The organism is Streptomyces sp. NBC_00012 (genome assembly GCF_045040875.1).
GTDB lineage: Bacteria > Actinomycetota > Actinomycetes > Streptomycetales > Streptomycetaceae > Streptomyces.
In genome coordinates this window covers 8303010-8359811 of the sequence record NZ_CP108309.1, presented here as the reverse complement: position 1 = coordinate 8359811, position 56802 = coordinate 8303010, and the positions used below count along the sequence as shown (strand labels likewise).

Annotated in this window: 47 protein-coding genes and 1 pseudogene (2 of these 48 running past the window's edge); 14 read left to right on the top strand and 34 right to left on the bottom strand. The window is 70.4% G+C overall.

Annotated features, from left to right (window positions below; all coding sequences use genetic code 11):
• Positions 1-851, top strand: partial view of an aminoglycoside phosphotransferase family protein gene (locus OHA19_RS37635; protein WP_405708524.1) — the 3' portion only. The gene continues 286 nt to the left of window position 1, outside the view; only the last 851 of its 1137 coding nucleotides appear in the window; its start codon lies beyond the left edge, outside the window; the stop codon is at positions 849-851.
• Positions 852-920: 69 nt separating this feature from the next.
• On the opposite strand, the gene OHA19_RS37630 is transcribed toward OHA19_RS37635, so the two are convergent.
• The 6 genes from OHA19_RS37630 to OHA19_RS37605 form a co-directional block, all read right to left on the bottom strand.
• Positions 921-4016, bottom strand: a complete 3096-nt coding sequence (locus tag OHA19_RS37630) for a ThuA domain-containing protein (protein WP_405721180.1) — start codon at positions 4014-4016, stop codon at positions 921-923.
• Between the two features lie 74 nt (positions 4017-4090).
• Positions 4091-4963, bottom strand: coding sequence for a sugar phosphate isomerase/epimerase family protein (locus OHA19_RS37625; protein ID WP_405708527.1), 873 nt, complete (start codon positions 4961-4963; stop codon positions 4091-4093).
• Positions 4960-6174: an ABC transporter substrate-binding protein gene (locus OHA19_RS37620; protein ID WP_405708529.1), complete on the bottom strand. Its 1215-nt coding sequence runs from the start codon at positions 6172-6174 to the stop codon at positions 4960-4962. The genes OHA19_RS37625 and OHA19_RS37620 overlap by 4 nt, the downstream gene beginning before the upstream one ends.
• Positions 6171-7178, bottom strand: a complete 1008-nt coding sequence (locus OHA19_RS37615) for an ABC transporter permease (RefSeq protein WP_405708532.1) — start codon at positions 7176-7178, stop codon at positions 6171-6173. Before OHA19_RS37615 ends, OHA19_RS37620 begins: the two co-directional genes overlap by 4 nt.
• Positions 7175-8191 (bottom strand): ABC transporter permease, encoded by a 1017-nt coding sequence (locus OHA19_RS37610; protein WP_405708535.1) that lies wholly within the window; start codon positions 8189-8191, stop codon positions 7175-7177. The genes OHA19_RS37615 and OHA19_RS37610 overlap by 4 nt, the downstream gene beginning before the upstream one ends.
• Positions 8188-9675, bottom strand: a complete 1488-nt coding sequence (locus OHA19_RS37605) for a sugar ABC transporter ATP-binding protein (RefSeq protein WP_405708539.1) — start codon at positions 9673-9675, stop codon at positions 8188-8190. Before OHA19_RS37605 ends, OHA19_RS37610 begins: the two co-directional genes overlap by 4 nt.
• 165 nt (positions 9676-9840) lie before the next feature.
• On the opposite strand from OHA19_RS37605, the gene OHA19_RS37600 reads away from it, so the two are divergent.
• Entirely contained in the window at positions 9841-11028 is a 1188-nt protein-coding gene (locus tag OHA19_RS37600; RefSeq protein WP_405708542.1) for an ROK family transcriptional regulator, read from the top strand.
• A gap of 63 nt (positions 11029-11091) precedes the next feature.
• Here OHA19_RS37600 and OHA19_RS37595 read toward each other — a convergent pair whose 3' ends face one another.
• Both OHA19_RS37595 and OHA19_RS37590 read right to left on the bottom strand, forming a co-directional pair.
• A complete protein-coding gene (locus OHA19_RS37595; RefSeq protein WP_405708545.1) occupies positions 11092-11361 on the bottom strand; it encodes a hypothetical protein in 270 nt (89 codons plus the stop codon).
• A gap of 68 nt (positions 11362-11429) precedes the next feature.
• The gene (locus OHA19_RS37590) at positions 11430-12761 is read right to left on the bottom strand and encodes an N-acetylmuramoyl-L-alanine amidase (protein WP_405708548.1); all 1332 of its coding nucleotides are present in this window, start codon (positions 12759-12761) and stop codon (positions 11430-11432) included.
• A 385-nt stretch (positions 12762-13146) separates the two neighbouring features.
• On the opposite strand from OHA19_RS37590, the gene OHA19_RS37585 reads away from it, so the two are divergent.
• Positions 13147-15360: a germacradienol/geosmin synthase gene (locus OHA19_RS37585; protein WP_405708551.1), complete on the top strand. Its 2214-nt coding sequence runs from the start codon at positions 13147-13149 to the stop codon at positions 15358-15360.
• Here the strand turns inward: OHA19_RS37585 and OHA19_RS37580 are convergent.
• From OHA19_RS37580 to OHA19_RS37545, 8 genes and pseudogenes are all read right to left on the bottom strand, one after another.
• Positions 15336-17570 (bottom strand): glycosyl hydrolase family 95 catalytic domain-containing protein, encoded by a 2235-nt coding sequence (locus OHA19_RS37580; protein WP_405721183.1) that lies wholly within the window; start codon positions 17568-17570, stop codon positions 15336-15338. The two genes, OHA19_RS37585 and OHA19_RS37580, sit on opposite strands and share 25 nt — an antisense overlap.
• A gap of 309 nt (positions 17571-17879) precedes the next feature.
• Entirely contained in the window at positions 17880-18380 is a 501-nt protein-coding gene (locus OHA19_RS37575; protein WP_018550733.1) for a hypothetical protein, read from the bottom strand.
• An 81-nt stretch (positions 18381-18461) separates the two neighbouring features.
• On the bottom strand, positions 18462-18887 hold the full coding sequence (locus OHA19_RS37570) for an ACT domain-containing protein (RefSeq protein ID WP_405708554.1): 426 nt from the start codon (positions 18885-18887) through the stop codon (positions 18462-18464).
• A gap of 119 nt (positions 18888-19006) precedes the next feature.
• Positions 19007-19266 (bottom strand): annotated as a pseudogene (locus OHA19_RS37565) (DUF397 domain-containing protein).
• Positions 19267-19400: 134 nt separating this feature from the next.
• Positions 19401-20567, bottom strand: coding sequence for a thiolase domain-containing protein (locus OHA19_RS37560; protein ID WP_405708557.1), 1167 nt, complete (start codon positions 20565-20567; stop codon positions 19401-19403).
• Entirely contained in the window at positions 20560-21612 is a 1053-nt protein-coding gene (locus OHA19_RS37555) for a thiolase domain-containing protein (RefSeq protein WP_405708559.1), read from the bottom strand. The genes OHA19_RS37560 and OHA19_RS37555 overlap by 8 nt, the downstream gene beginning before the upstream one ends.
• Positions 21613-22557: a Zn-ribbon domain-containing OB-fold protein gene (locus OHA19_RS37550; protein ID WP_405708562.1), complete on the bottom strand. Its 945-nt coding sequence runs from the start codon at positions 22555-22557 to the stop codon at positions 21613-21615. It lies immediately after the preceding gene.
• Between the two features lie 15 nt (positions 22558-22572).
• Positions 22573-23373 (bottom strand): crotonase/enoyl-CoA hydratase family protein, encoded by an 801-nt coding sequence (locus tag OHA19_RS37545; protein WP_405708565.1) that lies wholly within the window; start codon positions 23371-23373, stop codon positions 22573-22575.
• A 166-nt stretch (positions 23374-23539) separates the two neighbouring features.
• On the opposite strand from OHA19_RS37545, the gene OHA19_RS37540 reads away from it, so the two are divergent.
• The 3 genes from OHA19_RS37540 (at position 23540) to OHA19_RS37530 (ending at position 27477) form a co-directional block, all read left to right on the top strand.
• Complete coding sequence (locus OHA19_RS37540) at positions 23540-25168, top strand: acyl-CoA synthetase (protein ID WP_405708568.1); 1629 nt, start codon at positions 23540-23542, stop codon at positions 25166-25168.
• A 129-nt stretch (positions 25169-25297) separates the two neighbouring features.
• Positions 25298-26359: a nitrous oxide reductase family maturation protein NosD gene (locus OHA19_RS37535; RefSeq protein WP_405708571.1), complete on the top strand. Its 1062-nt coding sequence runs from the start codon at positions 25298-25300 to the stop codon at positions 26357-26359.
• A 35-nt stretch (positions 26360-26394) separates the two neighbouring features.
• On the top strand, positions 26395-27477 hold the full coding sequence (locus OHA19_RS37530; RefSeq protein ID WP_405708573.1) for a methyltransferase: 1083 nt from the start codon (positions 26395-26397) through the stop codon (positions 27475-27477).
• Between the two features lie 72 nt (positions 27478-27549).
• Here OHA19_RS37530 and OHA19_RS37525 read toward each other — a convergent pair whose 3' ends face one another.
• The 7 genes from OHA19_RS37525 to OHA19_RS37495 form a co-directional block, all read right to left on the bottom strand.
• Positions 27550-27882 (bottom strand): TcmI family type II polyketide cyclase, encoded by a 333-nt coding sequence (locus tag OHA19_RS37525; protein WP_405708576.1) that lies wholly within the window; start codon positions 27880-27882, stop codon positions 27550-27552.
• 74 nt (positions 27883-27956) lie between these two features.
• Positions 27957-28436 carry an SRPBCC family protein gene (locus OHA19_RS37520; RefSeq protein ID WP_405708578.1) on the bottom strand — a complete coding sequence of 160 codons (480 nt, stop codon included), beginning with the start codon at positions 28434-28436 and terminating at the stop codon, positions 27957-27959.
• 1 nt (position 28437) lies between these two features.
• The gene (locus OHA19_RS37515; protein WP_405708581.1) at positions 28438-28695 is read right to left on the bottom strand and encodes an acyl carrier protein; all 258 of its coding nucleotides are present in this window, start codon (positions 28693-28695) and stop codon (positions 28438-28440) included.
• 15 nt (positions 28696-28710) lie between these two features.
• Positions 28711-29961: a ketosynthase chain-length factor gene (locus OHA19_RS37510; protein WP_405708584.1), complete on the bottom strand. Its 1251-nt coding sequence runs from the start codon at positions 29959-29961 to the stop codon at positions 28711-28713.
• On the bottom strand, positions 29958-31226 hold the full coding sequence (locus tag OHA19_RS37505; RefSeq protein ID WP_405708587.1) for a beta-ketoacyl-[acyl-carrier-protein] synthase family protein: 1269 nt from the start codon (positions 31224-31226) through the stop codon (positions 29958-29960). Before OHA19_RS37505 ends, OHA19_RS37510 begins: the two co-directional genes overlap by 4 nt.
• Positions 31223-31657 (bottom strand): cupin domain-containing protein, encoded by a 435-nt coding sequence (locus OHA19_RS37500; protein ID WP_405708590.1) that lies wholly within the window; start codon positions 31655-31657, stop codon positions 31223-31225. Before OHA19_RS37500 ends, OHA19_RS37505 begins: the two co-directional genes overlap by 4 nt.
• Before the next feature lie 76 nt (positions 31658-31733).
• Positions 31734-32855 (bottom strand): SchA/CurD-like domain-containing protein, encoded by a 1122-nt coding sequence (locus OHA19_RS37495; RefSeq protein WP_405708593.1) that lies wholly within the window; start codon positions 32853-32855, stop codon positions 31734-31736.
• A gap of 265 nt (positions 32856-33120) precedes the next feature.
• Between OHA19_RS37495 and OHA19_RS37490 the strand changes: the two genes are divergently transcribed.
• Positions 33121-34749, top strand: coding sequence for an FAD-dependent oxidoreductase (locus OHA19_RS37490; RefSeq protein ID WP_405708596.1), 1629 nt, complete (start codon positions 33121-33123; stop codon positions 34747-34749).
• Between the two features lie 25 nt (positions 34750-34774).
• Here OHA19_RS37490 and OHA19_RS37485 read toward each other — a convergent pair whose 3' ends face one another.
• Positions 34775-36298 carry an alpha/beta fold hydrolase gene (locus tag OHA19_RS37485; protein ID WP_405708598.1) on the bottom strand — a complete coding sequence of 508 codons (1524 nt, stop codon included), beginning with the start codon at positions 36296-36298 and terminating at the stop codon, positions 34775-34777.
• Between the two features lie 172 nt (positions 36299-36470).
• Here OHA19_RS37485 and paaK point away from each other — a divergent pair, with 172 nt between their 5' ends.
• Both paaK and OHA19_RS37475 read left to right on the top strand, forming a co-directional pair.
• Positions 36471-37772 (top strand): phenylacetate--CoA ligase PaaK, encoded by a 1302-nt coding sequence (paaK, locus tag OHA19_RS37480; RefSeq protein ID WP_405708601.1) that lies wholly within the window; start codon positions 36471-36473, stop codon positions 37770-37772.
• Positions 37773-38048: 276 nt separating this feature from the next.
• Complete coding sequence (locus tag OHA19_RS37475; RefSeq protein WP_405708604.1) at positions 38049-38513, top strand: hypothetical protein; 465 nt, start codon at positions 38049-38051, stop codon at positions 38511-38513.
• 96 nt (positions 38514-38609) lie between these two features.
• Here the strand turns inward: OHA19_RS37475 and OHA19_RS37470 are convergent, their stop codons facing one another.
• Positions 38610-40109, bottom strand: coding sequence for an acyl-CoA synthetase (locus OHA19_RS37470; RefSeq protein WP_405708606.1), 1500 nt, complete (start codon positions 40107-40109; stop codon positions 38610-38612).
• Between the two features lie 150 nt (positions 40110-40259).
• Here OHA19_RS37470 and OHA19_RS37465 point away from each other — a divergent pair, with 150 nt between their 5' ends.
• Entirely contained in the window at positions 40260-42677 is a 2418-nt protein-coding gene (locus OHA19_RS37465; RefSeq protein WP_405708609.1) for a penicillin acylase family protein, read from the top strand.
• A 41-nt stretch (positions 42678-42718) separates the two neighbouring features.
• Here the strand turns inward: OHA19_RS37465 and OHA19_RS37460 are convergent, their stop codons facing one another.
• From OHA19_RS37460 to OHA19_RS37450, 3 genes are read right to left on the bottom strand one after another with little or no spacing between them, the layout of a single operon-like run.
• Positions 42719-43825, bottom strand: a complete 1107-nt coding sequence (locus OHA19_RS37460; protein WP_405708612.1) for a calcium:proton antiporter — start codon at positions 43823-43825, stop codon at positions 42719-42721.
• A 60-nt stretch (positions 43826-43885) separates the two neighbouring features.
• The gene (locus tag OHA19_RS37455; RefSeq protein WP_405708615.1) at positions 43886-45436 is read right to left on the bottom strand and encodes an acyl-CoA synthetase; all 1551 of its coding nucleotides are present in this window, start codon (positions 45434-45436) and stop codon (positions 43886-43888) included.
• Entirely contained in the window at positions 45433-46542 is a 1110-nt protein-coding gene (locus OHA19_RS37450; protein ID WP_405753095.1) for an NAD(P)H-dependent flavin oxidoreductase, read from the bottom strand. The genes OHA19_RS37455 and OHA19_RS37450 overlap by 4 nt, the downstream gene beginning before the upstream one ends.
• Before the next feature lie 182 nt (positions 46543-46724).
• Between OHA19_RS37450 and OHA19_RS37445 the strand changes: the two genes are divergently transcribed.
• From OHA19_RS37445 to OHA19_RS37430, 4 genes are read left to right on the top strand one after another with little or no spacing between them, the layout of a single operon-like run.
• Positions 46725-48575: a serine hydrolase gene (locus tag OHA19_RS37445; protein WP_405708620.1), complete on the top strand. Its 1851-nt coding sequence runs from the start codon at positions 46725-46727 to the stop codon at positions 48573-48575.
• Between the two features lie 31 nt (positions 48576-48606).
• Positions 48607-49485 (top strand): phosphotransferase, encoded by an 879-nt coding sequence (locus tag OHA19_RS37440; RefSeq protein WP_405708623.1) that lies wholly within the window; start codon positions 48607-48609, stop codon positions 49483-49485.
• A 38-nt stretch (positions 49486-49523) separates the two neighbouring features.
• Positions 49524-50003 carry a diadenosine tetraphosphate hydrolase gene (locus OHA19_RS37435; protein ID WP_405708625.1) on the top strand — a complete coding sequence of 160 codons (480 nt, stop codon included), beginning with the start codon at positions 49524-49526 and terminating at the stop codon, positions 50001-50003.
• Positions 50004-50062: 59 nt separating this feature from the next.
• Positions 50063-51283, top strand: a complete 1221-nt coding sequence (locus OHA19_RS37430; protein WP_405708628.1) for an MFS transporter — start codon at positions 50063-50065, stop codon at positions 51281-51283.
• 40 nt (positions 51284-51323) lie between these two features.
• Here the strand turns inward: OHA19_RS37430 and OHA19_RS37425 are convergent, their stop codons facing one another.
• The 6 genes from OHA19_RS37425 to OHA19_RS37400 form a co-directional block, all read right to left on the bottom strand.
• Complete coding sequence (locus tag OHA19_RS37425; protein ID WP_405708631.1) at positions 51324-52223, bottom strand: MurR/RpiR family transcriptional regulator; 900 nt, start codon at positions 52221-52223, stop codon at positions 51324-51326.
• A 28-nt stretch (positions 52224-52251) separates the two neighbouring features.
• Entirely contained in the window at positions 52252-53502 is a 1251-nt protein-coding gene (locus OHA19_RS37420) for a M20/M25/M40 family metallo-hydrolase (RefSeq protein ID WP_405708633.1), read from the bottom strand.
• Entirely contained in the window at positions 53502-54272 is a 771-nt protein-coding gene (locus OHA19_RS37415; protein WP_405708636.1) for an amino acid ABC transporter ATP-binding protein, read from the bottom strand. The genes OHA19_RS37420 and OHA19_RS37415 overlap by 1 nt, the downstream gene beginning before the upstream one ends.
• Positions 54269-55255, bottom strand: a complete 987-nt coding sequence (locus OHA19_RS37410) for an amino acid ABC transporter permease (protein ID WP_405708639.1) — start codon at positions 55253-55255, stop codon at positions 54269-54271. The genes OHA19_RS37415 and OHA19_RS37410 overlap by 4 nt, the downstream gene beginning before the upstream one ends.
• Before the next feature lies 1 nt (position 55256).
• Entirely contained in the window at positions 55257-56213 is a 957-nt protein-coding gene (locus OHA19_RS37405; protein ID WP_405708642.1) for an ABC transporter substrate-binding protein, read from the bottom strand.
• Positions 56214-56491: 278 nt separating this feature from the next.
• On the bottom strand, positions 56492-56802 hold the end of the coding sequence (locus OHA19_RS37400) for a MurR/RpiR family transcriptional regulator (RefSeq protein WP_405708645.1). Its footprint extends 544 nt past the window's final position; the window shows 311 of its 855 coding nt (coding positions 545-855); its start codon lies beyond the right edge, outside the window; it ends in the stop codon at positions 56492-56494.

The following is a 56802-nucleotide window of genomic DNA, read 5'->3' as shown; positions in this document are numbered from 1 at the left end:
GCACCACCGGCCGAGCGACCGCGGTCGCCAAGTGTTTACTGGACCACTCCCCCGCATGGTCGGAGCGGTTCCGCCATGAAATAGCTGCATATCGTGCGTTCGTCCGGCACCGTCCGCCGGTGCGCGTGCCGCGTCTGATCGCGGCCGATCCGGAGAACTGCACCCTGGTGATCGAGCGGATGCCGGGCCGGGTGGCCGCGTTGACCAGACACCCCTCGGAGGCTCCGCCCCGGGCCGATATCCGGGCCGCGCTGGGCGCGATCAGCCGGGTCAACGCCTGGCGGCCGGCGCCGGGGCTGTTCGACGCTCCGCTCGACTACGCCTCGCGGATCGCGCGCTATCACGAGCTGGGGCTCTTCACGGACCGGGATCTGGGCGATCTGCAGAAGCTGCTGCACGGTCTGGCGCACGCGGGCGGCCGTCAGGGCATGGGGCAGTTCTGTCACGGTGACGCGCTGCTCTCCAACATCCTGCTGTCGCCCACAGGTCCGGTGCTGGTCGACTGGGAGCACGCGGGCTGGTATCTGCCCGGCTACGACCTGGCGACGCTCTGGACGGTTCTGGGGGACGCACCGTCGGCGCGACGTCAGATCAGCCAGCTGGCGCAGGCAGCCGGACCGGATTCCAGGGACGCCTTCCTGGTGAACCTGATGCTGGTGCTGACCCGCGAGATCCGTACCTATGAGACGGCCGTCCAGCGGGCCATGCGCGAGTCGACGGGCTCGGGGGCCGGCCAGGAGCGCCCGGGTGCGCTGTCGTCGGGCGAGGAGCAGCGGCTGTTGCTGCGCCGACTGCACGACGACTGCGCGATGGCCCGCAGGGCGGTGCGTGCCGCGGTCGGCACCCGCTGACCCTGCCAGGGGGATGCGTGCTGCGGGTCCGATGCCGACACACCGGACCCGCAGCACGCCGAAGTGCGGTCAGGGACTCTTGAAGTCCACCGCGTCCACGTCGAACGAGTTGTCCTGCGGGGACGTGAAGACGAGGTACAGCTTGTGAGTTCCCTTCAGTTCCTGGACCGGCACGGGCGGCGTCGCCTGGTAGTTGTCCCAGCCACCCGTGTTGGGCACCGGGGTGGTGGCGAGCAGCGGGCCGTCGGCGGCGTCCGCTCGGAGTTCGATCGCGCCGACCCCGTTGGGTGAGGACAGCCGGTAGCTGACCGTGCCGATGCCTTCGACGCTCATCGGGTCGAAGGCGACCCAGTCGCCGTCGGAGACGTCTCCGATCCGCTTGCCGTTCTCGGCTCCTTCCTGGGCGACGATCCGGGTGCCGGACTGGGCGTCGTAGTACTCCGCCTGCTTGTGCTTGGGCTGGAGCACGGCGCGGCCGTAGCCGGTCAGGGCGGAGACGCCGTCGCCGCCCTTGTCGGTGTACTTGGCGTTGAGTACGTAGGTGAGGTCCGCGCCTTCGGGGTGGCCGCCCAGATCACCGGTTTCCACGGTCCCCTCGCAGCCGGGGATGTCGGTGGTGGGATGCTCGTGGTCGTCGTGGCCCAGGGCGGGGTTGATGGTGACCTTGGAGCAGTCGACCGGGCCGTCCTCGGGGTCGGTGACCGTGACCTTGTACGGGATCTTGTCGCCGAACTCGATGAGTTTGCCGCTGACCGGGAATTCGATGGTCACCTTCGGTGCCGTATTGCCCGCCGTGACGGGGATGTTGGCGTAGCCGGACTTGCCGGTGGAGTCGGTGACCTTCAGCTGGGCGGCGAAGTCGCCCCTGGCCGTGTAGGTGTGGCTGGGGGACGCCTCGGTGGAGTCATAGGTGCCGTCGCCGTCGAAGTCCCAGGCGTAGCCGAGCGCGTCTCCGTCCGGGTCGCTGCTGCCCTCGCTGGAGAAGTCGACCTTCAGCGGCACGGGGCCGTCAGTGGCGGAGGCGGCGGCCTTGGCCACCGGTGCGCGCCGGCCCTGTGCGTAGTCGACGCGGTAGAGCCCGGAGTCGTTGTTGCCGCCGCCGAACGAGCTGCCCCATTCGAGGACGTAGAGCGAGCCGTCGGGCCCGAACGTCATGTCCATCGGCTTGTTGAACTTCTGGGAGGAGAGGAAGTCATTGATCTTCAGGACCTTCTGGTCCTTGTCGAAGCGGACTTCCTTGACGTAGTTGCGCGACCACTCGTAGAAGAAGCTTGCGCCCTCGAAGTAGGCGGGGAACTTCGTGGTGGACGGGTTCTTTCCGTCGTAGTGGTAGACCGGTCCGCTCATCGGGGCGGAGCCGCCGCTGCCGACCTCGGGGAACTCCTCGGATGCGCCGTAGCCGTACCAGATCTCCGGCTGCTGGACGGTCGGGAGTTCGGTCAGACCGGTGTTGTTGGGCGAGGGGTTGACCGGGTTGGCGCAGTCGAACTTGGGGCCGACTTCCTTGGTGTCGGGGTTGTACGGTGCGTATGCCTGGTTGTTGCCGTGGCAGAACGGCCAGCCGAAGTTGCCCGCCTTCTTGATGACGTTGTACTCGACGAGGCCCTCGGGTCCCCGGTCGGTGGTGGGCAGTCCGCGGTCCGGGCCGTAGTCGGAGGCGTGGACGTAGCCCGTCCTGGGGTCGACGGTGAAGCGGAACGAGTTGCGGAAGCCCATCGCGTAGATCTCGGGTCGGGTCCTGGCCGTGCCGGGGGCGAAGAGGTTGCCCTTGGGAATGGTGTAGCCGCCGGAGTCCTTCGGCTTGATGCGCAGGATCTTGCCGCGCAGGTCGTTCGTGTTGCCCGCGGTGCGGGCGGCGTCCAGCATCTGCTTGCCCTCGCGCCAGTCGAGCGGGGCGTATCCCTGCCAGTTCGGGTCGAGGTTGGGCGGGGTGTCGTCGCCGACGCCGAGGTAGAGCGTGCGGCCGGGGCCGAATTCGACGGCGCCTCCGGTGTGGCCGGGCTCGGGGAAGCTGCGGTCGCGGTAGGCGGGGACGTCGAGGAGCTTCTTCTCGCTGGCGGGGTCGAGGGTGTTGCCCTTGACCGTGAAGCGGGAGAGCCGGTTGACGTCCTCGGAGGCGCCCGCGGGGGCGTAGTAGAGGTAGATCCAGTGGTTCTTCGTGAAGTCCGGGTCGAGCTCCATGCCGACCAGGCCGTCCTCGCCGCCGGTGTAGATGTCGAGCTTTCCGGCGGTGGTGGTGGCGTGGGTCGCCGGGTCGTAGATGTTGATCTCGCCGCTGCGCTGGACGTAGAAGACCCGTCCGTCCTTGGCGACGTCGAGTTCCATCGGGTCCGCGGTGTTGTCGTCGAGGGTGACCTTCTCGTAGCCGCTCCAGACGGTGCCGCCGCAGTCGCCGGGCTTGTTGCCCGCGGCCCACTCGAGGCCGCCCATCACATGGGTACGGAAGGCGGCTTCGCTGTACGAGGCGGTGTCGTGGCCCATGGCGGTCGCCCAGACCCGGCCGCCCTCGGTGTTGCGGCACCAGGAGATCGGGTGGTCGGCGCCCATGGCGGAGCCGCCGGGGTTGTACGTGGTCTCGTCGGCGGTGACCAGCACATGGACGTCACCGCGGGGGTTCCGGTCGAAGTTGTACCACTCCTCGGGGCGCTCCCAGCGTTCGGGGAGTCCCGCGGTGGAGGGGTGGACGCGGTCGGCGACCTTGGCGGTGCCCTGGAGGACACCGGGTGAGTGGGCGGGCATGTGGACGCCGCCGTTGATGGCCTCGTCCCACCAGGGGAAGCTGTCCTCGATGCCCATGTCGAGGGTGTTGTGGAGGGCGACGACGCCGCCACCGCCACGTACGTAGGTCTGCATCGCTTCGCGCTGGGCGTCGGTGTCCCAGACCATGCCGGAGTTCTGCAGCATGACGATGACGTCGAAGTCCTTGAGCTTCGCCGGGTCGAAGACCGCGGGGTCGGCGGTCTCGACGAGCTCGAAGCCGCCTGCCGCCGCCTCCTGCTCGAACATCTGGATCCCGGCCGGGATGGAGGCGTGCACATAGCCGACGGCGCGGGTGAAGAGCAGAGCGCGGAAGGCGGGGGCCTTGCCGGTGGTGGCTGCGGTGGCGGGCAGTGCGGTCAGCGCGAGGAGCAGTGCTCCCACCAGCGCGATGAACGTACGCCGCATGTCGCGGACATGACAGAGCAATCGTTGACGGCTCACGAGCGGGTCCTCTCTCTGCGGATTGCGGACGGGCGGAGTTACGGGACAGTGCTCAGGGCGTGGCGCAGGAAGGCCAGGCCGTCGGTGGCGATGCTGTCCTGGGTGCCGGCGAGCGGCCGCCAGACCGAGGCGGCGACCGCGATGGTGTCGTTGTGCGCGGTGAAGGACTCGATACAGAGCGGGCCCCAGTACCCGCACGTGGTGAGCGCGGCAAGGAAGCCGGGCCAGTCGAGGGAGTCGGCGCCGGGAGTGCCCCGGTCGTTGGCGCACACCTGGACGTGGACGATGCGGCCCGCCGCGCGGTGTATGGCGCCGGGCAGCGAGCGTTCCTCGATGTTCTGGTGGTACACGTCGAGCGCGAGGCCGATCGTGTTCTCGGGGAGCCCGGTCAGCGCTTCCAGGGTCTGGTCCACGGTGTTGAGCAGGCTCGTCTCGTACCGGTTGAGGGGTTCCACGGCGAGCCGCACCCCCGCCATGCGGGCGTGCTCGACGACGGGGGCGAGGTTCTCCCGCAACTCCTCGTACGCGGCGGCACGTTCGGCGCGGTCCATCCGCCAGGTGCGGCCCACCGCCGCATACATGGGTCCGGCGACGGTCGGGGCGCCGAGGGCCCGGGCGGCGTCGACGCACCGGTACAGGTAGTCCTGGGTGACCCGGACGATCTGCGGGTCGGTGCGGACGAGGTCGCGGCCGGGCGGCATGACGGCAATCACCGCGGCGGGGGCGAGCCCGGAGGCGTCGAGGAGCTTGGCCACGGATGCGGGCGCCCAGTCCCGTTCGTTCTCCAGCGGGATCTCGACGCAGTCGAAGCCCCACGCGGACAGCTTCGGCAGCACGTCGCCCAGCGTTTCGTACGTCACCGGCGAGTGCCAGATCCACGGGTTGGCACCGAGCGGGAAGGCGGCGGTCACTTCTTGCCTCCCCATTTCTCCGGGAATCCGGGGAGGTTCTCGCATCCGCACATGGCGTAGTGCAGCGGCGGCATGCCGGGCTTGTAGTACCGGTCCAGGGTGTCCTGGGTGACGGTGGGCTGCGGGAGCTTCCACTCCTTGGGGACCTGCTGCCCCTTGAGGATCCTCAGCGCGGCGATGATCGGCGTGCGCCACTGGAAGGTGGGGTACGAGGGGGCGATCGCGGTGAGCTTCTTCTCCTTCCATGCCTGGAGGAAGTCCTGCTGATCCTCGCCGGTGATGGGCGGTACGTCCTTGCCCGCGTCCTCGAACGCCTCGACGGCGGCGACGGAGGTCGCTCCGGAGTCCATCCAGACTCCGTCGATGTCGCCGTTGCGGGTGAGTGCGTCGGTGACGATCGCCTTGGTCTTCGCCGGGTCGCCGTCGGTGAACTTCACGTCCACGACGTCGAGTCCGCTCCTGTCGAACGCGAGCTTCGCCGCGGACCAGCGGGTCTCCAGCACATCGACGCCAGGGGAGATCCGCAGTGCGAGAATCTTCCCCTTGGGCTTCACCTTCGCGACGAGGAAGTCGGCGGCGACCGCCCCGTATCCGTAGCCGCCGATCGGATTGATGAAGGTGACGGCGCAGTCGGTCACGACGCCCCGGTCGAAGACGATCACGGGCACCTTTCCGCAGGCCTGCTCGACGGCGGGAGTGAGGGTGGCCGTGGTGTTCGGGGAGACGATCAGGGCGTCGCAGTCCTGGCCGGCGAGCTCCTGGATGTCGGAGATCTGCTTGTCGTCCTTGCCCTGCGCGTCGAGAACGGTGAACTCGGCGATCTCCTTGTGGAGCGCGGCCTCGGCCCGCATGTTCTTGAGGCCGACCTGACGCCAGGGGTTGAAGACCCCGGCGTTGGAGAAGCAGAGCCGGATTCCGCCGGAGCCCTTCCTCCTGTACTGGGCGGTGTCGACGAGCTCCGGGCGGAGCATCTGCTCCCACGGCCTTCCGGCGGGCCCCTGCGGGGTCACCCCGGCGAGGCCGAGCTGACGGTCGTACTCGGCCCGGTCGAAGAACTCCGACTGCTTGCCGGTGCCCGGGTCGCCCGTGCTGCCGCTCGCTCCGGCGGCGGGCGCGTCGGGCGGTGCGTCGCTGGTGCAGCCCGCGAGCAGGGCCGCGCCGAGCAGGGCGGCGACCGGCGCGAGGAAGTGTCCGAGCTTTCGCGTACTCATGAGGTTTTCGCTCCCGGGGGTTCGTTGCCGCGGCGGCGCAGCCGGGACCAGTCGGCTGCGCCGAGGGCGACGGCTGCGATGACGATGACGCCTTGCACGGTCGACTCCAGTGCGCCGGAGACGCCCTGGAGGTTGAGCAGGGTGAACAGTGCCTGGAGCGAGAACGCCCCGGCCATCGCCGCGAGGACGGAGCCCCGGCCGCCGCCGAGCACCACACCGCCCAGGACGACAGCGGTGATCGCCTCGAACTCGTAGCCCCGGCCCGCCTGCGCCGACACTCCGGAGAAGCCGCCGACGAGTACCGCCGCGAGCGCGGCCGCGACGCCGGAGAGGACGAAGGCGATGGTCCGGGCCCGTACGACCCGTACTCCGGCGAGCGCCGCGGCGCGTTCGCTGTCGCCGGTGGCGAGGAGCGTACGGCCGAAGTCGGATCGCATCAGGCGTACGGCCAGGAGGCCCGCGACGACGCAGGCGAGTACGGCCCACGGCAGCCAGCCGAACACGGTGCCGCGCCCGAGCCTGCGGAACTCCGCGGGCAGCGCGCCGTGCGGTGAACCCCCGGTCCAGAAGAAGACGGCACCTTCGAGGATCAGCATCATGCCGAGCGTGGTGATGAAGGAAGGCACGCGCAGCAGGGTGGTGATCAGTCCGCTGACGAGTCCGGCGAGGGCTCCGGCGAGCAGCAGGACCGCGGTGACGAGCAGCCAGGGTGCGGCCGGGAACGAGCCGTACAGTTCGGCGGCGACGACCACCCCGGCGGTGACGATCGCCCCGACGGAGAGGTCGAACTCGCCGCAGACGATGACCAGGTACTGGCCGGCCGCGAGGATCACGAGGGGTGCGGCGCGCTTGACGAAGGAGAGGAAGCGGTCGGGTTCGTAGAAGCCCGGGTCGGTCAGGGCGAGTGCGGCCAGGAGCACCGCGAGCAGGAGGTAGACGGGGGTGCCGGTGGTGAGGGCGCGCAGGACACGGCGGCCGGCGGGCGCCCGGGCGACGGTGGTCATGCGGTCCTCCCCTGCGGGGTGCGGCGGCCCCGCGCGTAGAGGGCGACGGCCGCGATGATGACGACTCCCCGGACGACGTTCTTGAAGAAGGGGTCCACGGACAGCTGGTTGAAGACGCTGTCGAGCACGGCGAGGACGAGTACTCCGCCGAGGGTGCCCGCCACTCCGCCGCGCCCGCCGGCGAGCGCGGTGCCGCCGAGGACGACGGCGGCGATGGACTCCAGGTCGTAGCGGGCCTCGGTGCCCGCCCAGGGAGCTCCGGCGCCGAGCCGTGCGGCGAGGAAGAGCGCCGCGGCACCGACACACAGCGAGCACAGGAGGTGTGCGGTGACGACGGTGCGCCGGGTGCGTACGCCGGAGAGCCGGGCGGCGTGCTCGTCGCCGCCGGTCGCGTACATGTGGTGACCGAGCCGGGTGCGGCGGGTGATCAGCCAGAGGGTGACGGCGACTGCGAGGAGGAGGAAGAGGGAGACGGGGACCGGCCCGATCCGGTCGTAGCCGAGGTGCTGGAAGGAGGCGGGGACCTTGCCCGCGGGGCCGGTGTAGTTGTCCTCGATCCAGCCGCGCAGGATGAAGGCCGTGCCGAGGGTGGCGATGAAGGCGTTGACCTTGAGGCCGGTGACGATCAGCCCGTTGGCCAGGCCGACGGCGGCGCTGAGGGCGAGGACGGCGATCACCGCGACGAGCACGCTGCCGCTCTCCATCGTCTCCGCGGCGACGAGGGTGCCCAGGCTGATGAGGTAGGCGACGGAGAGGTCGAGCGATCCGGTGAGGATGACGACGGACTGGCCGACGGCCACGAGGCCGAGGGCGACGCAGTTCTGGAGGATCGTCACCACGTTGGTCACGGTCAGGAAGTCCCCGCCGCGGGCCGCGACGACGATCCAGCCGAGCACGGTGACGGCGAAGGCGGCGAGCCAGACCCCGGCCACCGGGCCGGTGAGGCGCGGGCGGGCCGTCCGCAGCGGGTCGGTGCGGGGCCGGGTGCCCAGGTCGGGGCGGAGTGCGGTCATGCTGCTCCCTCCGTGGCACGGTCGCCGCCGGTGGCGACGCGCATGACCGCCTCTTCCGTGGCTCCGGCGGGCAGTTCGCCGACGAGGCGGCCTTCGGACATGACGAGAATGCGGTCGCTCATGCCGATCAGCTCGGGCAGTTCGGAGGAGATGATCAGTACGGCGAGGCCCTCGCGTGCCAGTTCCCGTACCAGGGTGTGGATGGCCGCCTTGGCTCCGACGTCGACGCCGCGGGTCGGTTCGTCGAAGAGCAGCACCCGGGGGCCGGCGGCGAGCCATTTGGCGATGACGACCTTCTGCTGGTTGCCGCCGGACAGGTACTGGACCTGCTGGTCCTCGCCGTGGGCATGGAGGCGTACGCGCTCCAGCAGCGCGGTCACCTCGCGGCGGGCGGCCGGTCCGCCGCGCGCGGGGACGGCGCGGGTCACGAGCAGCGCGTTGTCGGCCACGGACTGGTGCAGTGCGAGGCCCTCCCCCTTGCGGTCCTCGGTGACCAGCGCGATCCCGGCCCGGACGGCTTCGCGGGGGTTCGCCGGGCGCAGTGGCTGCCCTCCGACGGTCATGGTGCCCGTGGTGAAGGGGGCGGCGCCGAACAGCGCGCGGGCGAGGGAGGTCCGGCCGGAGCCCTGGAGACCGGCGACGCCGACGACCTCGCCGGCCCGCAGGGTCAGATCGATGCCACCGATCCTGGAGTTGCCGCCGCCGCGCACCGTGAGCCGCTCCTCGCCCGGCTCTCCCGGGCCGGCCCGGGGCGGGTAGTAGGCGCCGAGTTCCCGTCCGACCATGGCGCGTACCACCGTGCCGGCGTCGGTGTCCCGGGTGTCGAGAGTGGTGACGCGGCGGCCGTCCTTGAGGACGGTGATGCGCTGCGAGAGGTCGAAGACCTCGCGGAGCCGGTGCGAGATGTACAGGATGCCGATTCCGCGGGCGGTGAGACGCCGTACGAGGGCACCGAGTCGCTCGACCTCGTGGTCGGCGAGTGCGGCGGTGGGCTCGTCCATCACCAGGATGCGGACGTCCGATGCAAGGGCCTTGACGATCTCCACGGTCTGCCGGCGTGCGACCGACAGCTCATGGACGGGGGTCCGCGGGGTGATGCCGGTCTCGTCGAGTTCGGCGAGGAGTTCGGCGGTGCGCCGCTCCATGGCGCGCCGGTCGACCAGTCCGTACCTGGTCGGTTCGCGGCCGAGGAAGACGTTCTCGGCGACCGTGCGGTGCGTCAGGAGTGCGAACTCCTGGTGGATGATGCCGACCCCGGCGGCCTGGGCCTCGGCCGGGTGGCTGAAGGAGTGGACGGTGCCGTCGATGGTGAGGGTCCCCTCGTCGGGTAAGTGCTCGCCCGCGAGGATCTTCATCAGGGTGGACTTTCCGGCGCCGTTCTCCCCTACCAGGGCATGCACTTCTCCGGCTTCGAGGTCGAGCCCCACCCCTTCGAGCACACGCAGCCCGAGGAAGCTCTTGGACACACCCTGCATCGTCAGCATCGAACTGCTCCTCGCTCAGTGGTCTGCAGAGCAGAGTCGTGACAGGCATTGGGAGTGTCAAGAGCTCAAGCACCTTTGTTTTGTGGTCACTTGGACCGTACTTATGCCGATGACCGAACACTGGATGCCTTGTGAGCAGCGGAAGTCGTCCCTAGGGTGACTGACATGTCTTCGCCGTCGGATCGCAATTCCGCTGCCGCATCGCACTCGCCCGGCGAGGTGCTCGCACTGATCGGTTCGGGGGCGGTCGCGACCCGTGCCGACATCGCCCGGGTCACCAAAATGGCTCGCTCGACGGTCTCCCAGCGGGTGGACGCGCTGATCGCGCACGGCCTCGTGGACGAGGACGTCGACGGCGGTTCCACGGGCGGCCGGCCGCCTCGGCGGCTGGCGCTGCGCACGCGCGAGCACGCGGTGGCCGGGGTGGACCTGGGGGCCTCGCACTGCCGGGTGGCGCTGATGGACATCGGTGGGACCACACTCGCTTCGCACGAGGAACCGCTGTCGATCGGGGACGGCCCCGATTCCGTGCTGCGGCACGTGGAACGCACCGTGCGCGCTCTGCTGGAGGAGACCCGCCGGGAGCCGAGGACGCTGCGGTCCATCGGCGTCGGGGTGCCGGGTCCGGTGGAGTTCTCCACCGGCCGTCCGGTCGATCCGCCGATCATGCCGGGCTGGCACCAGTACCCGATCCCGGAGTTCTTCGCCTCCCGCTTCGGGGTGCGGGCGCTGGTCGACAACGATGTGAACGTGATGGCGCTGGGCGAGCAGCGGCGCGCGTTCCCGGACTGCCGCTATCTGCTGTACATCAAGGTAGGTACGGGGATCGGCTGCGGAATCGTCGCCGACGGAAAGCTGCACCGGGGTGCGCAGGGGTGCGCGGGCGACATCGGCCATATTCGGGTCGGGGATCTCGACGATCCCTGCCGGTGCGGCAACTCGGGCTGCCTGGAGGCCGTCGCGGGCGGTGCGTCACTGGCGGCGAAGCTGGTCGCTCTGGGGCTGGACGCGACGTCGGGCAGTGACGTCGTACGTCTGGTGCGGTCCGGGAACCGGGACGCCGTGCGGATGGTCCGGGAGGCCGGGCGAGCGGTCGGTGAGGTCCTCGCCGGTCTGGTGAACTTCTTCAATCCGGACACGGTGGTGATGGGCGGCGCCCTGGCCGCCGTGCACGACCAGTTGCTCGCGGGGGTCCGGGAGGCGGTGTACCGGCGCTCGCATCCGCTGGCCACCCAGCTGCTGCGGATCGAGCCGAGCCGTACGGGTGAGAACGCGGCGGCGGTGGGGGCGGGGATACTCGCGATCGAGCACGCGCTTTCTCCCGCGCAGGTGAACCGGCTGGTCGCGGGGTGAGCGCAAGTGCCCCTCCGGGTACGGACTGCGTGCGCGGAGGGGCACTGATGACGCGTCAGGTGGTCATGCCGGAGCCATCAGGTCCCACCGGGCCTCGAACAGTACGCACCGGTACTGCGCCCAGCTCCCGTCGGCGACGCCCGCGTCCCCGGCCGCGACGCACTCCTGCTGGGTGTCGAACGAGCCGGAGACGTCCCAGCCCTGCGCCCCGGTCTCGGAAGCGGCGGCGGCCGAGGCCGTCGCGACGGTGACGGCGGCTGAGGCGGCGGTGAGTGCGAGCGCCATGGCGACTCCCGCGGCCGTGGTGGCGGCGGTCCTGGTCAGCTTGTGCATGAAGGCCTCCTTCTCGGCTGTACGGCTTCCCGGCGTTCCGTCGCGGCTGCGACGGCTCCGGCACGTTCTCAGCGGGTGCGCACGATGTCCACGTCGGACGCCTTCACGAAGGCGACCCGGTGGCCGATCTGCACCGTCACGTACTTCTCCTTGCCACGGAAGTACGCGTGGTCGAGCGGGTACGAGGAGTCGATCGTCGGTGCGTAGAAGAATCCCGTCGGCGCCTCGCCGCCACCGGGGTAGGACTGGCCGGCCTTGATCGTGTACTGGAGCGGCGCTCCCGCCCTCTTGTCCGCGAAGTCCGCCGGGTACTCGGACTTCTCCGGGTACGCGACCCCGTACACCGGCACGTCCGTACGGCCGGCCTTCGGCCTGACGACGTAGCCGGAGGTGGGCATGGTGTTGCGGCTGCGGGCCGGGGTCTGGAACCAGGCCTTCTGGCCGTACCACCAGATCGCGGTCCAGCCGGGGGCCCGGTCCGCGACGACGGCCTGCTGGGTGGCGCTGATCTTGCTGCCCCAGTCGGCGACGCAGTTCGTTCCGGGCGAGCCGTCGGTGTGGAGGCCGGGGTCGGAGAAGAGGGGCGCGTCGGCGGACGGAGCGGTGTGCAGCGGGACGGCGCTGGAGCCCTGGACCGGCAGGTCGACGCCCTTCTCGCAGTCACGGAAGGCCTGCTGGTTCTTCTTGAAGTCCGGGCTGACGGTGATCAGTTCGCTGCTCCTGGGGGCGCTCGGCACGGTGGGTTTGCCGAGCAGCGCCATGAAACGGTTCCAGTCCCAGTACGTGCCCGGGTCCCAGTGCATGTTCTTGGTGCCGGACGCGCTGGTGGGCGGCACTCCGTCGTGGCCGATGATGTGCTGGCGGTCGAGCGGTATGTCGTACTTGGCGGCGAGGTAGCGCACCAGCTCGGCGGTCGAGCGGTACATCTCGGGGGTGTACCACTTGGCACCCTCGACGGCGACGCCCTCCTGCTCGATGCCGATGGAGTGGCTGTTGACGTACCAGTTGCCGGCCTGCCAGGCGACGTCCTTGCCCTTGACCATCTGCGTGACATGGCCGTCGCCCGAGCGCACCACATAGTGGGCGGAGGTCTGCTTCAGCGGGTTCTGGAAGATCTTCAGGGTGGTGTCGAAGTCTTCCTCGGTGTCGTGCAGAACGATGAATCTGACCTTGTTGGTGTGCGGCCGGTCCGCGGTGTCGTAATTCCCGTACGTCTCCTTGTCGGCCGGGTCACCCGTCTGCTGGTAGGCCGCCGGTACCCAGTCGCACGAGAGGCTGCGCGGGCATTCCGGTCGCACCCCGTCCGCACCGGCCTGTGCCACGGGGCTGAGCAGCGCCATGCTCAGTGCGCCGACACCTGTCAGCGCGAGTGCGAGTCCGGTCCTCTGCTTGGACGTCATGACAACCCTTCTTGGAGCCGTGCGTGTTGGAGCCGTGCCTGAGCCGATCTCACTGATCCGCTGTGCGCGCACACTCTCCGACCTGAGATGACAGCGCGTCAAGGGATCCGTGGAGGTCGTGGGTCGAGCCAGTGGACCAGACCACTGACGGGGTGTCTGACCTGCAAGGGAAAGATTCAACCGGTGGCCCTCGACGGCCTGTTGCCCCGGTTCCGGGAGGCGTCCGGGCGACCGGCCGGGCACACCCGAGCCTCACTCCTGCGCATGCCTTTTATCTGACTAATCCCGAATGTGCGTGCCTCGAACGGCCGAAGGGTAGTGCTCGCGCCGACACGATCACGCCCGCGCGAACTTCGCGCGGCGATCCAGGAGAGGCCGTACGCACATGGCTCAGCCCTTCACCCTGCCGGACTTCTACGTTCCGTATCCGGCGCGGCTCAACGTCCATGTCGAGGAGGCCCGGGTACACACCAAGGAGTGGGCGCGCAGCATAGGGATGGTGGAGGGTTCGGGCATCTGGGAGGAGAAGGACATCGACTCCCACGACTACGCGCTGCTGTGTGCGTACACCCACCCCGACTGCTCGGCCGAGGCGCTCTCGCTGGTGACCGACTGGTACGTGTGGGTCTTCTTCTTCGACGACCACTTCCTGGAGCTCTTCAAGCGCAACCCCGACCGTGAGGGCGCCAAGCGCTATCTGGACCGGTTGCCTGCGTTCATGCCGATGGACCGCGGGGCCCCGATGCCGGAGCCGGCCAATCCGGTCGAGGCGGGGCTGGCCGATCTGTGGACGCGTACGGTGCCGAGCATGTCCGACGCCTGGCGGGCGAGGTTCGCCGTGGCGACGGAGAACCTGCTCAACGAGTCGCTGTGGGAGCTCTCCAACATCGACGGGGGACGCATCGCCAATCCCGTCGAGTACATCGAGATGCGCCGCAAGGTGGGCGGCGCCCCGTGGTCGGCGAGTCTCGTGGAGTACGCGGCGGATGCCGAGGTCCCCGAGGCGGTGGCCGGCGAGCGTGCGCTGCGGGTGCTGCGCGACGCCTTCTCCGACGCGGTGCATCTGCGTAACGACCTCTTCTCGTACCAGCGCGAGGTGGAGGACGAGGGCGAGAACAGCAACGGTGTGCTGGTCCTGGAGCACTTCCTCGGCTGCACCACGCAGCAGGCCGCCGACGCGGTGAACGATCTGCTGACGTCCCGTCTCCAGCAGTTCGAGAACACCGCGCTCACCGAACTCGGTCCGCTCTGCGCGGAGAAGGGGCTCGGCCCGGCGCGGACCGCGGCGGTGCTCGCGTACGTGAAGGGCTTGCAGGACTGGCAGTCCGGCGGCCATGAGTGGCACATGCGCTCCAGCCGCTACATGAACGACGGCGCGGTCGAAGCGGCCACCACCGGCTTCGGGATGACCGCGGCGTCGATCCGGTTCACCTCACGCTCGGAGGCGGCCCGGCTGCGCAGCCACACCCATGTGCCCTACCAGCGCGTCGGCCCGTCGCTGCTGCCCGACATCGAGCTGCCCTTCGGGACGACGCTCAGCCCGCATCTGGACGGGGCGCGGGTGCGCATCGTCGACTGGTCGCGCCGGATGGGCATTCTGGAGGCACAGCCGGGGGTGCCCGGTTCGCACATCTGGGACGAGCAGCGGCTCCTCGCGACCGATCTGCCGCTGTGCGCTGCGGGCCTGCACCCTGACGCGACACCGCAGGAGTTGGACCTCTCCTCGCAGTGGCTGACCTGGGGGACGTACGGCGACGACTGGTTCCCGGTGGTGCACGGACGGGCCCGCGATCTGGCGGGGGCCGAGCTCGCCAACGAGCGGCTCTCGCTGTTCATGCCCCTGGACGGGTCCGGGACGCCCGAGCCGGTCAACGCCCTGGAGCGGGGGCTCGGTGATCTCTGGGCGCGGACCTCGGCCCCGATGGACGCGAGCGGGCGCCGCGCGTTCCGCAAGTCGGTCGAGGACATGACCGCGAGCTGGGTGTGGGAGCTGGCGAACCAGGTGCAGAACCGTATCCCGGACCCGGTGGACTACGTCGAGATGCGGCGCATGACGTTCGGCTCCGACCTCACGATGAGCCTGTGCCGGCTGGGTCACGGCAGGAAGGTCCCGCCGGAGGTCTACCACAGCGGACCGCTGCGCTCCCTGGAGAACGCGGCGGCGGACTACGCGTGCCTGCTCAACGACCTGTTCTCGTACCAGAAGGAGATCGAGTTCGAGGGTGAGGTGCACAACGGCGTCCTGGTCGTGCAGAACTTCTTCGGGGTGGACTACCCGACCGGGGTGGCGATCGTCCACGACCTGATGAAGTCGCGGCTGAGGGAGTTCCTGCACGTCGCCGAGCAGGAACTCCCGGTGCTCTACGACGACTTCGGGCTGGACGCGGAGGCTCGGAAGATCCTGGCCGGGTACGTGCTGGAGCTGAAGCACTGGATCGCGGGCATCCTGATCTGGCACCGGGACTGCCGGCGCTACCAGGAGCAGGATCTGCTGCGCGGCACCGGCACCCCGTGGCACATCAGCGGCCCCACGGGGCTCGGTGTTTCGGCGGCGCGGGTGACCGCGCTGTTCGCTCAGCCCTCGGCGATCAGTGTGTAGCGGTTGCCGGCGCGTGCCTTGAAGACCTTCTCTCCGCCCGCGAACAGCGAGCTGCGGACGGTCACTTCGCGGGTGCGGCTCGCCGCGATCACCACACGGCGGGCCTGCCCGGCGGCCCATTCGATGTCGACGGTGAAGCCTCCTCGGGCCCGTAGTCCGCGCACCGATCCGTCCGGCCAGCCCGAGGGCAGGGCGGGCAGGATGTCGACGGTGTCGTGCTGGCTCTGCAGCAGCATCTCGGCGATGCCCGAGGTCGCGCCGAAGTTGCCGTCGATCTGGAACGGCGGGTGGGTGTCCCAGAGATTGGGCAGGGTGGAGCTCTTCAGCTGTTCGGCGAGCATGCGGTGGGCGTGATCACCGTCGCGCAGCCGCGCCCAGAAGTTGATCTTCCACGCCTTCGACCAGCCGGTGCCGCCGTCACCGCGCGCCCCGAGGGAGACCTCGGCCGCCCGTGCCCACGCGCTGCCGGGTTCGATCTGGCGGCCGGGGTGGAGGGCGAAGAGGTGCGAGACATGGCGGTGGGTGTCGGCCGGGTCGTCCCGGTCGGTCTTCCACTCCTGGAGCTGCCCCCACGACCCGATCCGCAGTCCGGGGTCGAGCCGTTCGAGGGCCGTCTCCAGCCGGCCCCGGAAGGCCGGTGTGTCGCCGAGGGTGCGGGCGGCCTCCAGGGTGTTGGTGAGCAGGTCGTGCACGATCTGCTGGGACATCGCGGCACCGGCGGTGAAGTCGCCGTGCTCGGGTGAGTAGCTGGGGGTGACGACGAGCAGTCCGTCGCGCGGGTCGGTGCGCAGATTGGCCAGCCAGAATTCGGCCGCCTCCTTCATCGCCGGGTAGGCGGTGGAGCGCAGGTAGTCGGTGGATCCACTGAACCGGTAGTGCTCGTACATCTGCTGGGTGAGCCAGGCGGCCGCCTCCGGGAACCAGAAGGCGGTGGACCAGTCGTGGACTCCGGTGAAGCCGTACGGGTTGGTCTCGTTGTGCACCACCCAGCCGACCGTCCCGAACATCTCCTTCGCCGTCCTGCGGCCGGGGGCGCGCATCGCCTCGATGCAGCGGTCGTACGGTGCGGTGGTCTCGGCGAGGTTGGTGACCTCGGCGAGCCAGTAGTTCATCTGCAGGTTGATGTTGCTGTGGTAGTCGGCCGACCAGGGCGGGGTGGTCGAGTTGTTCCACACGCCCTGGAGGTTGGCGGGAAGCGAACCGGCCCGTGAGGAGGCGATCAGCAGGTAGCGTCCGTACTGGAAGAACAGCGCCTCCAGGGCCCGGTCGGCCGGGCTCGTTCCGCCCGTGTAGGCGGTGAGCAGCCGGTCGGTCGGCAGGTCGGGCAGTTCCTGGCCGATGTCGAGTGCGACCCGGTCGAAGAGGGCGCGGTGGTCGCGTACATGGGCGTCGCGGACCTTCTCGTAGGAGGTCCGGGCGGCGAGGTCCACGGCGGTGGTGACCTCGGTGTGCGGGTCGTCGCCACGGTAGGCGGGGTAGCTGTCGGCGTAGTCGGTGCCCGCGGCGAGGAAGAACCAGGCGCTGTCCGCGCCGGTGACGGTGAGGGTGCCGTCCGCGCCCGCGGTGACGGTGCCGCCACTGGTCCGGACGCGGATCTGGGCCTCGAAGCGCAGACCGTTGTCCGTCAGGGCGCCACGTACGGTGAGCCTGTCCCGGTCGGCGGTGACGGTGCAGTCGCTGCGGGGCGAGGTGTAGCGCAGGGTGAAGGAGACCCGCCCCGGACGGTCTGCGCCGAGGCGGCCCGCGATGACCCTGCCCGGATGGGAGACGAAGAACTCCCGCCTGTGCCTGGCCTCTTGGTGGGTGTAGGTCACGGCGGCAAGAGCGTTGCGCAGGTCGAGGGTGCGGCGGTAGGAGGCGTCGGGGGCGGCCGGGGCGTCCGGCAGGTCCAGTCTCAGGTCGCCGAAGACCTGGTAGGCGCCATAGCCGCGCCGGGGCTGCCCGAGTTCGGCGGCGACGGCGTCCGGACCGAGAGCGCCCTGGCTGTCGAGGCGTTGCTGTACGCCGGCGAGTGCGCCGGGCCTGGGAGCGGTCCAGTTCCCGAAGTCGTAGCCCTGGGCGGAGCCTGGGCCGCCGGTCCACAGGGTCTTCTCGTTGAAGGTGAGCCGCTCGGAGGCGAGTGTCCCGAACACACTGGCGCCAAGGGCACCGCCGCCGATGGGCAGCGACTCGCGCTCCCAGTCGGCGGCCGGCGCGTCGTACCGGAGCATCGGCTCCGCCTGTTTCTTCGAGTGGGTGGCGCCCACCGATTCATCGGAGGTACCGGCAGCAGCAGCCGTGCCGGAAAGGGAAGGAATTCCCAGTGCCAGCACACCGGTTGTCCCTATCGCAGTCTTCACGGTGGTACGTCGCGTGATCCCGGATGTCATGCGGCCGACGGTAAAGGTCCGACGACTAGCTCGACAAGGAGCATGACAAAGCGGCCTCTTGGACGGAGGCCGCGAGCACTTGGACGGATGTCGAGTTGTGCGCCCCGCCGGCCGCCCGCTTCGTGCGGACGGCCGGCGGTGGGGCGAATCTCAGCCCTGCTGGAACAGCTCGGCGGGCAGGGGCTTGAGCAGGGTGTACAGATCGTCGGTGATCGGCCGGTCCCAGCTGGCGATGGTGACGAGCACGCCGTCACTGCGGTCGAACTGGACGCAGGAGATCCGGCTCTCGGAGAGCTTCACGCGGCGCACGATCAGCAGGTTGTCGCCCTGCATCACGGGCATGTCCTCCGTGCCGGTGACCTCGACCGGCTCGTCGTTCTCCAGCGCGAGCAGCAGCTGGGCGACCTCGAACGGGACCTGGCCCTCCTCGGTCTCGCGGGCGGGCGAGCCCTCCGGGAGGTTGCCGATGATCATCGCGGGGCCGCGGCCGCCGAACAGGTCGTAGCGCAGGAAGACGCCCTGGCAGCTTCCGTCGGGCGCGGGCAGCAGACCGGCGCCGAGGTTTCCGGGCCAGTCCCCCGGGTCCATGGCCAGGACGTCGAAGTCGGGGCCCGCGGGTGTGGCGGCGCTACGGCGGCGGAGGAAGGACATGCAGACATGTTACGTGTCCGGGCTCACCTCGCGGAGCCGGGTCGGCGCAGGCCGGGGCACCGACGGGTACACGGGCCGGGTTCAGACCGGTCCGCGGCCCGGCTCCGGGGAGGATTCCGCGGCCAGCGCTTCCAGCACGCGGACGGCCTCCGCGGCCCGGCCGTACGGGACGAACAGGTGGTCGTGATGGAATCCGGCCACCACATTGCAGCTCAGCCCCGCGTCGGTGAGCGCCAGGGACACCGCGGCGGTGAGCCCGACCGCGTCCGGCGCGGAGTGGACACGGAGGGTGATCCACGCCGCCGCGAAGTCGTGGGGCAGCCCCGCCGCGATCGCTTCCTTCTCCGGGAGGACCAGTGTCAGCCCTTCGGCCTCGGTGACCGTGACGACGGGCCCGACGCCGGCCGGCAGGGCACTGCCGGGCACGGTCGTGAAGACATAGCGGCCGGGGTTCAGCTCCGGTCGCAGTCCGCTCAGCAGGGTTCGGAGATCACGCTCACCACTCACAGCGACCACGCTACCCACGGTGTGCGGTCCGCACCGGCGGCGTTCGGCACCGCCGTACCGCCGATCGGGTGGTCATGGGCGGCGGGTCACGGTCCGGCACGCCCGCGCCCGGAGCCGCGTCACGGCGCGGCGCGCCCTCGGGTGAGGTCGAACTCGCCTTCGCGGGCGTTCACCCCGAAGGCGCGCCATTCCGCCGGGGTGAAGACGAGCGACGGGCTGCCGGGTTTCCCCGCGTTGCGCATCGCGATGAATCCCTCGACGAAGGCGATCCGGATGTCCCCGCGCCCTGACTGCCCGACCACCACTGCGCGTTGCCGAGATCGAGACCCGGCTTCTCCCAGCCCGCGAAGGGCTGCTGGGCCGTGGTGCGCTCCGCCACGTCGGCTCCTCCCGCTTTTGTCGTCCCGGGCCAAAGGGCAGTCACCCCCGACAGTCCCGGACAGGGCGCGAAGGGGGCTTCCGCCGGCCCGGGACCGGCCGTGTCAGCTGCTGGGCGGCCCGGGACCGACCGTGTCAGCTGCTGGGCGGCTCGGCTCCGACCAGCCACATGGAGAAGAACTGCGCCCCGCCCCCGTAGGCGTGGCCGAGCGCCTTCCGGGCCCCCGCCACCTGGTGTTCGCCCGCCTGTCCCCGTACCTGCAACGCGGCTTCGGCGAAGCGGATCATGCCGGAGGCGCCGATGGGATTGGTGGAGAGCACTCCGCCCGACGGGTTCACCGGCAGGTCGCCGTCGAGTTCGGTGACGCCGGACTCGGTGAGCTTCCAGCCCTCTCCCTCGTCGGCGAAGCCCAGGTTCTCCAGCCACATCGGCTCGTACCAGGAGAAGGGCACGTACATCTCCACGGCGTCGATCTCCCGCCGCGGGTCGCTGATGCCCGCCTGCCGGTACACATCGGCGGCGCAGTCCCGGCCCGCCCGCGGCGAGACGAAGTCCTTTCCCGCGAAGAGTGTCGGTTCGCTGCGCATCGCGCCGCCGTGCACCCAGGCGGGCGGATGCGGCGAACGGGCCGCTCCGGCACGGTCGGTGAGGACCATCGCGCAGGCCCCGTCGGAGGACGGACAGGTCTCCGAGTAGCGGATCGGGTCCCAGAGCATCGGTGCCGACCGGACCTTCTCCAGGGTGATGTCCGGGTCGTGGATGTGTGCGTACGGATTCTTCAGCGCGTTGCGGCGGTCCTTGTACGCGACGAGGGAGCCGACCGTGTCCGGCGCCCCGGTCCGGCGCATGTACGCCCGCACGTGCGGGGCGAAGAAGCCGCCCGCTCCGGCCAGCAGCGGCTGCTGGAACGGGATGGGCAGCGAGAGCCCCCACATGGCGTTGGACTCGGACTGTTTCTCGAAGGCGAGGGTGAGGACGGTGTGGTGCACCCGCGCGGAGACCAGATTGGCGGCGACGAGTGCGGTGGAGCCGCCGACCGAGCCCGCCGTGTGCACCCGGAGCATCGGTTTGCCGACCGCGCCGAGGGCGTCGGCGAGATAGAGCTCCGGCATCATCAGGCCCTCGAAGAAGTCGGGTGCCTTGCCGATGACGACGGCGTCGATGTCCGCCCAGGTCAGTGCCGCGTCCTCCAGCGCGCGGACGGCGGCCTCGCGGACGAGTCCGGCGATGGAGACGTCCCGGCGCGCGGACACGTGCTTCGTCTGGCCGATGCCTACGACGGCCACGGGCTCCTCAGGCATGAGCGCTCTCCCCTTCGAGGACGGCGACCAGGTTCTGCTGGAGGCAGGGCCCGGAGGTGGCGTGGGCGAGTGCCCGGTCGGACTCGCCTCGGTGGATGCGGGCGGCGGCCTCGCCGAGGCGGATCAGCCCGGCGGCCATGACGGGATTGGCGGCGAGCGCGCCGCCGGACGGGTTGACGTCGACGCTATCGTCGAGCCGGAGCACCTTGCGCAGCACCACCTCCTGGGAGGTGAACGGGGCGTGCAACTCGGCGGTGTCCACCGGGCGTTCGAAGACCCCGGCGCGGGTCGCCGCGAGCCGGGTGGACGGAGAGTCGGTCAGCTCCCGCACGCCGAGGGAGTGGGCCTCGATGCGGTGGTCGATGCCACGGATCCAGGCGGGGCGGGGGCACAGGGCCCGTGCGGTGTCACCGGCGGCGAGGATGACGGCGGCGGCGCCGTCGCCGATCGGTGGGCAGTCACCGGTGCGCAGCGGCTGCACGACGTAGTCGCCGGCCGGGACCGGTCCCTTGAGCTGGGCGTGCGGGTTGTCCGCCGCGGCGGCGCGGCTGCGGTGGGCGATCGCGGCGAGGGCGGCCTCGTCCGTGTCGCCCGCGTCGATCAGTGCCCGGGCCTGCAGGGCGGCGAGCGCCACGGAGTCCGGCCAGAGCGGACCGACGTAGTAGGGGTCGAGCTGGCGGGTGAGGACGTCGCGTACCTCGCCGGGCGAGGACTTTCCGTAGGAGTAGACGAGCGCGGTGTCCGCCTGGCCCGTCTGGATCTTCACCCAGGCCTCGTACAGCGCCCAGGCTCCGTCCATCTCCACATGGGACTCGGAGATCGGCGGGTGGGCGCCGACACCGTCGAGCGCCATGGTGAAGGAGAAGGCCCGGCCCGCGAGGTAGTCGCTGGAGCCGGAGCAGGTGAAGCCGATGTCGCTCGCCCTGAGCCCGGTCGCGTCGAGGACCTGGTGGAGGACGGGCATCAGCATCTCGACTTCGGAGAGTTCGTCGGTCTGGCGCCGATGGTCGGTCTGTGCGAAGGCGACGATCGCCACGTCTCGCATCTAGAGCAGCTCCTTGTACGCGTCGTAGTCGGCGTCCGGCTCGCCGGTCGGCCGGTAGTGATCGGGATGCCGCCCGCCCTCGGTCCACACGGGTTCGACGCGCAGGCCCATGCGCACCTGGTCGTACGGGATGCCGCCGATCCGGGCGTGCAGCGCGAGATCCGCGCCGTCGAGCGCGATGTGCGCGTAGACGTAGGGGACTTCGATGTCCAGATTCTTGGCCTTGATGTTGACGATGCAGAACGTGGTGACGGTGCCGCGCGGGCCGACCTCGACCTGTTCGGTGGTGGCGACACCGCAGGTGGGGCAGGCGCCGCGGGGTGGTACGTACACCTTGTGGCAGGACGGGCAGCGCTCGCCGACGATGTGCTGCCGGGACAGTGCGTCGAGGTAGGCGCTCTGGGCGCGGCCGGGGGTGTACCGGTAGTCGAGCCGGGCCGGGGTGACGATGCCGGTGACCGGGTCGGTGAACTCGCCGTCGTGCGGGGCGAATTGCCCGTTGTCCTCACCGTCGTACGGCTCGAAGCAGGCGATGTCGGTGATCGCGCCGGTGCGTTCGGCGGCCCAGCGGATCCGTACCCGCATGCCGGTGCGTACGGCGTCGGGGCCGGGGGCGTCGAGGGCGTGCAGCAGTGCGGTGTCGGCGCCGTCGAGCCGGACCAGGGCCCAGGCGAAGGGGGTGGCGAGGGGCTGCGCGGGTCGGGGGGCGGGGTTCCAGGCCCAGGTGGTGACGGTGCCGGTGGCGGCGACCTCGGTCAGTTCATGGAGTTCTTGTGCGGTGACGGGGTCGTACTCGACGGGCGGGACCAGGACCTTTCCCCCGGCGGTGGTCACGCCGAGGACGGTGCGTTCACGCAGTCCGGTGAGGAAGGCGCTCTGGACGGGCCCCAGGGAGCGGGTGAAGGGGAACTCGACCACCAGCGGTGCGCTGAGGGCTTCGGGCACGGTTGCCTCCTGGGCTCAGGTGCGCCGGTAGACGGGCGGGCGCTTCTCGGCGAAGGCGCGGGCGCCTTCCTTGGCGTCGTCGGTCGCGAACACCGGCCAGCCGCGCTTGAGTTCGGCGGCCAGCCCTTCGGTCTCGGTCATCTCGGCGGTCTCGTACACGGATGCCTTGACGGCTTCGACGGCGAGGGGTCCGCAGGCGTTGATCCGTTCGGCGACGGCGAGGGCCTCGTCCAGTGCCGTGCCGTCGGGGACGACCCGTCCGATCAGTCCGATGCCGGCCGCTTCCGCGGCGCTGTACGGACGTCCGGTGAGGAGCATTTCGAGCGCGTGCGTCCGGGCGATCTGGCGCGGCAGCCGGACCGTCGACCCGCCAATGGGGAAGAGACCGCGCTGCACCTCGAACAGCCCGAAGGTGGCGCCCGCGCCGGCGATCCTGATGTCGGTGCCCTGGAGGATCTCCGTGCCGCCCGCGACGCAGTGGCCCTCCACGGCGGCGATGACCGGTTTGCGCGGGCGGTGGTGGCGCAGCATCGCCTTCCAGTGCAGATCGGGGTCGGCGGTCATCCGGTCCCGGTACTGCTCACCCTCCATTCCCTTGCCCGCCAGGGCCTTGAGGTCCATGCCGGCGCAGAAGCAGCCGCCCGCGCCGGTGAGAATCACCGAGCGGACGGTGTCGTCCTCGTCCGCCGCCAGCCAGCCGTCGTAGAGCCCGACCAGCATCGGCAGCGAGAGGGCGTTCTTCGCCTCCGGCCTGTTCAGGGTGAGCACCAGTGTGGCGCCCTCGCGCCGCACGGCGAGGTGTTCCGTACCACCCATTGTCCGCCTCCCGTCTAAAGACCTAGAACAGGTTGCAGTAGGTGGTGGCCCAGTTCAATAGTTTTCTGACAGCTAGTCAGATTTCCTTGCGGCACCCCTTCCCAGTTACGCCTCCCGGCGCTCTAATGACCGCCGAGCCAGTCAGCTTCCGGGGTCAGGAGGAACGGTGGAGTACAACCTTGCCGACCTGTTCGAGTCGGTCGTCGACGCGGTCCCGGAACGCGAGGCGCTCGTCTACGTCGACCATCCCGGCACGGGCGCGGAGCGCCGGCTGACGTATGCGGAGCTGGACGCGGCGGCCAACCGTCTGGCCCACCATCTGATCGAGGCGGGCATCACTCCGGGCGAGCATCTGGGGCTGCACCTCTACAACGGGGTGGAGTACGTCCAGACGGTGCTGGCCTGCCTGAAGGCCCGCATCGTCCCCGTCAATGTGAACTACCGCTACGTGGAAGAGGAGTTGATCTACCTCTACCGTGACGCGGATCTGGCCGCGCTGGTCTTCGACGCCGAGTTCGACGAGCGGGCCGCGGCCGCCGCGCCGAAGGCCCCGGGCCTGCGTCATCTGGTGCGGGTGGGCGCGCCGGAGGCGGGGGCCCGGGGCCCCGAGGCCGTCGCGTTCACCGACGCCGAGGCGGCCGGGAGCCCGGAGCGCGGCTTCCCGCCGCGGTCCGCCGACGACCAGTTCATCATCTACACGGGCGGCACCACCGGAATGCCCAAGGGGGTGATGTGGCGCCAGGAGGACCTCTTCTTCTCCGGTCTCGGCGGGGGCGCGCCCACCGGTGAGCCGGTGAAATCTCCGCAGGAGCTGGCCGAGCGGGTCGCCGCGGGCGGTGACGGGATCACCTTCTTCCCCACTCCCCCGCTGATGCACGGCACCTCGACGCTCACCGCCTTCATCGGTTTCAACTTCGGGCAGCGGGTCGTGGTCCACCGCAAGTTCGTGCCGCAGGAAGTGCTCCGTACGATCGAGAAGGAGAAGGTCACCAGTGTGTCGCTGGTGGGCGACGCGATGCTGCGGCCGCTGATCGACGCCCTGAAGGGCCCACTGAAGGGCACCGACTGCTCGTCACTGTTCTCGGTGTCGAGTTCGGGCGCGATCATGTCGGACTCGGTGCGCGCCGAGCTCCAGGAACTGGTGCCGACGGTGATGCTGCTGAACAACTTCGGTTCGTCGGAGTCCGGGTTCAACGGCACGGCGACGGCCGACTCGGGTCCGGAGAAGGGATTCCGGCTCCGGGTCAACTCCCGTACGGCGGTGGTCGATCCGGCGACGTACGAGCCGGTGGCTCCGGGTGAGCCGGGGCGGATCGCCCAGCGCGGGCACGTGCCGCTCGGCTACTACAACGACCCGCGGAAGACCGCGGAGACCTTCTTCAGGCGGGGCGACGAGCGATGGGTCCTGCTCGGGGACATGGCGACGGTCGACGAGGAGGGCATCGTCACGGTCCTCGGCCGCGGCTCGCAGTGCATCAACACCGGGGGCGAGAAGGTGTACCCCGAGGAGGTCGAGCAGGCGCTGAAGGCCCACCCGGACGTGTACGACGTGCTGGTCGCCGCGGCGCCCGACGAACGGTGGGGCAATCGTGTCGCGGCGGTGGTGCAGCTGCGCGAGGGGGCGGCCGAGCCCTCCCTCGACGATCTCCAGGCCCACTGCCGGACCCGTCTGGCGGGCTACAAGATCCCCCGCCGGCTGGTGATCACCCGCCGGATCCAGCGCTCGCCGAGCGGGAAGGCCGACTACCGGTGGGCTCGCTCGGTCGTCGCGCCCCGGCGCGAACCCGGGGAGTGAGAGCCGGGGGCACCCGCGCGCCGGCCCGACCACCTGGCGGCGCAGCCCGCTTAACCCATTCGCGCACGCTGCGAACCCATCCGCTCACCCTATGTGGCAATGGGTGGAGATCGCCCATAGCTTCGGCTCATGAAGAAACGAACCATCAAGGTCCTTGCCCCGGTCGCGATCCTCTCGGCCGCGGGGTGCGGAATGTCCTCCGCCTCGGCCACGGACTCGTACGAGGTCCGTCCGGGCGAGTCGATCCAGAAGGCGGTGGACGCCGCCCAGCCGGGTGACACGATCGTCCTGCTGCCCGGCACGTACCGGGAGAGCGTCCTGGTCACCAAGGCCGACCTGACCCTGCGCGGCTCCGGCAGCAAGACCGTGATCCGGCCGGCCGAGCCGGGCACGAAGGCCGCCGACGCCTGCGCTAAGGCCGGCAGCGGAATCTGCGTCCAGGGCCGGTCGGGCAGAACCGTGGACGGCGTCCGCGTCGAATCGCTGACCCTCTCCGGGTTCAAGCAGAACGGCGTCTGGGCCTCCTGGACCGACCGGCTGACCGTCCGCCGGGTCACCTCCGAGCACAACGGTGTCTGGGGCATCGCCCAGGAGCGCTCCACCCGCGGCGCATTCATCGGCAACACCGCCCGTGCCAACGGCGACGCCGGCATCTTCGTCGCGAACACCGTCGACAAGGAGGGCGGCGCCACCGACACCCGGGGCACCGAGGTCCGGGACAACGCGCTGAAGGACAACCGGATCGGATTCACCGCCAGGCGAGTCCGGAACCTGTCGGTCCACGACAACAGCGTCTCCGGCAACTGCACCGGTGTGTTCGTCGTGGGCGACGAAGGAAAGCCGCAGGCCGGCGCCATGACGATCGAGTCCAACAAGATCACCGGCAACAACAAGTTCTGCTCCGCGACGGAACGGCTTTCGGCCCTCCAGGGCTCCGGCATCGTGCTCACCGGCGCCGCGGACACCAAGGTGCGCTCGAACACCATCCGCGACAACTCCGGCGCCACCCCGATGTCCGGCGGTGTCGTCCTGTTCAAGAGCTTCGTGGGCACGAAGAACACCGGCAACGCCATCAGCGGCAATGTCGTGCTCGGCAACAAGCCGGCCGACCTCGCCAATGGGGACACCGGCAAGGGCAACACCTTCACCGACAACGTCTGCGCCAAGTCCGCACCGGCCGGCATGTGCTGAGCGGTGCACCCCCGCACGAGGAGAAGCGAAACAGCATGACCACTGTGAGCCCCACCCCGACTCCCACTCCCTCCCCCGTACACGCCGCCCTGCCGCACCCCGTCACTCCCCCGCAGCCGGCCATGCAGCTGCGTGAGCTGGTCTTCGGCGCGGCCAGGGCCGCCGCCGTGCGCGCCGCCGCCCGCCTGGGCGTCGCCGACGCGCTGGGCGAGACGCCCGCCACGGCGCAGGAGCTCGCGGCGCTGGTGAAGGCCGAGCCGGCGCCGCTGCGGCGGCTGCTGCGCGCCCTGTCCTGCTACGGGATCTTCACCGAGACCCCGGACGGGCAGTTCGCCCACACGGAGATGTCACGCCTGCTGCGCGAGGACGACCCCAACAGCCTGCGCTACATCTCGTTGTGGTGCACCGAGCCCTGGACCTGGGACGTCTGGCCGCGTCTCGACGACGCGGTGCGCACCGGCGAGAGCGTCTTCGCGGACGTGCACGGCAAGGGGTTCTTCGACTACCTCCACCAGGACGCGCACGAGTCCGCGCAGATCTTCAACCGCGCGATGACCACCTCCAGTATGCAGTCCGCGCTGGACGTCGCCGAGCTCCTCGACCTCTCCGGGGTGACCTCGGTCGCCGACATCGGAGGCGGCCAGGGGCACGTACTGGCGAGCCTCCTGGAGAAGGATCCGGCACTCCACGGCACCCTGATGGACCTGCCGGGCGTGGTGGCGCGGGCGGACGCCCGGCTGCGGGACGAGGGCGCGCTCGTCGACCGGACCCGGATCGTCGCCGGGGACTGCCGCGAGGCCATCCCCGTCCAGGCCGACCTCTACATCATCAAGAACATCCTGGAGTGGGACGACGACAGCACCCGCCGGACGCTGCGCAATGTCGTCTCGGCGGCCCGCCCGGGAGCCAGGGTCGTCGTCATCGAGAACCTCGTCGACGACACCCCCTCGATGCGGTTCACCACCGCGATGGACCTGCTGCTGCTCCTGAACGTCGGCGGCGCGAAGCACACCAGGGAGAGCCTGGTCACCCGGATCTCGGACGCCGGGCTGCTGATCGGCGACGTCGTCGCGGTCAACCCCTACCTGCACGCGTTCGAGTGCGTGGTCCCCGACTGACCGCTCCTCCCCCGGGCACGCAGATCGCCCCGGGTCCGGCCCTCTCGGCCGGACCCGGGGCGATCGTCCGTCTCAGGCGGGGGTGCCGCGCTCCCACGTGTAGAACTCGTGGGCCATGGCGTCCTTGGGACCCCGCCAGGTCTGCGGGTCGTACGCGCTGACGTAGGCGGTGAGCTTCTCGCTGATGTCCTTGAACTCGGGATGCTCGGTCACCTTCGCGATCTCGGGGCCCGGCGGCTGCTCCGACTCGATGAGATGCAGATACACGTCGCCGAACTGGAAGAGCTTGCGCCTGGTCACGCCTACGAGGTGGGGCAGTTCGCCGCTGTCGGAGGCCGCGAACAGTTCGGCGATGTCCGGCGCCGAACCCGGTGCCATCCGGGCGACGATCAGAGCGTGGTGCATCGGGAGATGCCTTTCTGGTCTTGGCCCGGCACCCGGCTCTGGAGCCGGGTGCCGGGCCGTGGGCGGACGGCGGGTCAGTTGGACCCGACAGAGGCGGTGCGGCGCTCCCGGTCGCGCTGCTCGATCTTGTCCCGGATCAGCTCCATCTGGACCTTGGAGTTGCGGTTGATGTTGGCGGTCATCCAGTCGTCGTCGACGGGTGCGTCGGGACGCATCGCGAAGTCCTGGGTCCAGTGCATCTTGGTGCCGCCGGGCACCTCCGAGTACTCCCACCGGATGTTCATGTGCTGGAACGGACCGGGCTCGACACGTCGGGCGCGGACCGTGCGCTCGGCACGGTTCACGGTCCGCTCGGAGACCCAGCTCCACACCTTGTCGTTCTCGTCGGGGTGCATCGTCAGACGGAAGGTGGTGCTGTCGCCGTCCCTCTCGGTGATCTCGACCGCGGCGTACTCGCTGAACAGCTGCGGCCAGTTCTCCAGATCGTTCGTCACGTCCCAGACCAGGTCCAGGGGGGCGGCGATGGTGATCTCGTTCTCGGTGTGTCCGGGCACTTCAGGCTCCTGTCATGAGGCTGTTGTTGACGAGGTCGAGGAATTCCTGGGGGGTCTTGCAGCGGTCGGCGTCGGCCGGCAGCGGCCGGCCGTGCCGGTTCTCCAGCACACCGACGATGCCGAGGAGGCCCAGCGAGTCCAGGCCGTATTCGTCGAAGGCCGAACCGGGGCGCTGCTCCATGTCGTGCGGGTCGACGGTGACTCCGGCCCCCTTCTTCATCAGGACGGCGAGTTCCGTGTAGGTCAGTCGGTCGGTCATGAGGACTTCTCCTTCTCACGTTCGGGGGTCGGTGGAGCACCGCAGCACGATCGCGGCGTTCGAGCCCATGAGCCCGCGGCTGAGCACCAGCGCCGTCCGCAGTTCGGCGGGCCGGGCGCAGCCGGTGACGACGTCGAGGTCGTGGCACACCTCGAAGACGTTCGGCGTGGGCGGTATGAGCGCGTTCTCCATGGAGAGCACCGCGGCGGCCGCGTCCAGCACCGGTGCACCGCAGTAGGCGCGCCCGATCCCGGTCTTGGGCGCCGTCACCGGGACCCGCTTGCCGTGCGCACCGAGGGCGTCGGCGATAGCCAGCGCCTCGGCGCGGTCGGCCGCGGGTACGCCGAGGGCGTCCGCGAAGACGACGTCGATCTCGTCCGGCGCGCAGTCGGCCTCCCGCAGGGCGCCGATTATCGCCTGGGCGAGACCCTCCCGGGACTCCTCCCACCTGGCCGCTCCGGTGAACGTGGCGGCGTGACCGGCGAGTTCGGCCCGGACCTTGGCGCCGCGCCGGCGCGCCGACTGCTCCTCCTCGACCACCAGCATGGCGCCGCCCTCGGCCGGCACGAAGCCGCAGGCCTCCGAGGTGAACGGCCGGTAGGCACGGGTGGGGTCCTCGACGGTGCTCAGGTCCTCGTACCCGAGCTGGCAGACGACCGAGTAGGGCGCCAATGGGGCCTCGGCCGCGCCGACCACCACCGCTTCGGTGCCGCCGCGAATGGAACGGGCCGCGTGCGCCAGCGCGTCCAGACCACCGGCCTCGTCGCTGGCCACGACCGCGCACGGTCCCTTGAAGCCGCCGCGGATCGAGATCTGGCCGGTGCTGGCCGCGTAGAACCAGGCGATGGACTGGTAGGGGCCCACGTAGGTGGAGCCCTGCCCCCACAGTCGCTGGAGTTCACGCTGGCCGAACTCACCGCCGCCGGACCCGGCCGCGGTGACCACACCGACGTCGAAGGGTGAGTCCTCGTAGTCGGCACGGCCGAGCCGGGCGTCGTCCAGCGCGATGTCCGCGGCGGCCATCGCGAAGTGCGTGAACTTGTCGGTCTGGACGAGGAAACGCTCCTCGATGAGCTCGACCGCCTCGAATCCCCGCACCTCGCCCGCGACCCGCAGGGGCAGGTGTTCGCAGCCCTCGCGGGTGACCCGGTCCAGGACGCTCATTCCTTCGTGCGTCCGCTTCCAGAAGGCTTCTGTGTTGGTGCCGTTGGGGGCGACCACACCGATGCCGGTGACGACGGTGCGCCGGGCTTTGCGGGTTCTCATGGTGTCCTCCCACCTGTTCGGGTCAGGGCCACCGCGGACTGGAAACCGCCGAACCCACTGCCCACCGAGAGGACGCTGCGCAGCTTCATCGGGCGTGCGGTGCGGGGCACGTAGTCGAGGTCGCACTCGGGGTCGGGGGTCTCGTAGTTAGCCGTGGGCGGCACCGTCTGGTGCACCAGGGCGAGTACGCAGGCCGCGATTTCTATCGCGCCGATCGCCCCCAGCGAGTGACCGACCATGGATTTGATCGAACTCATGGGGATGTCGAAGGCGTGCGCGCCCAGTGCCCGCTTCACGGCGGCCGTCTCGTGCCGGTCGTTCTGCTTGGTGCCCGAGCCGTGCGCGTTGACGTAGTCGATCTGCGAGCCGTCCATGCGGGCGTGCCCCAGTGCCCGGTTGATCGCCTCGGCCATCTCCAGGCCCTCGGGGGTCAGTCCGGTCATGTGGTACGCGTTGCCGAAGGTGGCGTAGCCCGCGATCTCGCAGTACACGGTGGCACCGCGGGCATGGGCGTGTTCCAGCTCCTCCAGGACGAGGACCGCGCCGCCCTCGCCCATGACGAAGCCGTCGCGGTGTGCGTCGAACGGCCGGGAGGCGTGCTCCGCGTCGTCGTTGTTCGCCGAGGTGGCCTTGATCGCGTCGAAGCACGCCACGGTGATCGGGGTGATCGGTGAGTCGGACGCCCCGGCGATGCAGACATCGACACGGCCCTCCTCGATGGACTGGAAGGCGTACCCGATCGCGTCGAGGCCGGAGGTGCAGCCCGTGGAGACGGTCTGCACCGGGCCGTGCGCACCGACCTGCTCGGCGACCGCCGAGGCGAGCGAACTGGGTGAGAAGGCCCGCTCCAGGTGCTTGCCGGCCGGCCGGTGGTCGACGTCCCAGCGCGCACCGCTCTCGCTGACCGCGACGTAGTCGTGCTCCAGTCGGGTGGTGCCGCCGACCGCGGTGCCCAGCGACACCCCCATGCGCCAGGGGTCCACCTTCTCCGGGTCGAGGCCCGCGTCGCCGAGGGCCTCCCTGGCCGCCACCATCGCGAACTGGATGTAGCGGTCCGACCGGTCGAGGGTGTCGGCGTCCAGTCCGTGCGCCGCCGGATCGAAGTCGCACTCGGCGGCGATCCGGGACCGGAAGCCGGCCGGGTCGAAGAGCGTGATGCCCCGGGTCGCGGTGCGTCCGTTCGCGAGGAGGTCCCAGAAGGCCGGTGCGCCGATGCCGCCCGGGGCGACGACACCGACGCCGGTGACCGCCACGCGGCGGGTCATGAAGGGGCCTCCGTTCGTTCCGGAGGTGCGACGCGGTCGGCGGATTGGGTGTGCTCGGTGTCGACGTGGCCCAGTTCGGGACGCGGGGCGAGCGGGCCGAGGTGGAAGACCATGCGGGCCTCGACATCGCCCACGTTGCGGAAGCGGTGGCGTACGTGGGGAGGGATCAGCAGGCCCTGGTCGGGACGCATCCGGTGCGGCTCACCGTCCAGGTCCACTTCCAGCAGCCCGTTCACGACGTACACGAACTCCTCGGAGTACGGGTGGTAGTGCTCGCCGATGCGGTCGCCGGGCTGAACGATCGCCAGCCCCATGAAGCCGCTGGTGGCCCCCACCGCTGTCGGCGTGAGCATGGCGCGAAGGTCTCCCCCGCGCCTCTGGTTGGGCTGCGTCTCACTGAGATCCACGATGCGTGGCCGGTGCGTGGTCATGACTGCTTTCCTCCTGGCGCGTTGCGCGTTGTAATGACGGGTTGAGCGAGAACCCCCCAGGGGGCGGATGCGCGGTTCAGGACTCCATGGCCCGCCGATCCGTGATCAGGGTCATCTCGGACCGCTTCAGGAAGCGCGGGATGCCCTGCTCGTCCGTGGGCACGGCGTTGTCTCCGCCGTCGAGGAGACGCCCGAGCCTGGCCACCTTGCCGGCGCCGTCGATGCCCACTGCCTGGGCGGGCTGTGCGTCGATGGGTTCGACCGCTTCGAGGAGGCGGACGACGACATCGTCGCGCTGGAAGATGGTGCTGCTGTCGATGATGCTCGCCGGGTCGTCGGCCGCCTCCTCGTCGTGCTCGGCCAGGAGCCGGGCCAGTGCCATGCCGCAGCCCTCCTTGGCCTGGTAGAAGAGGGCGTGCCGGCGGATGTCCTCCGCCTTGTGCCGGCCGGCGGTCACGTGGTGGACGGTGGGGAGCGCCGCCCGGGTGAAGAACATCCGGGCGGAGTCCGGGTCGCTGAGGTCCCGGTCCTGCTCCAGATACGGGTTGATGGCCTCTTCGACGGCCCTGACCTCGGGCTGCCGGGCGACGTGGCGCAGGGCGGCGAGCAGGTCGCCCTCGACCTCGACGGCCCGCACGACGCGGTTCCCGTGCATGAAGAGCGAGGTGCGGCGCAGTCGGGTGTCCTCGTCGACCCGGGCGTTCGGGGAGTCGTAGTCGGCCAGGATCTTCGCCACGATGTCCTCGGTGCCCGGCTTGACGGTGAAGGTGAGCGCGTGGCGCACCACGCCGTCGCCCAGGCGCGGGGACGCCTGGAGCCGGCCCTTGACGGTCTCGGGCGCCATCTCGAAGGCCTTGCCGGTCTCCCGCAGGACGCTGAAGCGCAGTGACCGGGTGTCGCGCACGCAGTTGTGCAGCGGCTGGACCGTGGCGACGTGCTCCTCGCTGTTCACCCAGTCGAGGAAGGGGGGCGCACTGTCCCATTCACTGGTGATCAGCCATTGGGAGGGGTTCTCGATGGACTGGCACAGCTGGTCGCTGAGGTGTCCGGGAACGGACGCGACCTGGTTCCGCATGTGCTCGTACGCCTCCAGGAACTCCTTCTGGGCCCCGTCGTAGAGGTCCAGCAGCAGCACGACACGCAGCCGGGAACCGTCGAATGCGGACTGGGAGATCCGTTCCGAGAGGGTGGTTGTCATCTTTCGATCTCCTTCGAGACGGTTTCGTGGCCGAGCCGGGTGGCACGCCGTCAACCGTCGGTTGGCGAGTGGATTCGGAGCGGGGACTCTCCCGGCGGATGTGATCGGCAGGCTCCGAGCCGCGGGCGTCGTCTCCGTGACCGATCGTGAAACGCTGGTCCGGGCGGCGCGAGATTTATGAACCGTTCAGGTGAGCAGCGGTCCGAACCGTTCTCACCAGGGCATTGAACATTGCATCCGAACGGCGTCCGAGCTGGAGCAACTGATGAACGAGAACGTCGACATTCGCGTACCGGTCCTCATCGTGGGCGGCTCCCTGGTGGGCCTGTCCGCCTCGCTGTTCCTCGGCCGGCTCGGGATCGAGCACCTGCTGGTCGAGAAGCACCGGTCCACCTCGACACACCCGCGCGGCCGCGGCAACAACGTCCGCACGATGGAGGTGTTCCGTACGGCGGGCGCCGAGGCGGGCATCCGCCGGGCGGCCTCGGTCCTCGCCGACAACCACGGCATCCTGCAAGCCGGTTCGCTCACCGGGGAGGACCAGGAGTGGCTGTTCAAGGAGATCGACCCGGGGGGTGGGATCGCCCGGTTCAGCCCGACCGGCTGGTGCCTGTGCAGCCAGAACGACCTGGAGCCGGTGCTGGTGGAACAGGCCCGGGAACAGGGTGGTGACCTGCGGTTCTCCACCGAGATGCAGAGCTTCGACCAGGACCCGTCAGGGGTGGACGCGGCGCTGAAGAACCGGGAGACCGGCGAGCACATCAGTGTGCGCGCGGACTACCTCATCGCGGCCGACGGCCCGCGCAGCCCCATCCGTGACCAGCTGCGCATCGGCCGTACGGGCCCCGGCGACCTGTTCCACAACATCAGCATCACCTTCCGTTCCCGGCAGCTCGCCGATGTGCTGGGCGACCGGCGGTTCATCGTCTGCTATCTGACCAACCCCGCAGCGGACGGTGCTCTGTTGCCGGTCGACAACAAGAAGGACTGGGTCTTCCACGCTCCGTGGCAGCCCCAACTCGGTGAAACCATGGAGGACTTCACCGACGAGCGGTGTGCCGCGCACATCCGTACCGCGGTCGGCGCTCCGGGCATCGACATCGAGATCACCGGCAAGGCGCCGTGGCACGCGGCGGAGCGGGTCGCCGAGCGTTACTCCTCGGGCCGGGTCTTCCTCGCCGGCGACTCGGCGCACGAAATGTCCCCCACCGGGGCGTTCGGTTCCAACACCGGTATCCAGGACGCGCACAACCTGGCCTGGAAGCTCGCCGCCGTACTGAAGGGCGAGGCGGGCCCCGGCCTGCTCGACACGTACGAGGCGGAGCGGCTGCCGGTGGCGCGGGCGACGAGCGCACGGGCCTCGGCGCGCTCCGGTGAGCACAGCCACCCGGGGTACTCGGCGGCGCCGGGTGCGGGCGGCGGGAAGCAGGGCGGCATGCTCAGCGTGGCGCTGGGCTACCGCTATGTCCGCGGCGCGGTGCTGGGCGCCGACCCCGAGCAGCCGGTGGTGCCGCAGGGCATGCGGTTGAACGGTGAACCGGGTAGTCGCGCGCCACATCTGTGGGTCCATCAGGACGGTGAGCGCAAGTCCACACTGGATCTGTACGAACACACGCTCGTACTGCTCACCGACGGTGCGGACCTGGCATGGCGGCGGGCTGCGGCCCGGGTCGCCGACCGGCTCTCGGTGCGGCTCCAGGCGTACGGCATCGGCGCGGGCGCCGATCTGGAGCCGGAGAACGGCGCGGACTGGGCCGAGCTCCACGGCACGACGGCGGAGGGTGCCGTGCTGGTGCGTCCGGACGGTTTCGTGGCCTGGCGGTCGACGGGCCCCGTGGCGGATGCCGAGAGCACCCTCCACGAGGCCCTGACCACCCTGCTGCACCGTTCCTGACCGGGGCGGCGGCGCCCGCGACGGCTCAGGACAGGCCGAACGCCCGTAGCGCCGCGAGGAATTGTTCCGGCCGGTCGGTATGGACGTGGTGTCCGGCATCGATGGTCACGAACCGGCCGTCCGGCATCCGCTCCGCCAGCCGGATCAGCCTCTCCTGGGCGATCCGGCTGGTGGGGCCGCCGCCGATGACGAGGGTGGGGGCGGTGATCCCGCCGAGCAGTTCCGGCCAGGCGGGATCCGGTTCGTTCAGCTGGGCGTCGGTCGACGGCACCAGGGCCCAGTCGAAGTCGAGTTCGCCCTCGGGCCGTTCGGCCGGCGGGCGCGGCGGATCGAGCGGGAACGGTGGCGGCATCTCCTCCAGGACGAGCCGGCCGATCAGCCCGGGTTCCCGCCCGGCGAGCAGACAGGCGGCAGCGGCTCCCATGGAGTGCCCGATCACGGTGGCCCCGGCCAGATTGCGTGCCTCCAGGAAGGCGTGCAGGTCGTCCCGGAACAGCTCGAAGGAGTAGCGGCCGGGCCAGTCACTGAGTCCGTGACCGCGGAAGTCGAAGGCGTACACCCGGTGTTCGGCCGCGAGGTGTTCGGCGACCACGGTCCAGGACCTGCTGTTGTCACAGCGGCCGTGGGCGAGCACGACGGGTGGCGCCGACGGGTCTCCCCACACCCGGTGGGCGAGCCGGGTGCCACCGGCGTGCACGCTGTGCACCTCCGGGTCGAGGAACGCCTCCACCGTACGGACGAAAGTGCCCGGGTCGTCCAGCCACGGGAAGTGCGCCGCGCCGCGCTGCACGACGAACTCGGCACCGGGGAGGAGCGCGACCAGTTCGGCGGCGCGGTCCGGGGTCGGTCCTGCGTCGTACTCCCCCGCGAGGACGAGAACCGGTGCGGTGACCGCCGCCAGCGCGGCGTCGGTGGTGGCCGGGTCGAAGACGCCGTCCTGGTAATAGAACGATGCGGCCTCGGAGTTGGTCTGTCCGGGCTCCGCCGCGGCATGGGCCCGGGCGGCATCGTCCCAGCGCCCGTAGGCGAACGGTGCGACCGCGGCGCGGATCCGGCCGGAGGCACGGCCCGCGAGGAAGTCCTCCAGGGCGGCCCGTGCCTGCGCGTACCAGGGTTCGTCGCGCCGCAGTTCACTCGCCTCGCGCCAGTCCTGGTCGGTGACGTCGATGCCGACCGCCCGGGTGCCGGGGGTGACGAGCGTGAGCGTACGGAGCCGCTCGGGGTACCTGGCGGCGTAGAGCGCGGCCAGGTTGGCGGCGGCGGAGTGGGCGAGCAGGTCGACGCGCTCCTCGCCGAGGTGTTCGCGCAGTGCCTCGACGTCGTCGACCAGCCGGTCGCAGCGGTAGGACGACGGGTCGTCCGGCACCGCGGAGTCCCCGGTGCCGCGCAGATCCGGCACCACGAGCCGGCGTCGGGCGGCGAGTCCGCCGAGGTCCCCCAGGTACGCACCGGCCCGCATCGGTCCGCCTGGCAGGCAGATCAGCGGTGTGCCCTTCCCGAGAAGGCGGTAGGCGAGTTCGGTCCCGTCATATGCGTGGAAGATCGGCATGCCCGCCATCCAAACAGCGCGCGACGGGTGGCGCAGCCGTGTTCGGTATCAGCGAAGCCGCGATGTGGATCAGCCGCGTCGCACCTCTTGCCATCGGGCGGAACATACTGAATTACTGCTACCGAAAGATCGACCGAATGATCGGTCGCCTGCTCGGAAGAGGGAGATCCCGATGACGTCTCTGCTGGACCCGGCGGAACGACTGGGCCGGGACGAGCTGGAGGCACTCCAGCTGGAGCGGCTGCGGGCCACGCTGCACCACGCGTACGAGAACATCGGCCACTACCGGGCCGCGTTCGACAGGGCCGGGCTGCGCCCGGACGACTGCCGTACGCTCGCCGATCTCGCCCGCTTCCCCTTCACCACCAAGGCCGACCTGCGGGACAACTACCCCTTCGGCATGTTCGCCGTGCCCGAGGAACAGGTACGCCGGATCCACGCGTCCAGCGGGACGACGGGCCGTCCGACCGTCGTCGGCTACACCCAGCGGGACCTGGACACCTGGGCCGACGTGGTCGCCCGCTCCATCCGGGCCGCCGGCGGGCGCCCCGGGCACAAGGTCCATGTGGCCTACGGATACGGGCTGTTCACCGGCGGGCTCGGCGCCCACTACGGGGCGGAACGGCTCGGCTGCACGGTCATTCCCGCCTCGGGGGGCATGACCGCCCGCCAGGTCCGGCTGATCCAGGACTTCCGCCCCGAGATCATCATGGTCACCCCGTCGTACATGCTGACCCTCCTCGACGAGTTCGAACGGCAGGGCATCGATCCGCGGTCGACCTCCCTGAAGGTCGGGATCTTCGGCGCCGAGCCGTGGACGCAGGAGATGCGGCGCGAGATCGAGGAGCGGTTCGACATCGACGCGGTCGACATCTACGGGCTCTCGGAGGTGATGGGGCCGGGTGTGGCGCAGGAGTGCGTCGAGACGAAGGACGGGCTGCACATCTGGGAGGACCACTTCTATCCCGAGATCGTCGACCCGTTCACCGGTGAGGTGCTGCCCGAGGGCGAGGAGGGCGAGCTGGTCTTCACCTCGCTCACCAAGGAGGCCATGCCGGTGATCCGCTACCGGACACGGGACCTGACCCGGCTGCTGCCGGGCACGGCCCGGGTGTTCCGGCGGATGGAGAAGGTGACCGGGCGCAGCGACGATCTGGTGATCCTGCGCGGTGTGAACCTCTTCCCGACGCAGATCGAGGAGATCGTGCTGCGCACCCCGGGGGTGGCGCCGCACTTCCAGTTGCGGCTGACCCGGGACGGCCGTCTCGACGCGCTGACCGTGCGGGCCGAGGCACGGGCCGGGGCCACCCCGGAGCAGCGGACGGCGGCCGCGGCGTCGATCACGGCGGCCGTCAAGGACGGGATCGGGGTGTCGGTCGGGGTGGAGATCGTCGATCCCGAGACGCTGGAGCGGTCGGTCGGCAAGTTCCGGCGGATCGTGGACGAGCGCGGCGGGGACGGGGCCGCGAGGTGACGGGCTGACCGGCCCTGCCCGGTCGCGATGGGGTGGGACGGGCGGACGGCGGTGCCCGGCGAGGGCGTGGTGGTTCCGGGTACGGGTGGTCTCCGGGTACGGGCGTCGGTGACTGAGCCGCCGCCCCGGCACACGGGTGTTCCCGCAGCAGGCTCGGGGCCCTCACGGCTGCTTTCGGCCCCAGCCGAAACTCCTGGGGCGCCCTCTCCCCACGCCCCTACGGTGGGCCTGTCCGGCTCGTCAGGGGCCGGTGAACCACGCATCAAGGGGGAAGACATGGGTATTTCAAGGCTTTCCGCGGCCAAGCGGGCCAGGACCGCGGCGGTCCTGGTGGCGATCGCGACCGCTGCGACGCTGGCAGGTCCCGCGCCCACAGCCAGCGCGGGCGGCTCCTGCACTCCCGGCCTCTGCTCGCAGACCTGGAACAACAGTGGGACCGGCTTCTACGCCCTGAAGACCTGGTGCAGGTCGGGCGACGGCAACGGCGCCTCCACAACCACCCGGCCGACCTGCGGCACGCAGAAGAGGGACTACCTCTACCCCGGTGATCGAACCGCCGGCACCAAGGACTGGGACGTCTTCCAGGTCGACGCTGGATTCTGCTACAAGGTGTACTTCGAGGTCGACGCGGGTTGGGACTTCCCGAGGACGTACGACCGGAGGGGGAAGTCGACCCTCTGGGTCAAGGTCGCCAACAACGGGTTCGCCATTGTCAACAGTGTGCGTTCGAGCACCTGCTGAAGCAGGAGATCCGGGCGTGCGGAGCGGTTCTCCGCACGCCCGCCTTCACCCCTGTCCCCTTCTGCGAGGGGACAGGGGCGAAGGCGGGTTCGCGTCCTACGCGAACCGGTCGCGCAGCTCCCGCTTGAGGATCTTCCCGCTGGCGTTGCGCGGCAGTTCGTCCACGAAGAGGATCCTCTTCGGAGCCTTGAAGTGGGCGAGCCGCTCACGGGCGTGGTCGATGAGTTCGTCCGCCGTCGCGTCGCCGCGCAGCACCACGACGGCGGTGACGGCCTCGATCCAGCGCTCGTCGGGCAGTCCGACGACCGCGGCCTCGGCGACGGCGGGGTGGGTGTACAGGGCGTCCTCGACCTGCCGGGAGGCGACGAGGACGCCGCCGGAGTTGATGACGTCCTTCACCCGGTCGACGACGGTGAGGAAGCCCTCGGCGTCGCGCACCGCGAGGTCGCCGGAGTGGAACCAGCCGTCACGGAAGGCTTCGGCGGTCTCCTCGGGCTTGTCCCAGTAGCCCTCGCACAACTGGGGTGACCGGTAGACCACTTCGCCGGCCGTGCCGTCGGGGACCTCCTTGCCGTCCTCGTCGACGACCCGGGCCTCGACGAAGAGGACGGGCCTGCCGCAGGAGTCCATCCGGCCCTCGTGCTCGTCCGGTCCGAGGACGGTGGCGAGCGGGCCGATCTCGCTCTGCCCGAAGCAGTTGTAGAAGGCGAGCGCGGGCAGCCGTTCGCGGAGCCGTTCCAGTACGGGTACGGGCATGATCGACGCGCCGTAGTACGCCTTGCGCAGGCCGCCGAGTTCGCGGGTGGCGAAGCCGGGGTGCCGGGAGATGCCGATCCAGACGGTCGGCGGGGCGAAGACGCTGTCGGCCTGCCCCGTCTCGACGAGGTCGAAGATCCGGTCCGCGTCGGGTGCGTCGAGGATGGTGTTCTGCGCTCCGACCGCGAGGTAGGGCAGCAGGAAGACATGCATCTGCGCGGAGTGGTAGAGCGGCAGCGAGTGGACGGGCCGGTCGGTGGGCCGCAGGTCGAGCGCCGTGATGGCGCTGACGTACTCGTGCACGAGTGCGCCGTGGGTCATCATCGCGCCCTTGGGCAGCGCGGTGGTGCCCGATGTGTAGAGCAGCTGGACGAGGTCTCCCGCGGCCGGTTCACGTTCCGGGACGAAGGGGCGCGGGGTCGCGGTCGCCGCCAGCAGGGAGTCCGGTGCGTCGCGCAGCGGGCGTACGGGGAACGCGGCCGGAATCCGGCCGGCGAGGTCCGGGTCGGCGAGGACGAGGGCGCTGCCGGACTGTTCGAGGATGTACAGGAGGTCGTCGCCGGTGAGGTTCTGGTTGACCGGTACGTGGACCAGGCCCGCGCGGGCGCAGCCGAGGTAGCCGATCAGATACGCGTCGGAGTTGTGCGCGTAACAGGCGACCCGGTCACCGGGGCGCAGTCCGTGCTCGCCGGCGAGGACGGCTGCGGCGGTACCGACGGCCGCGTCGAGCTCCGCGTACGTCCATGACCTGTCCGCGTACCGCAGTGCGGTGCGCTCCGGGGTGCGCCGGGCGCTCCGTGCCAGGACTCCGTCGACTGTGCTGCTCCGTACACCTGTCATGGCGTGATCCTGTGCGGCCGGAACCCGGGGGTCAAGGGTCCGGATAGCGGTGGGGATGTTGACAGGGGTGCGCAGGTGCTGGCTGAGTTGCGCGTGGCGGCTCGAACCCTCGGGCAACCGCCTTTCGCACCCGCACAGTTGGGAGGACCGTTGCCTCTCCGCAACCGTCTGAGACTTCTTGCGATATCCGGCCTCGCGCTGTTCACCGTTTCGGCGTCGTTGCCGCCCGCCGCGGCCGACGGCCCGCGCTCCCAGCGTCCGTCGGGCGGCGGGCTGTCCGCCACGATCCGGTACACCGAGTACGGCATTCCGCACATCGTGGCGAAGGACTACGCGAACCTGGGCTTCGGCAACGGCTGGGCCCAGGCCGCCGACCAGGTGTGCACCCTCGCCGACGGCTTCGTGACACTGCGCGGCGAACGGTCCCGGTACTTCGGGCCGGACGCGGCTCCGGACGGATCGCTGTCCGCCGCGACGAAGAACCTCTCCAGCGATCTGTACTTCCGCCGGATCCGCGAGGCCCGCACTCTGGAGAAGCTGCTGAAGCAGCCGGCTCCGGCGGGTCAGAGCCGTGATGTCAGGGAGCTGGAGCGCGGCTGGGCGGCCGGTTACAACGCCTGGCTGGCGCAGAACCGGACCAACGACCCGGCCTGCCGGGGCGCCGACTGGGTGCGGCCGGTGACGACGCTGGACGTGGTGGCGCGCGGCTACGCGCTCTCGGTGCTCGGCGGTCAGGGGCGCGGCATCGACGGCATCACGAGTGCTCAGCCGCCGACCGGGGCGGCGGGGACGCCCCCGGTCCCGTCGCCGGGCGACGCGGCCGACGCGGCCCGGCGGCTGCTGTCGACGCAGAACGCGGACATGGGCTCCAACGCGGTCGCGTTCCGCGGCGACACGACGGCGAACGGGCGGGGCCTGCTGCTGGGCAATCCGCACTACCCGTGGCAGGGCGGACGGCGGTTCTGGCAGTCCCAGCAGACGATTCCCGGCGAGCTGAACGTGGCGGGCGGTTCGCTGCTCGGCGCGCCGATCGTCTCGATCGGGCACAACGCGAACATCGCGTGGAGCCACACCGTCGCCACCGGTGTCCCGGTCAACCTCCATCAGCTCACCCTCGATCCGGCCGATCCGACCGTGTACCTGGTGGACGGCAAGCCCGAGCGGATGACGAAGCGCACGGTCTCGGTCGCGGTGAAGGACGGCGGTGCGGTGACCCGCACCCAGTGGTCGACCCGGTACGGGCCGGTCATCACCTCGCTCGGTGCCGGGCTGCCGCTGCCCTGGACGGGGACGACCGCGTACGCGCTCAATGACCCCAATGCCGTGAATCTCCGTTTCTCGGACGCCGGTCTCGGTTTCAGCCGGGCACACAGCACCGCGGACATCCAGGCGGCGCTGCGCCGTACCCAGGGGCTGCCGTGGGTGAACACCATCGCCGCCGATTCGTCCGGGCATTCGTTCTTCTCGCAGTCGCAGGTGCTGCCGAGGATCACGGACGAGCTCGCGGGGCGGTGTTCCACGGCGCTGGGCAAGGCGACGTATCCGTCATCCGGGCTGGCGGTGCTGGACGGCTCCAGGAGCGACTGCGCGCTCGGGTCGGACCCGGACGCCGTGCAGCCGGGGATCTTCGGGCCGGGCCGGATGCCCACGGTGAAGGACGCCCCGTACGTGGAGAACTCCAACGACAGTGCCTGGCTGACCAACGCGGATGCGCCGCTGACCGGGTACGAGCGGGTGTTCGGCACGGTCGGCACGCCCCGCTCGATGCGGACCCGGGGCGCGGTCGAGGACGTTTCCGCGATGGCGGCGAAGGGCCGGCTGACCGTGGCCGATCTGCAGGGTCAGCAGTTCGCGAACCGGGCACCGGCCGGTGATCTGGTCGCCGGGGATCTTGCGGCGGCGTGCGCGGCACTGCCCGGCGGCTCCGCGGTCGGCAGCGACGGCAAGGCGGTCGACGTGTCGGCGGCGTGCGAGGTGCTGCGTCGTTGGGACCGGAAGGTCGACACCGGCAGCCGGGGCGCGCTGCTCTTCGACCGGATCTGGCGCAGGGCGACGGCCTCGGTCCCGCAGACCGAGCTGTGGAAGGTGCCCTTCTCCCCCGCCGATCCGGTCGGTACGCCGAACACGCTGAACACCTCGGCACCCGGCGTCGCCAGGGCTCTCGCCGACACGGTGGCCGAACTGCGGGCGGCCGGGATCGCGCTGGACGCCCCGCTGGGCCTTCACCAGTGGGTGGAACGGAACGGGAAGCGCATCCCGATCGGCGGCGGTACGGAATCGCTCGGCATCTGGAACAAGACGGAGCCGGTGTGGGACGCGGCGGCCGGCGGCTACCGGGAGGTGTCGGCCGGTTCCAGCTACATCCAGGCGGTCGGCTGGGACGGCAGCAAGTGCCCGGTGGCGCGCACCCTGCTCACGTACTCGCAGTCCTCCGACCCTGGCTCGGCGCACTACAGCGACCAGACCGGGCTGTACTCGGGTGAGCGGTGGGTGACGTCCCGGTTCTGCGAGAAGGACATCCTGCGCTCGCCCGCGCTGCGGGTCGTGCGGGTCCACGAACGCCGGTAGTTCCTCGTGATGCGGTCGGCCCCGGTACGCCCGGTACGCGGTCAGGGGCTGATCGCGAGGAAGACGAACGCGGCGAAGACCGACAGATGGACACCGCCCTGGAGCAGGGTGGCCCGTCCCGGTACGACGGTCAGCGCGCCGACCACCACGGTGAGGGCGAGCAGCACCATATGGGTGGCGCCGAGGCCGAGATGGAGCGGTCCGTCGAGCCAGATCGAGGCGAGGGCGATGGCCGGGATGGTCAGCCCGATGCTCGCCATCGCCGAGCCGAGGGCGAGATTGAGGCTGGTCTGTACGCGTTCGCGGCGGGCGGCCCGTACCGCCGCCAGGGTCTCCGGCAGCAGCACCAGCAGCGCGATGACGACACCGACCACCGCCTGGGGCATCCCGGCCGCCTCCACCCCCGACTCGATGGTCGGCGAGACGGACTTGGCGTCACCGACGACCGCGACCAGGGCGATCAGCAGCATCACCACGCTCAGCGCGGTGGCGCCCCGGCCGGGCAGCAGCGTGTGCTGCTCGTCCGGCTTGAGCGCGCCCTCGGGTGTGAGCGGCAGGAAGTATTCGCGGTGCCGCACCGTCTGCACCGCGACGAACAGCCCGTACAGGAAGAGTGAGGCGACGGCGGCGAAGGTCAGCTGGGCGGTGGAGAACTCGGGGCCCGGTTTGCCGACGGTGAACGTCGGCAGCACCAGGCTGAGCGTGGCGAGTGTGGCGACGGTCGCGAGGGCGGCCCCGGAGCCTTCGGCGTTGAAGACGGCGACACGGGAACGGACGGCACCGACGAGCAGCGACAGGCCGACGATGCCGTTGCAGGTGATCATCACGGCGGCGAAGACGGTGTCGCGGGCGAGCGCGGAAGTCTTGGGGCCGCCGTCCACCATCAGCGTGACGATGAGGGCCACTTCGATCACGGTGACGGCGACGGCCAGGACGAGCGAGCCGAACGGTTCGCCGACCCGGTGCGCGATGACCTCGGCGTGGTGCACGGCGGCCAGGACGGCGCCCGCGAGACAGAGCGCGACCACGGCGACGGCGAACGCCGGCAGCTCCCGGCCCCAGCTGAAGACCAGGGCGAGCGCGGCGACGACCGGCACGACCACCGTCCACCGGGTCGCCAGTGTCCGGATCGTCGCGAGCGCGTTCATGGGCCACACCCTGCCAGAGCGGTTGCGCGGGCGCTCGTCGGACGGCGGCCGGACGGCGGCTCACAGGGCCCGTGAGTGGCCTTCCCAGTACGGGTCGCGCAGCCGCCGCTTGTAGAGCTTGCCGTTGGGGTCGCGGGGCATCACGTCGATGAAGTCGATGCTTCTGGGGCGCTTGTATCCGGCGAGTTGCTGTTCGCAGTGGCGCAGGATCGCGGCGGCGAGCTCCTCCCCCGCCTCGTGCCCCTCGGCCGGTTCGATCACCGCCTTGACCTCCTCGCCCCAGTCGGGATGCGGGATGCCGAAGACGGCCACGTCGGCGACCGCGGGATGGCCGAGGAGCGCACCCTCGATCTCGGCGGGGTAGATGTTGACCCCGCCGGAGATGATCATGTCGATCTTGCGGTCGCGGAGGAAGAGATAGCCGTCCTCGTCCAGGATGCCGAGGTCGCCGACGGTGAAGAAGTCGCCGATGCGGTTCTTCCGCGTCTTTGTCTCGTCCTTGTGGTAGCTGAAGCCGCCGGTGTTCATCTTCAGGTAGACGGTGCCGAGCTCGCCGGGCGGCAGCCGCTTGCCGTCGTCGTCGAAGACGGCGAGTTCGCTGATCGGCCAGGCTTTGCCGACCGTGCCCGGTTTCTTCAGCCAGTCCTCGGCGGTGGCGAAGGCGCCACCGCCCTCACTGGCCGCGTAGTACTCCTCGACACACCTCCCCCACCAGTCGATCATGGCGCGCTTCACATGGTCGGGGCAGGGCGCGGCACCGTGGATGGCGTGCCGCATGGCCGTGACGTCGTAGCGCCGTTTCACCTCGTCGGGGAGGGCGAGCAGGCGGTGGAACTGAGTCGGGACCATGTGCGTGTGGGTGCAGCGGTGGGTGTCGACGAGCCGCAGCATCTCCTCGGGCGTCCACCGGTCCATCAGGACCAGCGGGTGTCCGATGTGCAGGGACGCGCCCGCGAACTGCAGCACGGCGGTGTGGTAGAGCGGCGAGCAGACCAGGTGGACGTTGCCGTCGAACGGTTTGATGCCGAAGATGCCGAGGAAACCGCCGAGGTGGCTCTCCTCGGGGAGCTTGCCGGAGAGCGGACGGCGGATGCCGCGCGGGCGGCCCGTGGTGCCCGACGTGTAGTTCATGACCCAGCCCAGGGTGCGCTCCTGCGGGGCGTCGTCGGGCTGTCCTTCGAGCAGTTCGGCGTACGGGCGGAAGCCGTCGACCGTGCCCACGGCGAAGCGGTGGCTCGCCGGCAGTTCCGCCTCGTCGGCGGCCTCGGTCGCGGCCTGCGCGAACCGCTCGTGGGCGATGAGCACCTTGGAGCCGGAGTCGGCGACGATCCAGGCGATCTCGGGGCCGACGAAGTGGTGGTTGACCGGTACGAGGTAGAGGCCGGCCTGCGAGGCGGCGAGGTAGGCGGTGAAGAACTCGACGCCGTTGGGCAGCACCACCGCGAACGCGTCGCCGCGCCGCAGCCCGGCCGCGCGCAGTCCGTGGACGAGGCGGTTGGCGGCGGCGTGCAGCCGGCCTGCCGTCCAATTCTCGCCGTCGGGTGCGGTCAGGACCGTGCGGTCGGGGTCGGCGGTGGCCTGGGCCCAGAAGCCGTTGGGCAGCTGCCTCATGAGGCGCTCCGTCCGGCGATGCGGTTGATCCGGTCCACGGCCCGCTCGAAGCCGCGGGTCAGGTCGTCGAAGACGGCCTGCACACTGCGTTCGCTGTTCATCCGGCCGACGATCTGGCCGACGGGGGTGCCGAGCAGCGCGCCGGTCTCGTACTTCTGGATGCGCGAGACCGCCTCGGCCACCAGCAGCCCCTGGAGCGGCATGGGCAGAGCGCCGGGCCCGGACGGGTCGTCCCAGGCGTCGGTCCATTCGGTACGGAGCTGGCGGGCAGGCTTGCCGGTGAGCGCGCGGGAGCGGACCGTGTCGCCGGAGCCGGCGGCGAGGAGCTTTCGGGTCAGGGCGCGGGAGTGGAGGTCGGCCTCCTCGGTGGTCAGCCAGAGGGAGCCGAGCCAGACGCCCTGGGCGCCGAGGGCCAGTCCGGCGGCGACCTGCTCGCCACTGCCGATCCCGCCGGCGGCGAGGACGGGCAGCGGTCCGACGGCGTCGACCACGTCCGGGACCAGGACCATGGAGGCGATCTCGCCGGTGTGGCCGCCCGCCTCGTACCCCTGGGCGACGACGATGTCGATGCCCGCGTCGGCGTGGTGGCGTGCGTGTTTGGCGCTCCCGGCGAGGGCGGCGACGAGTACGCCACGGTCGTGGGCGCGCTGGACGACGTCGGGGGGCGGGGAGCCGAGGGCATTGGCGAGGAGCCGGATGGGGTAGTCGAAGGCGACGTCGAGCTGGTTGCGGGCGACCTCCTCCATCCAGCCGGTGATGCGCCAGCCGGACACTTCGCCCTCGGGGAGTTCGGGGACAACGTGCTTGGCGAGGGTGTCCTGGACGAACTGCCGGTGGCCGGCCGGGATCATCGCCTCGACATCCGCCTCGGTAACCCCCTCCACCTTCTTCGCGGGCATGACGACATCGAGGCCGTACGGCTTGCCGTCGGTGTGTTCCTGCATCCAGTCGAGGTCGCGTGCGAGGTCGTCGGGGGCGGTGTAGCGGACCGCGCCGAGTACGCCGAATCCGCCGGCCCGGGTGATGGCCGCGGCCACCTCGGGGAACGGCGTGAAGCCGAAGATGGCGTGCTCGACTCCCAGTTTCTTGCTCAGCTCCGTCTCCATGGGGCGCAGGATGCCGCAGCCGGTCACCCGAGGGAAGAGATTTTCTGATGCAGTGTCAGATTCTTTGTGACGCAGGGGGCATCCGTGGCGGCGGGGGTGACAGTAATCTCTGCGGCGGCAGGAAGTTTCATTGTCGGACGAATTTTCGAAAGTTACTTTCGCGCAGTGAGAAGGGGTTCCGGATGACCGAGGACGCGGCGGACAGAGGGATCAGCCGACGGAGGCTGGGCAGTGGGATGCTGGCCCTGGGCGGGGCACTCGCCCTGGCGCCGATTCCGTTCGCGGAGCGGGCGTCGGCCATGGAGTCGGGGGCGGGGTCGTCGGGTATGCGCACAGGGGTCGCCGGGAGCACAGCGCCGGGGCACGGCAGGCCGACACTGCGGCGCGGTCCGGCCGAGCGCGCCGGGCTGCTTCGGGAACCCCTGGACCAACTGGTCGCCGACGCGGAGAAGTTCCTCGCCGCCTCCCCGAAGCACCCCTGGTACGCGGGGGCGGTACTGCTCGCCGGGCGGGGCGGCACGGTGGCCCTGCACCGGCCGATCGGCAAGGCCGTGCGCTATGCGGCGTACGACGAGAAGTCCGACACCGGGGTGGAGTTCCCGCCCGATCAGCAGATCCCCATGGCCGAGGACACCGTCTTCGACCTGGCTTCGGTGTCGAAGCTGTTCACCTCGATCCTGGCAGTGCAGCAGATCGAGCGCGGGACGCTGGCCCTGGAGGCGAAGGTCGCCTCGTACCTGCCCGATTTCGCGGGCGGCGGCAAGCAGGACATCACGATCCGTCAACTGCTCACGCACACCTCCGGCTTCCGTGCCTGGATCCCGCTGTACAAGGCGCCGACGCGGGAGGGGAAGCTGCGACTGCTGTGGGACGAGGTGCCCGCCAACCCGCCCGGCACGGTGTACCTCTACTCCGACCTGAACCTGATCTCGCTGCAACTGGTCCTGGAGAAGATCACCGGCCACACGCAGGACGTGCTGCTCCGTGAGCAGATCACCGCCCCGCTCGGGATGCACCGCACCCGGTACAACCCACCAGCCTCCTGGAAGCCGAAGATCGCCGCGACCGAGGACGCCAGGCTGCCCTGGTCCGGCCTGGACCGCGGACTGGTCTGGGGCGAGGTGCACGACGAGAACGCGTACAGCCTGGACGGGGTCGCGGGCCATGCCGGAGTCTTCTCCTGCGCCTGGGACCTGGCGATCCTCGCCCGCACGCTGCTCAACGGCGGGGTGTACGGACGCGCACGGATCCTCTCCGCCGAATCGGTCGACCTGCTGTTCACTGATTTCAACACCGCGTTCCCCGGCGACGCGCACGGTCTCGGTTTCGAGCTCTACCAGCACTGGTACATGGGGGCGATGGCCACCCCGCGCACCGCGGGCCACACCGGCTTCACCGGTACCAGTCTCGTACTGGACCCGACGACCGACTCGTTCCTGATCGTCCTCGGCAACTCGGTTCACCCGGTACGCAGTTGGCGCTCCGGAAGCGCACCGCGCGTCGCCGCGGCCAATCAGATGGCGCGCGCCGTCGCGGTCCGTCCCGCCCGTGGCCGTACGGCGTGGTTCTCCGGAATGGCGAGCGCCGCCTCGGCCACGCTCACACTGCCGCCGCTGCGGGTCGCCTCCTCGCAGGCCCGGCTGAGCTCGGCCCTGTGGTGGGACACCGAGCCCGGTTCCGACTTCCTCTTCCTGGAGGCGTCGGCGGACGCCGGGGCGACCTGGGAGCCGGTCCCGTTCACCACCGTCCCGGCCTCGGAGAAACCCCGCCCCGAACCCGAGCCGCATCCCACCGGCGCGGTCTCCGGCTGGTCCGGCCGGGTATGGCACCGCCTCGACGCGGACCTCGCCGCCTGGCGCGGCAAGGAGGTCCGGCTGAGGTGGCGGTACACGACCGACCAGCTGTACGTCGGACGCGGGGCGTATGTGGACGCCCTCCGGGTCGAGGACGGCAACCGGACGCTCTTCGACGAGAGCCGGCCCGGCGACGCCGCGCGCATCGAGGCGCTGGGCTGGACGGTGTCGGCGGACTGAGCCGCGCCGGGCCGCACCGGACAATGTCCCGATGAACACATCAGCACCACAGCACTGGGTGCGCGCCGAGCGCCTGGACGCCGACCGGACGGCAGCAGCCGTGCACGCCCTGACCGGTGTGCGGCTGGTGGTGGAGGGACCCTGTCCGGGCGGTGAGGTCGGTGCCGCGTACGTGCGGTGGCCCGACGGCCGCCGTTCGGTCCTCAAGTCGCGGCCGGGCGCCCGGATCGAGGAGCTGCGAGCGGGTCCACTGGCGGTGTGCGAGGTGCTGGGCGCTCACGGGTATCCCTGCCCCGCGACGGAGCTGGCGCTCCAGGTGGACGGTGCGGTGGTCCTGGTCCAGGAACTTCTGCCGGGCACACCGGTGGAGTTCCTGGACCACCACGGGCTGGACCGGGCACTCGCCCTCAACGCGCAGCAGGCGGGGCTGCTGACCGAGCACCCGCAGGTCCCGTCGATGAACCTGTATCTGCTCGACGACGGCCCCGGCCACTGCCTCCACGAACCGCTGCGTCGGCACGGCCCGCGCGGCGCCGCCCTGGAGCGGCGGATCAGGTCGGTCGGCGCCGGTCACCCTCGCCGGCTAGCGGGACACGACGTCGTGCACATGGACTTCCACCACGGCAACCTGCTCGCCGTGGACGGCACGGTCACGGGGGTCATCGACTGGGACGGCGCCGGACGCGGAGACCACCGGTTCGACCTGGTCACCCTGCGCTTCGGACTGCACGCGAAGGAGCAGCCGCCGGGCGTCGTCCGTCGCCTCGACGACATCCTGGACGCCCTGCCCGAAGACATCCTGCGCCCCTGCTGGGCCCATATGAGTCTGCGCATGACCGACTGGGCGATCCGGCACTTCGCCCCGGGCGAGGTCGAGCACTGGCTGGATCTGGCCGAACAGCGCCTTTGACGGACCCGGTTGGGCAGGACGCGCTGTAGATTCCCGTGATGATCACCGACTGGCAGAACGACCGGACAGGCAGTGCCCTGCGGGGCGAGAACCCGACCGTCATGCGCCGCCTGAGTGCGGGATTCGCCGCGATCGGAGACGTGCAGTTCCTCCCGGGCTACTCGGTGCTCCTGGTCGACGAACCAGGGGTGGAGCGCCTGTCCGAACTCCCAAGAACCAGGCGGCTGGCCTTCCTGTCCGACATGGACCGGCTCGGCGAAGCCGTCGAACGGGCCTGCCGCCGTGCGGACCCCGCGTTCCGCCGGGTGAACCTGGAGATCCTCGGCAACACCGACGGCTTCCTGCACGCCCACGTGTGGCCCCGCTACGAGTGGGAGCCGGACGATCTGGTGCGCATGCCCGTCTGGCTGTACCCCCAGGACAGGTGGAGCAGCAGACGCTTCGCGCTCGGCCCGCAGCACGACGCGCTGCGAACGGCGATCGGCGAGGAGCTGGACGGAGCGCCGACGGTGAGCTGACGGCCCGGCTCCGCGCCACTGGCAGAAGCCACCGCCGCGACACCCACGACAGGAGAATCATGGAGTCCGCCGTCGAGGCGTCCGCGACCCGTCCGGCGCCCTTGCGGGTTCCGGCCTTCCGGCGGTTCGCGCTCGCCACTCTCGTCTCGGCGACCGGCTCCGCGATGGCGCCCCTCGCACTCGCCTACGCGGTGATCGGCCAGGGGGGCGGAGCAGGGTCGCTCGGTGTGGTGCTGGCGACCAATTCGGTGCCCACGATCGTCTTCACCGTCGTGGGCGGTGTTCTCGCGGACCGTCTGTCACGCAGCCGGATCCTGTTCCTGAGCAACCTGCTGGCCGCAGCCGGGCAGGGCGTGCTCGCGGCACTCGTGGCCACCGGCCATGCGACAACCGCTTCGATCGCCGGGTGCGGCTTCGTCTCCGGGATCGCCACGGCGTTCACGGCTCCGGCCGCGACGGGTGTCGTGGCGCAGATCGTCGCGGCCGAGCATCTGCAACGGGCCAACGCGCTGCTCCGGCTTCCGAGCAATGCGGTCAAGGTGCTCGGCCCTGTTGCCGGAGGGGTGATCGTCGCGGTCGGCGGGCCGGCCTGGGCCCTGTCCTGGGACGCGCTCAGCTTTCTCGTCGCGGCGCTCCTGTTGCTCGGCCTGCGGCTGAGCGCCCCGATCACGACGAGCAGCGCCCTGGCCGATCTGCGGGCCGGGTGGTCCGGATTCCGGTCGTGCACCTGGCTGTGGACGTACACCGCCGCCGGCACGGTGGTGGTCGCCGCGTGGCTGGCCGGGTTTCAGCTGCTCGGTCCGCTGACCGCGGCCGAGAGCTACGCGGGAGCGCGCTCCTGGGGGCTCGTCCAGGGCGCATTCGCGTTCGGGCTGTTCGCGGGGACGGTGGTGTGCCTGCGCTGGAAGCCGTACCGGCTGCTGGCCGTCGCCGTGATCACCGGCGCCGGACTCTGTCTGCCACCGGCGGCACTCGGCCTCGGTCTGGCCCTGCCCTGGGTGCTGCTCGCCGCCGTGCTCGCGGGCGTCGGGCTGGATGTCGCCATCGTGTCGTGGAACACCGCGCTCCAACAGCACGTGCCGCAGGAGGAACTGGGCCGGATGAGCTCGTTCAACGGTGTCGGTGAGCGGATCGCCATCCCCCTCGGCTACCTCGTCACCGCCCTCGCCGCACATGCCTGGGCCGACCGGACCGTACTCCTGGTCTGTGCCGGTGCCATCGTGGCCACCACAGTCCTCAACCTCTGCGTACGGGACGTGTACCGCGTCAATCGCGCCTGAGCGTGCGGGCAGGCGCGTACTGAAAAGCGCGACCGCCTTCTCAGGCCGGCCCGGAGTCGTCCGGCTGGATGCCTGCCCGGCGGGACACGTCCTCGCTGTGCTCCAGGTGGCTGCGCCCCTCTTCGCCGAGCTGCCCGATCACCCCGGCGAGCACCGTCTCGACAGTGGCCAGCGTCGGGACCATGCTGTCGTACGGCGAAGGCTCGGCGACATGACTGGGCAGGACGACGTCGGCGAGGCCGGTCACCGGCGAGAGCCAGGCGTCGGTGAACAGGACGACCTTGCTTCCGCACTGCGCGGCCATCCCCGCGATGACGATCTTGTCCGGTTCGTAGCGCCGGTAGTCGAAGACCACGAGGACGTCCTGCCGCCCGAGACCCGCCAGGACGGCGGTCCGCTCCACGTCGCGGTCCGGCAGGATGACCACGTCCCCGCGCAGCTGCATGAGGTGCAGCCCCAGGTACTGCGCCAGCAGATGCGTGAACCGGCCGCCGACCAGGATGATGCGACGCTTGGGGTGACAGAGCAGAGAGATCGCCGCCTGCACATCGTGGGGTGGCAGTTCCCGCAGCGTGCGGGCGACCTCGGAGCTGAACACGTCCGGTCCGCCCTCGGGGTGCGCCGTGTCCCGCCCCTCCTCGTCCGGAGCGCCGGGTGACGCGGCTCCGTATCCCCGTGTGCTGTAGAGCTGCAGAGGTGAGGCTCTGCGTTCCTCCAGTTCCCCCCGCAGCGCCGCCTGGAAGTCGGGAAACCCCTTGTAGCCGAGCCGGTTGACGAATCGGATCACCGTGGGCGCGCTCACCGTGGCGCGTTCGGCGAGCGTGGCCACCGTCTCGAAACCGGCCGACGGGTAGCCGGCGAGCAGCACCCGGGCCACCTTGCGTTCGGCGGGGCTGAGGTCACCGAACCGTTGCCGGATCTCTTCGGCGAGTGAGGACATGGGCCGGGCGCCACCTTTCTGAAGGGGTTCAGGTTACGCGGACCGGCGTGCTCCGGGCATCCGGGTCGGCTGTCGTCGTGGATCCGAGAGCCGTGATCAGTGCCGCGAGCAGGGCGACCCGGTGCGGGACCGTCGTCATGTCCAGCCATTCCTCCGGGCTGTGGTCACCACCGCCGACCGGGCCGAGGCCGTCGAGCGTCGGCACCCCGGCTCCGGCGATGGTGTTGGCGTCGCCTACGCCACCGGTGGCAGCGGCCCCCAGGTCCAGGCCGAGCTCCGCCCCGGCTTCCCGGGCGCGGGCGAACACGGCGCGGGCCGCCGGGGTGTCCTCCATGGCCGGGCATGCCTCCGTCTGCCGCACGGTGGCGCTGGTGCCCGGTACGGACAACTGGGCGGCGGCCACGACGATGGCCTGCCTGGCGTGCCGGATGCCCGATTCGGTCGAGGAGCGTACCTCCACGTGCAACTCGGCCTCGGGACAGACGATGTTGATACGGCTGCCGGCCCGGATCATCCCCACATTGACCGTGACGTCGCCCCACCGTCCGTTCATCTCCTGGCAGGCGATGAGCAGATGAGCAGCGGCCAGTGCGGCGTTGGCTCCGCGTTCCGGTTCGATGCCGGCGTGTGCGGCCCGTCCCTCGACGCTGATCAGGAAGTCCGCCACGCCCTTGCGGGCGATGACGAGGTCGCCGTTCTCCCGGGCACACTCCAGGCCCAGCCCGTAGTCGACGGCCCCGGCGAGCTCCGCGGTCACCCGGCGGCTGGCCGGGGAGCCGATCTCCTCGTCGGGGGTGGCCAGGAAGACGATCTCCGCGAAGTCCGTCAGTCCGCGGCGCAGCAGGATCTCCACGGCGGTGAGGCCGGCCAGCAGGCCTCCCTTGTCGTCGCTGACTCCGGGGCCGTGGGCGAGCGGGCCGTCACGGGTGAAGGGGCGCCGCGCCGCCGTCCCGTCGTCGAAGACGGTGTCCAGGTGTCCGGCGAGGAGGATGCGCCGTCCGCCCTGCTCGGCAGGGATCCGGCCGGGCAGCCGCCCCACCACCAGGTCACCGAAGCGCATGTCCCGGCCCGGGACCGTGACGGGCGTCCGGTCCACCTCGAACCCCAGGCCGGTCAGGCGCCGCCCGGTCCAGGTCGCGATGCGGTTGACTCCTTCGGGGCTGTACGAGCCGGAGTCGATGGACACGAGATGTTCCAGGTCCGCCAGGTAGCGGGGCTGGAGGGCGAGGGCGTCGGACAGCAGCAGGGCCGCCTCGCCCCGCTGCCGTGCTTCGGGCATCACAGGACCTTCGACAGGAAGGTGCGGGTGCGTTCCTGCCGGGGATCGCCGAGTACCTGCCGGGGGTCACCGGCCTCGACCACGACACCGTCGTCCATGAAGACGGCCGTGTCCGCGACCTCCCGGGCGAATCCGATCTCGTGCGTGACGACGACCATCGTCATCCCTTCCGCGGCCAACTGCCGCATCACGTCGAGCACTTCCCCGACAAGTTCCGGGTCCAGGGCCGACGTCGGTTCGTCGAAGAGCATCAGTTCGGGCTTCATCGCGAGCGCTCTGGCGATCGCGACGCGTTGCTGCTGGCCGCCGGACAGCTGGGCCGGATAGCGCTCGGCACGGTCGGCGAGGCCGACCCGGTCCAGCAGCCGCAGGGCGTCGGTACGTGCCTCGGCCCTGGTGACGCCCGCGACCTTCACGGGCGCCTCCGTGACGTTCTCCAGCGCCGTCATGTGCGGGAAGAGATTGAACCGCTGGAACACCATCCCGATGTCGCGGCGGGCGCGGGCGATCTCGCGTTCCTTCAGCTCGTACAGCCGGTCGCCCTGCTGCCGGTAGCCGACCGGGGCGCCGTCGACGGAGAGGCGGCCTCCGTCGATCTTCTCCAGATGGTTGATGCAGCGCAGGAACGTGGACTTCCCCGAGCCGGAGGGGCCCAGCAGGCAGCAGACGCGCCCACGTTCGACAGTCAGGTCGATGCCCCGGAGCACGGAGACCTTCCCGAAGTGTTTGCGCACGCCCTCGGCGTGCACCATCGGCGTTTCCACGGTCATCCCTTCGTGTCGGTCGATGCGGCGGGGGCGGTCCGGGAGATCCGGAGTACAGCGCCCGTGACGAGGCGTCGCAGCGGCCCGGCGGCAGGGGTGGCGGGTGAGGTGCCACGGCCGTAGCGGCGCTCCAGCCAGGACTGCGGCAGGCCCAGTGCCGTGACGAGGATCAGGTACCAGATGCCGGCGACCACGAGCATGGGGACGACCTGGTAGTTCTGCGCGTACACGTCCTGGATGTTGGACATCAGGTCGTGGGCGGAGATCACCGAGACCAGAGCGGTCATCTTGAGCATGTTGATCGCCTCGTTCCCCAGCGGCGGGATGATGACCCGCATGGCCTGGGGCAGCACGATGCGCCGAGTGGTGAGCGCCGGTCGCATGCCGAGCGACTGGGCGGCCTCCGCCTGTCCCGGGTCGACGGACTGGATACCCGCGCGAACGATCTCGCTCGCGTACGCCGCCTCGTTCAGCCCCAGCGCCAGGAGTGCGGCGACGGCGGGGGTGAGGACCGTATTGGTGTCCAGGTCCAGGAACGTGATGTGGGTGAACGGGATGCCGATCAGGATGTGTTTGTAGAGGGCACCCGCGTATCCCCAGAAGATGATCTGGACCAGGAGCGGGGTGCCGCGGAAGACCGAGACGAACGCGTTGGCCAGGACCCGGAGCACCGGGTTGGACGACAGGCGCATCACGGCCACGAGAATGCCCAGCCCGAGGCCGACGGCCATGGCTGCCGCGGTGAGCCACAGGGTGGTGGCCAGGCCGTCGAAGACGAGGCCGGCGAAGACGTAGCGCCCGACGATGTCCCAGTGCAGGTTCTCGTTCCCGGCGAGGGAGCCGATCAGGCCGACGAGGGCGGTGAGGGCTGCCGCGGCGGCCAGCCATCGGCCCCAGTGCCGGATCGGTACGACGGTGAGACTCTTCTCGGCAACCGGTGCGGTGGCCTGGGCGCCGCGTACGGACCCGGCAGGTGTGAGGGCGGCCATGTCAGGACACCGCCGCGTTCCTGGTGGCCTGCTTCACGGCGATGGAGGCGGCGCCGTACTTGTCGCAGATCTTGTCGAGTGTGCCGTCGTCGATGAGTGCCTGCAGGGCTTTCCGGATCGCTTCGGTCAACCCGGGAAGCTGTTTGCTGACACCGATGCCGTTGGGTGTCGCCTCGTAGCCACCGCCCGCGGCGGGATCCTCGACCACTTCGAAGGCACGGCCGCCGTCGGCGGTCTTCGCCGTCCAGCCGGCGCCGGGCTTCGTCACCAGATCGGCGACCACCTTCCCCGAGCGCAGGGCGAGTTGGGCGTCGGAATCCTTCGGGAACGTCTGGATGGAGACGGCGTCCCTGCCCGCTTCGGCGCACTTGGACTGATGCGCCTTCAGCACTTCCAGCTGGTGGCTGGCCGCCTGGGTGCCGACCGACTTGCCGCAGAGATCGTCGAGCCGTGCGATCCGGTCCGGATTGCCCTTGACCACGAGGATTCCCGAGCCCGATACGGAGTAGTCCACGAAGTCCAGGACCCGCTGGCGCTCCCTGGTGTCGGTCATGGCCGACATGACCGCGTCGAACTTGCCGGCCTGGACGGCGGGCACGATGCCGTCGAACTTCTGGGCCGTGAAGGCGAATCGCACCCCCAGCTTGGCACCGAGCGCCTGGCCGAGGTCGAAATCGAGCCCGGTGAGCTCGGGCCGCCCCTCGGCCTTGAACATGACGAACGGCGCATACGGTACGTCGGTCGCCACCCGGACCGTACCGCTGGACCTGATGGCCGAGGGCAGAGAAGCGTGGAGTTTCGCGTCGCGAGTGACGTGCACACCCGCGACGGCGACATCGCCGGTGGGAGCGGCGGCGTCATCGACGGCGCCATCTTTTCCGCATGCGGACAGCGCCGTGGACGATGCGATCAGCAGTGCGGTGGCCGCTACTGCGCGGCGGGCTGGGCGGGTAGGCAAGACGGACCCCTCTCGCGGAACTGCCGTGCGGCTGGGTTCAACCGCCGACCAGATGCCCGCACGTTACACTCAAGGTCTATTTTGGCCACACTGTAATGTCCGTAACAGGTCGATAACAGTCGACCCCGATGATGAAACGACCCACCATCGACGGATTCTCCACCTCCCGACGCGATCCTCGCGTCACACCTCGCACCGAAGACTCGTTTCAGAATGTCGATCACCAGGCGCATGTGTAACGCGTTCGACATGCGACACCCCGTAGCCGCCCGGCCGGGTCAGTACGCGTGGTCGGCGGTGACGTCGGCGGAGAGCCGGAGGGTCTGTTCCGCCGTGGTCGCGCGAAGGGTGAGGAGGGTCTGCGTGAGCGCGTCGACCGTGACGAGGTGGGCGATCCGGCTGGCCGTGGTCTCCAGTCCGAAGACGAGATCCTGCCCCCCGGCGACGAGAGTGTGCGTGCAGGTCTCACTCAGGGGCGACTGTGCGTAGCTGGTGAGGCCGATGACCTCGGCGCCCGCGCCGCGGGCACGGCGAGCGGTGTCGACGGTACTGCGGGTGGCGCCGGTGTGGCTGATGGCCAGACAGACCG

Excerpts from the sequence above, each read along its gene's own strand:
- OHA19_RS37630 (WP_405721180.1), bottom strand. The coding sequence starts at position 4,016 with ATGCGGCGTACGTTCATCGCGCTGGTGGGAGCACTGCTCCTCGCGCTG.
- OHA19_RS37620 (WP_405708529.1), bottom strand. The coding sequence starts at position 6,174 with ATGAGTACGCGAAAGCTCGGACACTTCCTCGCGCCGGTCGCCGCCCTG.
- OHA19_RS37615 (WP_405708532.1), bottom strand. The coding sequence starts at position 7,178 with ATGACCACCGTCGCCCGGGCGCCCGCCGGCCGCCGTGTCCTGCGCGCC.
- OHA19_RS37610 (WP_405708535.1), bottom strand. The coding sequence starts at position 8,191 with ATGACCGCACTCCGCCCCGACCTGGGCACCCGGCCCCGCACCGACCCG.
- OHA19_RS37605 (WP_405708539.1), bottom strand. The coding sequence starts at position 9,675 with ATGCTGACGATGCAGGGTGTGTCCAAGAGCTTCCTCGGGCTGCGTGTG.
- OHA19_RS37600 (WP_405708542.1), top strand. The coding sequence starts at position 9,841 with ATGTCTTCGCCGTCGGATCGCAATTCCGCTGCCGCATCGCACTCGCCC.
- OHA19_RS37595 (WP_405708545.1), bottom strand. The coding sequence starts at position 11,361 with ATGCACAAGCTGACCAGGACCGCCGCCACCACGGCCGCGGGAGTCGCC.
- OHA19_RS37590 (WP_405708548.1), bottom strand. The coding sequence starts at position 12,761 with ATGACGTCCAAGCAGAGGACCGGACTCGCACTCGCGCTGACAGGTGTC.
- OHA19_RS37585 (WP_405708551.1), top strand. The coding sequence starts at position 13,147 with ATGGCTCAGCCCTTCACCCTGCCGGACTTCTACGTTCCGTATCCGGCG.
- OHA19_RS37580 (WP_405721183.1), bottom strand. The coding sequence starts at position 17,570 with ATGCTCCGGTACGACGCGCCGGCCGCCGACTGGGAGCGCGAGTCGCTG.
- OHA19_RS37575 (WP_018550733.1), bottom strand. The coding sequence starts at position 18,380 with ATGTCCTTCCTCCGCCGCCGTAGCGCCGCCACACCCGCGGGCCCCGAC.
- OHA19_RS37560 (WP_405708557.1), bottom strand. The coding sequence starts at position 20,567 with ATGCCTGAGGAGCCCGTGGCCGTCGTAGGCATCGGCCAGACGAAGCAC.
- OHA19_RS37555 (WP_405708559.1), bottom strand. The coding sequence starts at position 21,612 with ATGCGAGACGTGGCGATCGTCGCCTTCGCACAGACCGACCATCGGCGC.
- OHA19_RS37545 (WP_405708565.1), bottom strand. The coding sequence starts at position 23,373 with ATGGGTGGTACGGAACACCTCGCCGTGCGGCGCGAGGGCGCCACACTG.
- OHA19_RS37535 (WP_405708571.1), top strand. The coding sequence starts at position 25,298 with ATGAAGAAACGAACCATCAAGGTCCTTGCCCCGGTCGCGATCCTCTCG.
- OHA19_RS37530 (WP_405708573.1), top strand. The coding sequence starts at position 26,395 with ATGACCACTGTGAGCCCCACCCCGACTCCCACTCCCTCCCCCGTACAC.
- OHA19_RS37525 (WP_405708576.1), bottom strand. The coding sequence starts at position 27,882 with ATGCACCACGCTCTGATCGTCGCCCGGATGGCACCGGGTTCGGCGCCG.
- OHA19_RS37515 (WP_405708581.1), bottom strand. The coding sequence starts at position 28,695 with ATGACCGACCGACTGACCTACACGGAACTCGCCGTCCTGATGAAGAAG.
- OHA19_RS37510 (WP_405708584.1), bottom strand. The coding sequence starts at position 29,961 with ATGAGAACCCGCAAAGCCCGGCGCACCGTCGTCACCGGCATCGGTGTG.
- OHA19_RS37505 (WP_405708587.1), bottom strand. The coding sequence starts at position 31,226 with ATGACCCGCCGCGTGGCGGTCACCGGCGTCGGTGTCGTCGCCCCGGGC.
- OHA19_RS37500 (WP_405708590.1), bottom strand. The coding sequence starts at position 31,657 with ATGACCACGCACCGGCCACGCATCGTGGATCTCAGTGAGACGCAGCCC.
- OHA19_RS37495 (WP_405708593.1), bottom strand. The coding sequence starts at position 32,855 with ATGACAACCACCCTCTCGGAACGGATCTCCCAGTCCGCATTCGACGGT.
- OHA19_RS37490 (WP_405708596.1), top strand. The coding sequence starts at position 33,121 with ATGAACGAGAACGTCGACATTCGCGTACCGGTCCTCATCGTGGGCGGC.
- OHA19_RS37485 (WP_405708598.1), bottom strand. The coding sequence starts at position 36,298 with ATGCCGATCTTCCACGCATATGACGGGACCGAACTCGCCTACCGCCTT.
- paaK (WP_405708601.1), top strand. The coding sequence starts at position 36,471 with ATGACGTCTCTGCTGGACCCGGCGGAACGACTGGGCCGGGACGAGCTG.
- OHA19_RS37475 (WP_405708604.1), top strand. The coding sequence starts at position 38,049 with ATGGGTATTTCAAGGCTTTCCGCGGCCAAGCGGGCCAGGACCGCGGCG.
- OHA19_RS37470 (WP_405708606.1), bottom strand. The coding sequence starts at position 40,109 with ATGACAGGTGTACGGAGCAGCACAGTCGACGGAGTCCTGGCACGGAGC.
- OHA19_RS37460 (WP_405708612.1), bottom strand. The coding sequence starts at position 43,825 with ATGAACGCGCTCGCGACGATCCGGACACTGGCGACCCGGTGGACGGTG.
- OHA19_RS37455 (WP_405708615.1), bottom strand. The coding sequence starts at position 45,436 with ATGAGGCAGCTGCCCAACGGCTTCTGGGCCCAGGCCACCGCCGACCCC.
- OHA19_RS37450 (WP_405753095.1), bottom strand. The coding sequence starts at position 46,542 with ATGGAGACGGAGCTGAGCAAGAAACTGGGAGTCGAGCACGCCATCTTC.
- OHA19_RS37445 (WP_405708620.1), top strand. The coding sequence starts at position 46,725 with ATGACCGAGGACGCGGCGGACAGAGGGATCAGCCGACGGAGGCTGGGC.
- OHA19_RS37440 (WP_405708623.1), top strand. The coding sequence starts at position 48,607 with ATGAACACATCAGCACCACAGCACTGGGTGCGCGCCGAGCGCCTGGAC.
- OHA19_RS37435 (WP_405708625.1), top strand. The coding sequence starts at position 49,524 with ATGATCACCGACTGGCAGAACGACCGGACAGGCAGTGCCCTGCGGGGC.
- OHA19_RS37430 (WP_405708628.1), top strand. The coding sequence starts at position 50,063 with ATGGAGTCCGCCGTCGAGGCGTCCGCGACCCGTCCGGCGCCCTTGCGG.
- OHA19_RS37425 (WP_405708631.1), bottom strand. The coding sequence starts at position 52,223 with ATGTCCTCACTCGCCGAAGAGATCCGGCAACGGTTCGGTGACCTCAGC.
- OHA19_RS37420 (WP_405708633.1), bottom strand. The coding sequence starts at position 53,502 with ATGCCCGAAGCACGGCAGCGGGGCGAGGCGGCCCTGCTGCTGTCCGAC.
- OHA19_RS37415 (WP_405708636.1), bottom strand. The coding sequence starts at position 54,272 with ATGACCGTGGAAACGCCGATGGTGCACGCCGAGGGCGTGCGCAAACAC.
- OHA19_RS37410 (WP_405708639.1), bottom strand. The coding sequence starts at position 55,255 with ATGGCCGCCCTCACACCTGCCGGGTCCGTACGCGGCGCCCAGGCCACC.